General features: G+C 41.7%; 55 protein-coding genes (2 of these 55 running past the window's edge). 34 read left to right on the top strand and 21 right to left on the bottom strand.

Translation table 11 applies throughout. From position 1 onward, the window contains the following. The 5 genes from QZT69_RS08735 to rodA form a co-directional block, all read left to right on the top strand. Positions 1-510: the 3' portion of an outer membrane beta-barrel protein gene (locus QZT69_RS08735; RefSeq protein WP_294673150.1), read on the top strand. Its footprint begins 228 nt before the window's first position; the window shows 510 of its 738 coding nt (coding positions 229-738); its start codon lies beyond the left edge, outside the window; it ends in the stop codon at positions 508-510. Positions 511-576: 66 nt separating this feature from the next. Next, positions 577-1,425, top strand: a complete 849-nt coding sequence (gene mreC, locus QZT69_RS08730) for a rod shape-determining protein MreC (RefSeq protein WP_294673148.1) — start codon at positions 577-579, stop codon at positions 1,423-1,425. Beyond that, positions 1,426-1,944 (top strand): hypothetical protein, encoded by a 519-nt coding sequence (locus QZT69_RS08725; protein ID WP_294673146.1) that lies wholly within the window; start codon positions 1,426-1,428, stop codon positions 1,942-1,944. Beyond that, positions 1,941-3,824 (top strand): penicillin-binding transpeptidase domain-containing protein, encoded by a 1,884-nt coding sequence (locus tag QZT69_RS08720; protein ID WP_294673145.1) that lies wholly within the window; start codon positions 1,941-1,943, stop codon positions 3,822-3,824. The genes QZT69_RS08725 and QZT69_RS08720 overlap by 4 nt, the downstream gene beginning before the upstream one ends. Positions 3,825-4,023: 199 nt before the next feature. Beyond that, positions 4,024-5,421, top strand: a complete 1,398-nt coding sequence (gene rodA / locus QZT69_RS08715) for a rod shape-determining protein RodA (RefSeq protein ID WP_294673143.1) — start codon at positions 4,024-4,026, stop codon at positions 5,419-5,421. A gap of 97 nt (positions 5,422-5,518) precedes the next feature. Here the strand turns inward: rodA and QZT69_RS08710 are convergent, their stop codons facing one another. Both QZT69_RS08710 and QZT69_RS08705 read right to left on the bottom strand, forming a co-directional pair. Beyond that, a complete protein-coding gene (locus QZT69_RS08710; protein WP_294673142.1) occupies positions 5,519-6,250 on the bottom strand; it encodes a DUF2490 domain-containing protein in 732 nt (243 codons plus the stop codon). After that, positions 6,251-6,676: a hypothetical protein gene (locus QZT69_RS08705; protein ID WP_294673140.1), complete on the bottom strand. Its 426-nt coding sequence runs from the start codon at positions 6,674-6,676 to the stop codon at positions 6,251-6,253. Positions 6,677-6,856: 180 nt separating this feature from the next. On the opposite strand from QZT69_RS08705, the gene QZT69_RS08700 reads away from it, so the two are divergent. From QZT69_RS08700 to QZT69_RS08665, 8 genes are all read left to right on the top strand, one after another. Next, positions 6,857-9,937: a CotH kinase family protein gene (locus QZT69_RS08700; RefSeq protein ID WP_294673138.1), complete on the top strand. Its 3,081-nt coding sequence runs from the start codon at positions 6,857-6,859 to the stop codon at positions 9,935-9,937. 5 nt (positions 9,938-9,942) lie between these two features. Continuing rightward, positions 9,943-10,986: a PorP/SprF family type IX secretion system membrane protein gene (locus QZT69_RS08695; protein ID WP_294673136.1), complete on the top strand. Its 1,044-nt coding sequence runs from the start codon at positions 9,943-9,945 to the stop codon at positions 10,984-10,986. Positions 10,987-11,225: 239 nt separating this feature from the next. Beyond that, entirely contained in the window at positions 11,226-12,755 is a 1,530-nt protein-coding gene (gene purH / locus QZT69_RS08690; RefSeq protein WP_294673134.1) for a bifunctional phosphoribosylaminoimidazolecarboxamide formyltransferase/IMP cyclohydrolase, read from the top strand. Positions 12,756-13,018: 263 nt separating this feature from the next. After that, complete coding sequence (locus tag QZT69_RS08685) at positions 13,019-14,239, top strand: hypothetical protein (RefSeq protein WP_294673133.1); 1,221 nt, start codon at positions 13,019-13,021, stop codon at positions 14,237-14,239. A gap of 301 nt (positions 14,240-14,540) precedes the next feature. Next, positions 14,541-15,653 carry a hypothetical protein gene (locus tag QZT69_RS08680; protein ID WP_294673130.1) on the top strand — a complete coding sequence of 371 codons (1,113 nt, stop codon included), beginning with the start codon at positions 14,541-14,543 and terminating at the stop codon, positions 15,651-15,653. Positions 15,654-15,816: 163 nt separating this feature from the next. Further along, entirely contained in the window at positions 15,817-16,842 is a 1,026-nt protein-coding gene (locus QZT69_RS08675; RefSeq protein ID WP_144332395.1) for a rod shape-determining protein, read from the top strand. Between the two features lie 81 nt (positions 16,843-16,923). After that, positions 16,924-17,319, top strand: a complete 396-nt coding sequence (locus QZT69_RS08670; protein ID WP_294673125.1) for a hypothetical protein — start codon at positions 16,924-16,926, stop codon at positions 17,317-17,319. Next, positions 17,316-18,110: a sensor histidine kinase gene (locus QZT69_RS08665; protein WP_294673124.1), complete on the top strand. Its 795-nt coding sequence runs from the start codon at positions 17,316-17,318 to the stop codon at positions 18,108-18,110. Before QZT69_RS08670 ends, QZT69_RS08665 begins: the two co-directional genes overlap by 4 nt. Before the next feature lie 111 nt (positions 18,111-18,221). On the opposite strand, the gene QZT69_RS08660 is transcribed toward QZT69_RS08665, so the two are convergent. Both QZT69_RS08660 and QZT69_RS08655 read right to left on the bottom strand, forming a co-directional pair. Next, positions 18,222-18,833 carry a MarC family protein gene (locus QZT69_RS08660; protein ID WP_294673122.1) on the bottom strand — a complete coding sequence of 204 codons (612 nt, stop codon included), beginning with the start codon at positions 18,831-18,833 and terminating at the stop codon, positions 18,222-18,224. A gap of 3 nt (positions 18,834-18,836) precedes the next feature. After that, entirely contained in the window at positions 18,837-19,412 is a 576-nt protein-coding gene (locus QZT69_RS08655; RefSeq protein ID WP_294673120.1) for a phosphoribosylglycinamide formyltransferase, read from the bottom strand. A 161-nt stretch (positions 19,413-19,573) separates the two neighbouring features. On the opposite strand from QZT69_RS08655, the gene QZT69_RS08650 reads away from it, so the two are divergent. From QZT69_RS08650 to pyk, 6 genes are all read left to right on the top strand, one after another. Continuing rightward, complete coding sequence (locus QZT69_RS08650) at positions 19,574-19,810, top strand: acyl carrier protein (protein ID WP_013686655.1); 237 nt, start codon at positions 19,574-19,576, stop codon at positions 19,808-19,810. Positions 19,811-19,847: 37 nt separating this feature from the next. Continuing rightward, positions 19,848-21,101 (top strand): beta-ketoacyl-ACP synthase II, encoded by a 1,254-nt coding sequence (gene fabF, locus QZT69_RS08645; RefSeq protein ID WP_294673115.1) that lies wholly within the window; start codon positions 19,848-19,850, stop codon positions 21,099-21,101. A gap of 8 nt (positions 21,102-21,109) precedes the next feature. After that, positions 21,110-21,832 (top strand): ribonuclease III, encoded by a 723-nt coding sequence (rnc, locus tag QZT69_RS08640; protein ID WP_294673113.1) that lies wholly within the window; start codon positions 21,110-21,112, stop codon positions 21,830-21,832. Between the two features lie 135 nt (positions 21,833-21,967). Beyond that, positions 21,968-22,627: a hypothetical protein gene (locus QZT69_RS08635; protein WP_294673111.1), complete on the top strand. Its 660-nt coding sequence runs from the start codon at positions 21,968-21,970 to the stop codon at positions 22,625-22,627. A 101-nt stretch (positions 22,628-22,728) separates the two neighbouring features. Beyond that, positions 22,729-23,160 carry an IPExxxVDY family protein gene (locus QZT69_RS08630; RefSeq protein WP_294673109.1) on the top strand — a complete coding sequence of 144 codons (432 nt, stop codon included), beginning with the start codon at positions 22,729-22,731 and terminating at the stop codon, positions 23,158-23,160. Beyond that, positions 23,157-24,575, top strand: coding sequence for a pyruvate kinase (gene pyk / locus QZT69_RS08625; RefSeq protein ID WP_294673107.1), 1,419 nt, complete (start codon positions 23,157-23,159; stop codon positions 24,573-24,575). The genes QZT69_RS08630 and pyk overlap by 4 nt, the downstream gene beginning before the upstream one ends. A 79-nt stretch (positions 24,576-24,654) precedes the next feature. On the opposite strand, the gene QZT69_RS08620 is transcribed toward pyk, so the two are convergent. Together QZT69_RS08620 and QZT69_RS08615 are read right to left on the bottom strand one after the other, a co-directional pair. Beyond that, entirely contained in the window at positions 24,655-26,184 is a 1,530-nt protein-coding gene (locus QZT69_RS08620; protein ID WP_294673105.1) for a hypothetical protein, read from the bottom strand. 228 nt (positions 26,185-26,412) lie between these two features. After that, positions 26,413-28,974 carry a lamin tail domain-containing protein gene (locus QZT69_RS08615; RefSeq protein ID WP_294673103.1) on the bottom strand — a complete coding sequence of 854 codons (2,562 nt, stop codon included), beginning with the start codon at positions 28,972-28,974 and terminating at the stop codon, positions 26,413-26,415. Between the two features lie 91 nt (positions 28,975-29,065). Between QZT69_RS08615 and QZT69_RS08610 the strand changes: the two genes are divergently transcribed. Both QZT69_RS08610 and QZT69_RS08605 read left to right on the top strand, forming a co-directional pair. Then, a complete protein-coding gene (locus tag QZT69_RS08610; protein ID WP_294673102.1) occupies positions 29,066-29,629 on the top strand; it encodes a hypothetical protein in 564 nt (187 codons plus the stop codon). 316 nt (positions 29,630-29,945) lie between these two features. Then, complete coding sequence (locus QZT69_RS08605; RefSeq protein ID WP_294673100.1) at positions 29,946-30,440, top strand: hypothetical protein; 495 nt, start codon at positions 29,946-29,948, stop codon at positions 30,438-30,440. Between the two features lie 33 nt (positions 30,441-30,473). Here the strand turns inward: QZT69_RS08605 and QZT69_RS08600 are convergent, their stop codons facing one another. Next, complete coding sequence (locus tag QZT69_RS08600) at positions 30,474-31,595, bottom strand: DEAD/DEAH box helicase (RefSeq protein ID WP_294673098.1); 1,122 nt, start codon at positions 31,593-31,595, stop codon at positions 30,474-30,476. A gap of 398 nt (positions 31,596-31,993) precedes the next feature. Here QZT69_RS08600 and QZT69_RS08595 point away from each other — a divergent pair, with 398 nt between their 5' ends. Together QZT69_RS08595 and QZT69_RS08590 are read left to right on the top strand one after the other, a co-directional pair. Next, positions 31,994-33,007, top strand: coding sequence for an aspartate-semialdehyde dehydrogenase (locus QZT69_RS08595; RefSeq protein ID WP_294673096.1), 1,014 nt, complete (start codon positions 31,994-31,996; stop codon positions 33,005-33,007). A gap of 26 nt (positions 33,008-33,033) precedes the next feature. Then, positions 33,034-33,864 (top strand): DUF6089 family protein, encoded by an 831-nt coding sequence (locus QZT69_RS08590; RefSeq protein WP_294673094.1) that lies wholly within the window; start codon positions 33,034-33,036, stop codon positions 33,862-33,864. Positions 33,865-33,906: 42 nt separating this feature from the next. Here the strand turns inward: QZT69_RS08590 and QZT69_RS08585 are convergent, their stop codons facing one another. From QZT69_RS08585 to cyoE, 7 genes are read right to left on the bottom strand one after another with little or no spacing between them, the layout of a single operon-like run. Next, a complete protein-coding gene (locus QZT69_RS08585) occupies positions 33,907-34,482 on the bottom strand; it encodes a DUF420 domain-containing protein (protein WP_294673092.1) in 576 nt (191 codons plus the stop codon). Continuing rightward, on the bottom strand, positions 34,460-35,128 hold the full coding sequence (locus QZT69_RS08580; RefSeq protein ID WP_294673091.1) for an SCO family protein: 669 nt from the start codon (positions 35,126-35,128) through the stop codon (positions 34,460-34,462). The genes QZT69_RS08585 and QZT69_RS08580 overlap by 23 nt, the downstream gene beginning before the upstream one ends. 56 nt (positions 35,129-35,184) lie before the next feature. Continuing rightward, the gene (locus QZT69_RS08575) at positions 35,185-35,874 is read right to left on the bottom strand and encodes a hypothetical protein (protein WP_294673089.1); all 690 of its coding nucleotides are present in this window, start codon (positions 35,872-35,874) and stop codon (positions 35,185-35,187) included. A 25-nt stretch (positions 35,875-35,899) separates the two neighbouring features. Beyond that, positions 35,900-36,268, bottom strand: coding sequence for a cytochrome C oxidase subunit IV family protein (locus tag QZT69_RS08570; RefSeq protein WP_294673087.1), 369 nt, complete (start codon positions 36,266-36,268; stop codon positions 35,900-35,902). Positions 36,269-36,287: 19 nt separating this feature from the next. Then, positions 36,288-37,340 carry a cytochrome c oxidase subunit 3 gene (locus tag QZT69_RS08565; protein ID WP_294673085.1) on the bottom strand — a complete coding sequence of 351 codons (1,053 nt, stop codon included), beginning with the start codon at positions 37,338-37,340 and terminating at the stop codon, positions 36,288-36,290. A 21-nt stretch (positions 37,341-37,361) separates the two neighbouring features. Further along, complete coding sequence (locus QZT69_RS08560; protein ID WP_294673084.1) at positions 37,362-38,417, bottom strand: hypothetical protein; 1,056 nt, start codon at positions 38,415-38,417, stop codon at positions 37,362-37,364. 6 nt (positions 38,418-38,423) lie between these two features. After that, on the bottom strand, positions 38,424-39,323 hold the full coding sequence (gene cyoE, locus QZT69_RS08555) for a heme o synthase (RefSeq protein ID WP_294673082.1): 900 nt from the start codon (positions 39,321-39,323) through the stop codon (positions 38,424-38,426). A gap of 557 nt (positions 39,324-39,880) precedes the next feature. Here cyoE and QZT69_RS08550 point away from each other — a divergent pair. After that, a complete protein-coding gene (locus QZT69_RS08550) occupies positions 39,881-40,660 on the top strand; it encodes a DUF4382 domain-containing protein (protein WP_294673080.1) in 780 nt (259 codons plus the stop codon). A 61-nt stretch (positions 40,661-40,721) separates the two neighbouring features. Here QZT69_RS08550 and QZT69_RS08545 read toward each other — a convergent pair whose 3' ends face one another. From QZT69_RS08545 to QZT69_RS08535, 3 genes are read right to left on the bottom strand one after another with little or no spacing between them, the layout of a single operon-like run. Continuing rightward, positions 40,722-42,206, bottom strand: a complete 1,485-nt coding sequence (locus QZT69_RS08545) for a hypothetical protein (RefSeq protein WP_294673077.1) — start codon at positions 42,204-42,206, stop codon at positions 40,722-40,724. Then, positions 42,206-43,747 carry a hypothetical protein gene (locus tag QZT69_RS08540; protein ID WP_294673074.1) on the bottom strand — a complete coding sequence of 514 codons (1,542 nt, stop codon included), beginning with the start codon at positions 43,745-43,747 and terminating at the stop codon, positions 42,206-42,208. Before QZT69_RS08540 ends, QZT69_RS08545 begins: the two co-directional genes overlap by 1 nt. Further along, entirely contained in the window at positions 43,744-44,562 is an 819-nt protein-coding gene (locus tag QZT69_RS08535) for a 3'(2'),5'-bisphosphate nucleotidase CysQ (protein ID WP_294673071.1), read from the bottom strand. Before QZT69_RS08535 ends, QZT69_RS08540 begins: the two co-directional genes overlap by 4 nt. A 273-nt stretch (positions 44,563-44,835) precedes the next feature. Between QZT69_RS08535 and deoC the strand changes: the two genes are divergently transcribed. The 7 genes from deoC to QZT69_RS08505 all read left to right on the top strand — a co-directional run bounded on the left by deoC (position 44,836) and on the right by QZT69_RS08505 (position 52,667). After that, the gene (gene deoC / locus QZT69_RS08530; protein ID WP_294673069.1) at positions 44,836-45,756 is read left to right on the top strand and encodes a deoxyribose-phosphate aldolase; all 921 of its coding nucleotides are present in this window, start codon (positions 44,836-44,838) and stop codon (positions 45,754-45,756) included. A 102-nt stretch (positions 45,757-45,858) separates the two neighbouring features. Continuing rightward, entirely contained in the window at positions 45,859-47,361 is a 1,503-nt protein-coding gene (locus tag QZT69_RS08525; protein WP_294673065.1) for an aldehyde dehydrogenase family protein, read from the top strand. 108 nt (positions 47,362-47,469) lie between these two features. Continuing rightward, complete coding sequence (locus QZT69_RS19170; protein WP_367242084.1) at positions 47,470-47,709, top strand: four helix bundle protein; 240 nt, start codon at positions 47,470-47,472, stop codon at positions 47,707-47,709. Between the two features lie 173 nt (positions 47,710-47,882). Next, entirely contained in the window at positions 47,883-48,764 is an 882-nt protein-coding gene (locus QZT69_RS08520; protein WP_294673062.1) for an aldehyde dehydrogenase family protein, read from the top strand. Positions 48,765-49,219: 455 nt separating this feature from the next. Beyond that, positions 49,220-50,953: a hypothetical protein gene (locus QZT69_RS08515; RefSeq protein WP_294673059.1), complete on the top strand. Its 1,734-nt coding sequence runs from the start codon at positions 49,220-49,222 to the stop codon at positions 50,951-50,953. 1 nt (position 50,954) lies between these two features. Then, a complete protein-coding gene (locus QZT69_RS08510) occupies positions 50,955-51,677 on the top strand; it encodes a class I SAM-dependent methyltransferase (RefSeq protein ID WP_294673056.1) in 723 nt (240 codons plus the stop codon). Between the two features lie 402 nt (positions 51,678-52,079). After that, entirely contained in the window at positions 52,080-52,667 is a 588-nt protein-coding gene (locus QZT69_RS08505) for a hypothetical protein (protein WP_294673055.1), read from the top strand. A 103-nt stretch (positions 52,668-52,770) separates the two neighbouring features. Here the strand turns inward: QZT69_RS08505 and QZT69_RS08500 are convergent, their stop codons facing one another. The 3 genes from QZT69_RS08500 to gcvH all read right to left on the bottom strand — a co-directional run bounded on the left by QZT69_RS08500 (position 52,771) and on the right by gcvH (position 54,588). After that, the gene (locus QZT69_RS08500) at positions 52,771-53,481 is read right to left on the bottom strand and encodes an energy transducer TonB (protein WP_294673052.1); all 711 of its coding nucleotides are present in this window, start codon (positions 53,479-53,481) and stop codon (positions 52,771-52,773) included. Next, complete coding sequence (locus tag QZT69_RS08495; protein ID WP_294673049.1) at positions 53,478-54,038, bottom strand: hypothetical protein; 561 nt, start codon at positions 54,036-54,038, stop codon at positions 53,478-53,480. The genes QZT69_RS08500 and QZT69_RS08495 overlap by 4 nt, the downstream gene beginning before the upstream one ends. Before the next feature lie 172 nt (positions 54,039-54,210). Continuing rightward, complete coding sequence (gene gcvH, locus QZT69_RS08490; RefSeq protein WP_294673046.1) at positions 54,211-54,588, bottom strand: glycine cleavage system protein GcvH; 378 nt, start codon at positions 54,586-54,588, stop codon at positions 54,211-54,213. An 829-nt stretch (positions 54,589-55,417) separates the two neighbouring features. On the opposite strand from gcvH, the gene prfB reads away from it, so the two are divergent. The 3 genes from prfB to QZT69_RS08475 all read left to right on the top strand — a co-directional run bounded on the left by prfB (position 55,418) and on the right by QZT69_RS08475 (position 57,404). Then, positions 55,418-56,500 (top strand): peptide chain release factor 2, encoded by a 1,083-nt coding sequence (prfB, locus tag QZT69_RS08485; protein ID WP_294673042.1) that lies wholly within the window; start codon positions 55,418-55,420, stop codon positions 56,498-56,500. A 102-nt stretch (positions 56,501-56,602) separates the two neighbouring features. Then, the gene (locus QZT69_RS08480; protein WP_294673039.1) at positions 56,603-56,953 is read left to right on the top strand and encodes an ArsC/Spx/MgsR family protein; all 351 of its coding nucleotides are present in this window, start codon (positions 56,603-56,605) and stop codon (positions 56,951-56,953) included. A gap of 133 nt (positions 56,954-57,086) precedes the next feature. Continuing rightward, on the top strand, positions 57,087-57,404 hold the full coding sequence (locus QZT69_RS08475; protein WP_294673036.1) for a phosphoribosylpyrophosphate synthetase: 318 nt from the start codon (positions 57,087-57,089) through the stop codon (positions 57,402-57,404). 20 nt (positions 57,405-57,424) lie between these two features. On the opposite strand, the gene QZT69_RS08470 is transcribed toward QZT69_RS08475, so the two are convergent. After that, positions 57,425-57,671, bottom strand: partial view of a TetR/AcrR family transcriptional regulator gene (locus QZT69_RS08470; protein WP_294673033.1) — the 3' portion only. It continues 395 nt past the right edge of the window; 247 of the gene's 642 nt are visible here — the last part of the coding sequence; the start codon falls outside the window, past its right edge; its stop codon occupies positions 57,425-57,427.

Raw genomic sequence — 57,671 nt, 5'->3', positions numbered from 1 at the left:
TGGAGATCATTTGGCTGCAATATCAATACGATGTGGGATATTCCGATTACCAACGGGAATACCGTTTCATTGGGAATAGGATTGGCTTACAAATACCAAAAGACAGGTCCGAAAGGGTTGTTCTTTGCAGATAGCAGCAACTCGTTTACACACTATTATGCCGATTCAAGTTACTCGAATTACCGCAAGAACACTTTCGGAAACCACATACTTGCTATTCCGGTCGAATTTCGTTTCCGCAGCCTGAAATGGCAGCATTTCAAAATGCATATCGGAGGTTCGATCGGCTACCGGCTTCAAACTTTCCAGAAGGTCTGGCCTGAAGATAAACATGCCGTAAAAGATCGAACATTGCCGGATGTAAATCGACTGGTTTACGGCGTTCACATGCGGATAGGAATCCGGAATTGGGCCTTGTTTGCAGACTACACTCTGGCACCACAATTTAGAAGCAGTAAGAGTGATAAAATCAACGCATTAGCTTTTGGAGTGTCACTTTCGATTTTTTAATTTACATTGTCAAATAAAATTTGATTTCACGGGTTGGAAAATCGTTTATCTAACTAATTTTGTGGCATGCGCAATTTGATTGCTTTTTTCAAACGATTTCAGATCTTTTTGGTCTTTGTTTTGTTGCAAGTTGCAGCACTTTCTGCGTATATCCGATATTCTGAGTTTGCCCGTCTGCAGGTTTTTTCCAGTGCTTCGCAAATAAACGGGAGGCTGTTTGAAATGCGAAACTCGGTCGCAAAACATTTTAATCTCGAAGGTACAAACCGGAAATTGGAGTTGGAAAATGCCCGTCTTAGAGAAAAGCTCAAACTTTCCAATTATAAAATCGACCGGGAACTGATCCAGATCGAGGACACCAATTATCAGCAGCAGTATTTGTATATGGCGGCATCCGTTATAAACAATACGTATGATAAAAGGAATAATTATATGACGATCGATATCGGAAAAAATCACGGAATCCAGAAAGGATGGGGAGTGATTTCTTCCAAGGGAGTTGTGGGAATTGTTCACCTGGTAGGAGAATCCTATTCGGTTGTAAAAACAATTCTTTCCAAAAATATCAATGTGGACGTCAGTATGCGTGATGGTGGTGCTTTCGGATTGTTGAAGTGGGATGGGATAAACCCGAAAATCTGCCAGATTTCAGGAATTTCCAACGATATCTCAATCAAAAAATTCACGAAGGTTATTACGCGCGGAGGTTCGGGAATCTACCCGAAAGGAATTCCGGTCGGAGTAATTACCAAACGCAAATCCATCGAAGGGAAACCATTGTGGGACCTGCAGGTTAGAATTGCAGAAGATTTCCGTACCATTCAACACGTTTACGTGATCAAGAATGTGATGCTGGACGAATTAAGAGAACTGGAAGGAAAAATTCCGCCGGATAAAGAAGAAGATGAGTTGTAAGTGAATAGTTTTGTTTTAAATAGCATTCGTTTCGTATTATTTGCGCTGTTCCAGGCATTGATATTGAACAACCTGGAGCCGGGATTGGGTCTGTATGTGATGATTTATCCCTTGTTCATTTTCATGCTCCCCTTTCAAATGGGAACAGTACCTCTGATGCTTCTTAGTTTCGCTTTCGGATTAGTGATCGATTCCTTTTCAAACACCTTCGGACTGCACGCGTCCAGTGCGGTAATTATGGCCTTTTTCCGTCCGATTATCTTCAAGTGGCTTTCACCGAGAGACGGTTATGAAAGTGTCGAGTCTGTGAATGTCTATTCCATGGGCGGACGCTGGTTCCTCTATGCTTATGGAAGTTTGCTATTGATTCATCATATCTGGTTCTTTACGATCGAATCCTTCAAATTGAATGAATTCATCTGGATCCTGATCAAGATCGGATTAAGTGTACCGAGTTCCTTTTTATTAAGTCTATTAGTGCAATTTATTTTCGTCTCTAACAAAAAGGCTGTACGATGAATCTGGATGGAAGAAAATATGTGATTCTGGTGTTTTTTATCCTGGTCGGGGCCATTTATTTGATCCGCTTGTTTTTCATGCAGGTGGTGGATGATTCCTGGAAATTGCGGGCGCAGGAAATTGCAGAGAAACGAAAAGAAATCACTCCTCCGCGCGGAATTGTTTTTGACCGGCATGACAAGAAGGTGGTAACGAACAGAAGTTACTACAACCTGATGATGAAAGAGGAGGATATTCACGATTTTGATACGGTAGCCTTCGCAAAACTGGTTGGCTGGACGAAGCAGGAAGTAAAAGACCGTTTCTACCAGATCAAAAAAGGAGAAGGAAGGTACTTCAATAAGAACATTAACAAATACCAGGATAATTATCAGCCTCAGCGTGCCTATCCGTTCATTAAGGAATTAACGATCGATGAAATTACACGCATTGCTCCCCATTTGGAGAGATTTCCCGGTTTCTACGAAGATTTAACCTCCATGAGAAGCTACCCGTATTCGGGTGGGGCAAATATTTTTGGTTATCTGAACGAGGTAACAAAAGAAGAATTGGAGGAAGATGCTTTCTACAGACGGGGTGACCAGATCGGAAGAGCAGGAATTGAGCGCTATTATGAAAAAGAACTGCGCGGACAAAAAGGAATCAAATATGTGGTAACTTCTGCTTTGAACAATGCCATTGAATCGTATGCGGGAGGAAAGTATGATACACTTGCAGAACAAGGTCCGGCTTTACACCTTGGACTGGATATTCAGCTGCAGGTTTACGGAGAAAAACTGATGCAGAACAAACGCGGCTGTATTGTTGCAATTGAGCCGAAAACGGGAGAAATCCTGGCGCTGGTCTCTGCTCCGAGCTTTGACCCGAATATCCTGGTTGGAAGAAGAAATATCGGAAAAAATTATCCCAAGTTATTATTGGATGAAGGAAAACCGTTATATCCAAGACCATTGGCTGCGGAATATCCTCCGGGATCGATCTTCAAACTGCTTCAGTCATTGATCGGATTACAGGAAAAAGTAATCACTCCGGAATCCGGGTTTCCATGCACCAAATCCATGGTGGGCTGCCACAATCACCCGAATGCGAATAACCTGCCTGACGGAATTAAGAATTCCTGTAACCCTTATTTCTATTACGTCATGCGCCGGATTATCCAGCAGGGTAAAAAACGTTCCATTTTTGCTGATGCAGAGATTGGGTTGAATATTTGGTATGATTACATCATGAGCTTTGGACTGGGAAGCGAGTTTGAAACAGATGTTACGGGAATGCGCTCCGGTTTGATCCCCAATTCAGCTTATTACGATAAATGGTATGGACACAATACGTGGGCATTTTCTACTATTCGTTCCATTTCTATCGGACAGGGAGAGGTAAAAGTAACACCGCTCCAGATGGCCAATATTGCAGCAATCATAGCAAACCGCGGATGGTATTACACCCCTCATTTTGTTCGTTCTATCGGAAACAAAGGTCCGCTTCCGCAGTTTAAGAAAATCCATCGAACAAAAGTAGATGCAGTTCACTACGAACCGGTCATTGAAGGAATGCGAAGAGCAGTTTACGAACCGGGAGGTACTGCGAAAAAAGCCCAGGTAGAAGGAATGATCGTTTGCGGAAAAACGGGAACGGCACAAAACCCGCATGGAGAAGACCACTCGGTTTTTATTGCTTTTGCTCCCATGGAAAATCCGAAGATCGCTATCGCTGTATTCATCGAAAATGCCGGTTTTGGAGGTGTTTGGGCTGCTCCGACAGCCAGCCTGATGATGGAAAAGTACGTTCACCGCAAAGTGAAAGACAAGGCAAAAGAACAGATGATCGTGAATGCGAATTTGTTGAATATGAAAGCACGGCCCAAGAAGAAAAAGCCGTAGGCTTTTGATAAGAGCAAACGCAGTTTGTGAAGACTGAATGCTTACGCAGACCTTGCTCCACCATCTGCGTGCCGCTGAAGCTTTAGCAGAGGCGCAGCAAAGCAATGATAAATTGCTTTAGGCGAAGAACAACAAGTGGTAGTGCAGTTCAACAAAGAGGATTAGTTTAGAAAAACAGAATTAGCGGTAAAGAAAAGAAATGAGAAGAGAAGATTCCCTGACACAGCACGTAGACTGGTGGTTGCTTTCAATAGTAATCATCATGTTGGGTATGGGAATTGCAAACGTTTATTCGGCGGCGTATGATCCGGACCATCCCAATATTTTCGACTTTTCACAAAAATACGGGAAACAGATTATGTGGGTGGGAATTTCTATTTTTCTCGGATTTCTCGTATTCCTGATCGATTCGGATATCTATCGAAAATTTGCAGTCCCGATCTACCTGTTTTGTTTTTCCCTGCTGATTGTTGTATTGTTCACTCCGCCTATCAATGGTGCGCGAGCATGGTTGGGAATTGGTTCTATGGGAATTCAGCCTGCCGAGTTTATGAAGATCGGTACGGCCATTGCTTTATCGCGTTATGTCTCAACCGTAAATGTGAAAAACCAGAACGTGCAGACGGTGTTTATTGCATTGGCTATCGTGATGGTCCCGATGATACTGATTTTATTGCAACCGGATGCAGGGACTTTTGTAGTATTTACTTCGTTCTTTTTCGTGATGTACCGCGAAGGAATTACCTTCGATCCGCTGGTCCTAAAAGTGGTGAACCTGATTCCCGGAGTTCGTTTTAAAGACACCTGGGTGGGTAGTCACTTTATCCCGATTTTGTTCTACGTGGTGTTTTTGTCTATCGTGACACTTTTAATGAGTGGGAATAAGTACGAATTCACGTTTATGCAGGGAGTTTTAATCCCGGGATTTTACGGAGTAATTACGGTAATTACGGTGATTGCTTTGGTAGCGTATTTGATCTTGCGCTGGGTTTCTTCTAAACGCGAACAAAGAAGGGTGCTTCTCGTAATTATTACCGGATGGCTTTTGTCAGTGGCCGTTTCAACTACTGTAAACTTTTCTTTTTCAAGTTTGGCACAACACCAGAAAGACCGGATCGAATTGGTTTTAGGATTGCGCAAGGACGATGACGGAAAGGATTACAACCGAAATCGCGCAATGGCCGCTGTAGGTTCCGGAGGTTTATTCGGAAAAGGGTATAAAAAAGCAAGCGTTGCAAGTGTGCGTTCAAACCACGTTCCCGAGAGCGAAACGGATTTTATCTTTTGTCCGCTTGCCGAAGAATGGGGTTTCATGGGAAGCCTGGTCATTGTATTCCTGTTTATGGGGATGTTGTTCCGGATCATTGTTATTGCCGAACGACAACGTTCTACTTTCAACAGGGTGTATGCTTATTGCGTGGCGATGATCGTTTTCTATCACTTCGCGGTGAATATCGGGATGAATATCGGGTTGGCACCGGTGATTGGAATTCCACTTCCGTTCTTTAGTTACGGAGGATCATCGTTGATGTCTTTCTCCATGCTTTTGTTTATCCTTCTGAAGCTGGACAGTCAGCGCAGGGATGTACTTTTCTAAGGAAATTTCAAAACAGAAGGGTTCAAAAGTTCAAATATGTTTCTTTTAAGACTTTCACCTTGAACTTTTAAACCCTTTAAACTTTCTGAACATATTTCTATTCAGGGTATTCAATATCCTCTTCCAATGCATCGTCATCTTTCTTTTTCTTCTTCTTGGCTTTTTTCCACTCGAAGGTATATTCCAAAGAAAGAATGTGCTCGTTGTAATTATTTTTGGAATTGAACCTCTGACCGTAATAATAAGTCAAACCAAGCTCATTCGATCCGGGAAGATTGAAATCCAGTTTTAAGCCGTAACGAATGCGGTTCCAGGTACGACCAAACGGCTCATTTATTGGGTTATAGAAAAACTCTACGGCAGCCCCCGGGGTGATTTTGGATTTGGGTTTATCCCATTCCACATGCGGTTTTATACGAATTGCCGGGTCCAGATCTCCTCCGGTTGTAGTAAATCCCCCGATTAACATCTGATAACGCACACGGGCTCCGAACTTGATCTGTTGGACCTTATGGCGGAAATCCGCATTGAAATTCAAGCGATGGCTGTTATCATAATTCCTGTTTTCATCATAATCCGTGATAATCCTGTACTCAACAGAAGGTCTGAACCAATCCAGTTTGGTGTATTTCAAACTTGCTTCCTGGTATAAAGTAGCCAATTGACCGAAATTATTCAAACGCAGGTTTGTATTCAGGCTTGCTTCCAGATCGTACTTGAGCTCACGTTTTATACCTGCGCTGAACCAATATTGTCCTCTGGTGCTCTGCTGATTCCACGCCAAAAAACAAGGCATAATGAAAAGAACAGCAATGAATAAGGACTTCATTTAGTTTTTCATTAATGTAATCGTTCCGATATCAGCGTTTTCCTTTTTGCCGATGGTTACCGTTTTACTGACAACTTCTAAAGTCTTGTAATCATCGTCGTTATTAGGAACGTTATTTCCAGGATGGAAAATTTCGCTGTACCCGAAAATCGTGTAAGTTCCTGGCTGTAAAAATTCAAATTTGAAAGATCCGTCATAGGAAACTTCAATTTTGTCGTCATACATAGCGTCGCCGTCACCATAAATAATGTAAAGGTCTTCTTTCGCCCCGACATAGCTTACAGTATCTGTAACTACACCATTGATACGCAATTTTTCATTGACCATTACATTTCCGGAAATAGATGCACGACCACCGTCACCTTCTACTTTTTTACATGCTGAAATCGCGGAGAGAAGAGCAATTCCAAAAATTAGTTTTTTCATTAGTCTGGTTTTATAGAGCCACAATATTAAGAGAATTTTAATCAAATAATACCTCTGGAACAAGGAATTACAAAATAAAAATGAACTTTCCAGCCACTTTTCGTGAAATATTACGTCTAGTGTTTGGAATATAACATAAAAGATTCGTAAAATTATACACTCTTTAAATGAAAACTATACATGAAATTGCTACCTCTCTTTAAAACAGCTTGTTTCCTGTTCCTTATTTTGCTAACCACTCAGGCAAATTCTCAGGTTTATATCAATGAATATTCGTGTTCTAACGTCAATGGTCCGACCGATGCATTCGGTGAATACGAAGATTGGGTTGAATTATACAATGCAGGTGCAACTCCGGTCGACCTCACAGGGTACTATTTGTCAGATAATGACGGAAATCCGCAGAAGTGGCAAATCCCTTCCGGATCAATAGCTGCCGGAGGTTACAAAATGGTTTATTGTAGTGGCAGGAATTTGGTTTCAGGTGCTGAGTACCATCCGAATTTTAATTTGGCACAAACCAGCAATGAATGGATTATCTTAACCAGTCCTGCCAATGTAACGGTAGATTTCGTAGAAATTACCCAGATGACCAAACAAAACCATTCGATCGGCCGTCAAACAAACGGATCAGCCACCTGGAGATTGTTTTTAACGCCAACTCCCGGCGCAGCGAATGCAGGCGGTGTTAACTTTTATACTCCGACACCGGCTTTCAGTGTAGCACCGGGGTTCTATACCACCACACAAAACGTTACGATTACCTGTTCGGATGCAACTGCAACCATTCGTTATACCACCGACGGATCTGTTCCAACGACGGCTTCAACGCTTTATGCAGGACCGGTTGCTATCACGGCTACAACAGTATTAAGAGCAAAGGCATTTTCTACCAATGAATCAAGTTTCACCATGTCAGGAACTTATTTCATGAATGTAAATCATACGGTTCCTATTGTATCCATTGCCGGAGCGGGCTCCAATTCTGTAGCAACACTATTGGCCGGAACGCAAATAGAACCACAGGGATTTTTTGAATTGTGGGAAGCGGACCAATCGTTTGCAGGTAGAGGAGAAGGACAGTTTAACAAACATGGAAATGACTCCTGGGCTTATCCGCAGAGAGGTTTTGACTATATTATGAGAGACCAGTACGGATACGACCATGAGATTGAGCATCAGATCTTCCCTTCTGTAAACCGCGATAAATTTCAGCGTCTGATCCTGAAGCCTGCTGCAAGTGATAATTATCCGTTTGAAACCGGAGGAGCACACATCCGTGATGCGTTTGTACATACTTTATCACAGCGTGCGGATCTTAAACTGGATGAGCGTACATGGAGACCATGTGTTGTTTATTTGAACGGGCAATACTGGGGAGTATACGAATTACGTGAAAAAGCAGATGATGCGGATTATACCAAACATTATTATGATCAGGATAAGTATAATTTACAGTATTTGAAAACCTGGGGTGCTACCTGGGAAGAATACGGGGCACCGAATGCACTCCCTGCCTGGAATGCGTTGAGAAACTATGTCAACACAAACAACATGGGGGTTGCGGCTAACTTCAATTATGTAGACAGCTTGTTGAATTGGGAGTCTTTGGTAGACTATTTTGTGATCAACTCCTACATTGTCAGCCAGGATTGGTTAAACTGGAACACCGGTTGGTGGCGCGGAATGGATCCGAACGGGGACAAAAAGAAATGGCGCTATATTCTTTGGGATATGGATGCATGCTTCGGGCATTATATCAATTTCACGAATATTCCCGATCCGAGCGCGAATGCCGATCCGTGTAACGTAGAAAATCTTCCTAATCCCGGCGGGCAGGGGCATACAAATATTATCCAGAAGCTGATTAATGAGAACCCAACTGTAGAACAATATTACATTTCAAGATACATTGACCTGGTCAACACTCATTTTTCCTGTCCGTACATGAATAACCTGCTGGACAGTATGGTGAACGAGATTGCTCCGGAAATGGCGGCTCACTGCACCAGATGGGGAGGTTCGGTTGCCGGTTGGCAGGCAAATGTACAGGCAATGAGGGATTTTATCAACCTGCGATGTACGGCTCTGAACCAGGGTATGACGGATTGTTACCAGGTTACCGGTCCGAATGCGGTGGTGGTAACGGTTAGTCCTGCAAACTCCGGAGAAGTTAAAGTGAACTCAATTTGGGCACCGACTTATCCGTGGAACGCGAATTATTTCGGAGGAATTCAGACAAATTTAATTGCACGTCCGCTTACAGGATTTGTATTTGACCATTGGGAATACACCGCAAACACTTTAACAGCAGCAATTACGCAGGATACAAACTCAATGGATATTGCTGCACCTGTTACTATTACTGCAGTGTTTATCTCCGATAACCCGGATTTGGATGGTGACGGATGTACGAATGTAGATGAGATCGCTGCCGGGACAGATCCGAATAACCCGGATACGGACGGAGACGGTGAAAATGATTGTGTGGAAATTGGTGCTGATCCATCAAATCCAACGGATACCGACGGGGATGGAGTTATTGACGGATTGGAATCAAGTACAACAGATACGGATGGTGACGGAGTCAATGATGAAACCGATCCGGCAAATACTGATCCGTGTATCCCGAATCCGAATGCCGGTCCATGTGACCAGGATGGCGACGGATTAACCAATTCCGATGAAGCAACTGCCGGAACCGATCCTGTCAATCCGGATACGGACGGGGACGGAATTAACGATGGAGATGAAATAACGAATACGACAAATCCTTTGGATCCTTGTGATCCGCCGAATGCTACACCTGCTTGTAATATCGATACCGATGGTGATGGTATTTTGGATGGTTCGGAAGCTCAATACGGAACAGATCCGAATAATCCGGATACGGATGGAGACGGAATCAATGACGGAGAGGAAATTGCAGACGGAACCAATCCGTTGGATGGATGTGATCCGAATCCGGTAGGAGAAGGTTGTTTCAACGGCTTCCACATGCCAACAGCGTTCTCACCAAACGGAGATGGCTTGAATGATTACCTGGGGCCAAGAATCGGTAGAGACGTAGTGTCGTTTACCTGGTATGTTTACGACCGCTGGGGTAACCGCATGGTTATGAGTTCAGATCCTGCATTCAAATGGGATGGAATCTTTAATGGGGTGAAATTGAATACAGGTGTGTATGCTTACCAGGCGGATGTAACATTCTCGGATGGCAGAACAGAAAAATATACCGGTAATATTACCGTAACAAGATAATGATCATGAGAAGAAGGATTTTAACGGCACTTGCATTTTTGACTGCTCTGTCAGCAAGTGCCCAGGATTTTCATGTGACTCAGATTCTCCAGGCTCCTAATTTACTCAATCCCGGTGCGGTTGGGGTTTATGACGGCTGGGAGAGAATAGCAGTTCAACATAGAAATCAGTGGCTGGGAGGAGGTACAACGTATATGACGACAGGGTTGGCGGCAGATGCCAATTTTTTCAAGAGCGATCGGAAACAGAAAGCACATTTGGGAGTTGGTGTTCAATTCTACAATGATATTGCGGGGAATTCCGGATATGGATTACAGACGGGGTCGGTAGCCGTTTCGGGAATACTTCCCGTGGGCAATGGAAGCCAGCTTTCTTTGGGAATCCAGGGTGGAGTTGGCAACCGAACCGGAAATATGTCGCGCTTGCTCTATGATTCTCAATGGAATGGTAATAACGCATATGATCCGACATTATTGAGCGGTGAAACCGGTAGCTTAAGCTCTTTTATTTACCTGGATGCTTCGGCAGGACTTTTCTACCAGTTTGATGGAGGTCAGAGTTCATTTGCAAGGAACAACGATATTAAATTCCAGGCTGGTTTTGCCGGTTATCATTTAAATGCCCCTGCTATGCGTTTTCGTACGGGATCTTCGGAGCAGCTTGCCCGAAAATATGTCGGAATGCTAAAGTATTCGATGGATATTCCGGGTACAAAGATGGCATTCGACGCACAATTTGCACAATTCGTGCAGGGCGGTCATTACGAATCGATCTTGGGACTAATCTTACGAAGACGTTTCCAGGATGGGGGTAAAATTACCGGATTTAGCCAGGATGCATTCATCGGGCTTGGTGTTTATACCCGTTTGAGAGATGCGATTTCACCGACCATGCAGATTGACTGGAGAGGATTCCATTTCGGGGTTTCTTATGACCTGACTTTGTCTGCTCTCAGATACGGATATAAAGGGGGAAGTCTGGAATTCTCGATCAGTTATACCAACCTGAATAACGCGTTATTTAAAACCAGGAGAAAAGGGTTTAGATAAGTGAGATGCAAAATTGAAAAGAAGAAAGCGAAACTTTTGATAAGAATCAGCTGTGGCTGATGAAGACTGAACCAGGCAATAACAATTGTCTGATGTAAAGGAAAATAAGTGTTAGCGCAGTTTCTTGTCTATTATTCAATTCTCCGTTTTCAATTAGAAAGTAAACTACAACGTTTTTCCATTTAAAATCAGTACTTTTGCGCCCTCGAATCAGGTTGATCGGAGAACAAAGTTGATATATGGAAAGCACAAAGAAAATTACAGGAGCTTTAATTTCAGTTTATTATAAAGATGGTTTAGAGCCAATTGTTCGTAAACTGCATGAAGAAAACGTAAGCATCTATTCTACAGGTGGAACACAAACGTTTATTGAAGGATTGGGAATCCCCGTTATACCGGTAGAATCCATGACTTCTTATCCTGAAATTTTTGGCGGACGTGTAAAAACATTGCATCCGGCAATTTTCGGTGGAATTCTTCATAGAAGAAACCTTCAATCAGATTTAGATCAGGCAAAACAATTCAATATCCCGGTTATTGACCTGGTAATTGTAGACCTGTATCCTTTTGAAGAAACTGTTGCATCGGGTGCCGATCACCAATCCATCATCGAGAAAATTGATATCGGTGGAATTTCTTTGATTCGTGCGGCTGCGAAAAATTACAACGATGTTGTGATTATTCCTTCCGTAAATCAGTACGCGGAATTTTTGGATATCCTGAATGCACAGGGAGCTTCATCAACGATTGAACAAAGAAAGCATTTTGCAAAAAAGGCATTCATGGTTTCTTCCCATTACGATACACATATCTTCAATTATTTTAATGAAGAAGAAACACCTGTGTTCAAACAAAGTATTTTGGAAAGCCAATCTTTGCGTTACGGTGAAAATCCGCATCAAAAAGGATGGTTCCACGGAGATTTTTCGGCAATGTTTGATCAGCTTCACGGAAAAGAACTTTCCTACAATAACTTATTGGATGTGGATGCTGCAGTTCAATTAATGGCTGAATTTGAAAACAATGATCCGACGTTCGCTATCCTGAAGCATAACAATGCATGTGGTTTGGCAACCCGTTCAACTTTGGCTCAGGCCTATGCGGATGCGCTGGCCGGGGATCCTACTTCGGCATTCGGAGGAATTTTAATAGCAAACCGTAAAATTGATCTGGCAACTGCAAACCTGATCAATGACCTGTTTTGCGAGGTTGTTATTGCGCCCGGATTTGATGCAGATGCAGAGGAAGTACTAAAAAGTAAAAAGAACCGAATTCTATTGGTTCAGAAGAAAGTAGAACTTCCGAAGAGACAGTTCAGAACGTTATTGAATGGCGTTTTGGAGCAAGATAAAGATATGTTGTCCGAAACGGCAGCGAATTTTGAATCTAAAACAAATTCGGTCCCTACAGCCCAGGAAGTAGAAGATTTGATTTTTGCTAATAAATTGGTAAAGCATACCAAATCAAACACAATTGTGTTAGCTAAAAACGGTCAGCTGCTGGCGAGCGGAACCGGACAAACATCCCGTGTAGATGCATTGCGTCACGCTATTGAAAAAGCTAAATCATTCGGTTTCGATTTGAAAGGTGCAGTAATGGCATCGGATGCATTCTTCCCGTTCCCGGACTGTGTTGAAATAGCTCACAATGCGGGTATAACTGCTGTTGTGCAGCCCGGGGGTTCAATTAAAGATGAATTATCGATCGATTATTGCAATGCGAATGGAGTTGCCATGGTATTTACCGGTAACCGACATTTTAAGCATTAATACAAAGAATATGAAATGTGTAAAAAGGAACCGATAGGTTCCTTTTTTGTTGACAAAAATCACTCCCTTCAGTAATTTAAACATACTGTGAATTTGCACAAGTTTGAATCCAATATTCATCCGCGAAACTTTTGTTAAAACCTTCATTTTAATCAATTAAACATACCATTTATCCTTTTTAACTTAAATTTCAGGTTCGTTAGGAAACCAAGCAGTACTTTTGTACTCTGAAATTTTTACAACAACTTAATTGATTCTTGCAAATGAGACCAATCCTGCTAATTTTATTAGCCTTAACCGCTCATTCCGTATTTTCGCAATCCCAGTACAAAATCGGTTTATCTGGATCGGGAGCAGACAGCAAAATGTACCTCACGATGATCGAAGATCATATTCCTGATACCTACGCCCGTTTAACAGCAGATAACGTCATTCAATTTAGTACAGGAACTAATTATCCTGTAAATTATATTGATTCAATTTGCACGATTTCCGGAATTCCGTTTGAAAATATTGTTAAGTCAAAGGGGCCGATTGAAATCAGGGAGAAGGTTGGGGGTACCAATTGCGGGGCCGCACAACAAATTTGCAACAACACTTCCCTTCCCGGAAACAGCTCGGGTTATGGGGTGCAGGAATTGACCAATGGCAACAGCGGATGCCTGGGTACTGAGCATCAGTCTTCCTGGTATTACATCAATGTTCAATCAGGCGGTTCCTTGTCGTTCAGAATTAATCCGAGCGGAAACTCCGATTATGATTTTGCAGTTTGGGGTCCTTTTACAGCTGCAAATGCTGCGGCCAACTGTCCGCCGCAAAACGGACCGGTACGCTGCTCCTACGCGGAGGGAAACGGAAATACGGGGATGCGTGACAATGAATCCGGCAGTAGTGAGAATCAAAATGGAGATGGATGGGTCGGTTCATTAAATGTAAGTGCAAACCAGGTCTATATTTTATTAATAGATAATTACAGTGCCTCGGGAGTAGGGTACACGTTTGATTTTAACTGGGGAGGAAATACCACAACAGCAGTTATTGGTTGTACTCCGGTAGTTCTGCCGGTTGAAATGAGCAGTTTTTCAGGATCTTATTCTTCCAATACGAACGTACTTAACTGGTCTACAGAAACAGAATTGAATAATGATTATTTCCAGGTCGAATGGACCACAACCCCTGCAGAAAGCACTTCCTGGAATAAACTCGATGTCATTGACGGAGCGGGAGAAAGTCAGTCCAGACTGGATTATTCGATGAACCATTATACCTATACCCGGAATACGATCAATTATTACCGTATCAAACAAGTGGATTACAATGGGCAAATACGCTCATACCCGGATATCATTGCCATTGACAACCGTCAGAAATCAGAGAAGCTGGTGAAGGTTGTCAACCTGTTCGGACAGGAAGTGTCAGAATCTGAAAAAGGAATGGTAATCTATGTTTACGATGACGGATCTACCGAGAAGCGGATCAATTAATTGAACGGAATAGAATTTAAAGAAGGGAGGCTTAAGAAAGCTTCCCTTTTTTCATTAAAAGAGGATATAAATTTTAGTTCAAAAGAGCGGAATATACATTGAGAACCAGAGAATATTTCTTTCCTGATTTTCAGAGACATCCATGTGATCGCTTTTAGCGTTATTAGAGCACTACAATTTAATTATTTGACTCATGCGTGGAATTTTATGTTCTCTGCTGTGTATAACCTGTACTATTGGTTTTTCACAGTCCCACTTTACTATTGAATCAACTTTTTCAGAGATTCAGGCGAAGGAATTTATGCAAACTATAGAAGAACACATTCCTGATACCTATTTACGTTCTTTGGAGGCCAATCTTATTCAATTCAACACGGAGATTAATTATTCGACAGCTTACGTTGATTCGATTGCAAAAATTTCAGGAATTCTTTCCGGAACTGTTGTTAAAACAAGAGGGGCTGCACGATTTATCGAGAAAGTGGGCGGAACCAACTGTGGAGTAGCAGAACAGCTTTGTACAAGCTCTTCGCTTCCGGGCAACAGCGGTGGTTTCGGCAACCAGGAATTGAATGGTACGAACCAGGGGTGTTTGGGATCTGAGCATCAGTCTTCCTGGTACTACATCAATGTTCAGACCGCGGGGTCCTTGTCGTTCAGAATTAATCCAAGCGCTTCTTCGGATTACGATTTTGCACTTTGGGGGCCATTCACTTCTGCCACTGCAGCTGCAAATTGTCCGCCGGTTACAACACCCGTTCGTTGTTCGTTCGCAGCAGGAGGTGGGAATACCGGGATCCGTGCGGGCGAACCGGACAATAGTGAAGGAAGTGGAGGAGACAGATGGGTAAATGCTTTGAACGTAGGTACAAACCAAGTCTATATTTTGTTGATTGATAATTTCAGTGCCTCGGGAGTAGGGTACACGTTTGATTTTAACTGGGGAGGAAATACCACAACAGCAGTTATTGGTTGTACTCCGGTAGTTCTGCCGGTTGAAATGAGCAGTTTTTCAGGATCTTATTCTTCCAATACGAACGTACTTAATTGGTCCACGGAAACAGAATTGAATAATGATTATTTCCAGGTCGAATGGACCACAACCCCTGCAGAAAGCACTTCCTGGAATAAACTCGATGTCATTGACGGAGCGGGAGAAAGTCAGTCCGGACTGGATTATTCGATGAACCATTATACCTATACCCGGAATACGATCAATTATTACCGTATCAAACAAGTGGATTACAATGGGCAAATACGCTCATATCCGGATATCATTGCCATTGACAACCGTCTGAAATCAGAGAAGCTGGTGAAGGTTGTCAACCTGTTCGGACAGGAAGTGTCGGAATCTGAAAAAGGAATGGTAATCTATGTTTACGATGACGGATCTACCGAAAAACGGATTAATTAACAGCAATTTACATCAGAATACACGTAGAGGCGAAAAATTTTTCGCCTCTACGTGTATTTACTATATAGACTTTAAGATTATCTCGATTATTTAATCTAATTTTGTAACCATTTCCCGGAATTTACGAATAAAGGGAACAAAACCGCAAAAAGGAGCGCGCTAGATGGGATTGTTTAATTTTCTGACACAAGAAATTGCTATTGACTTAGGTACTGCAAACACACTGATTATCATGAATGATAAAGTAGTCGTGGATGAGCCTTCGATTGTAGCTAAAGATATTCAAACGGGTAAAGTTGTTGCCATTGGTAAAAAGGCACAACAAATGCACGGAAAAACTCACAAGTTAATTGAAACGGTTAGGCCATTGAAAGATGGTGTAATTGCAGACTTCCAGAGTGCTGAGCAAATGATTCGCGGATTTATCAAAATGATCAATCCGGGAAGAAAAATGTTCAATCCGACTTTGCGTATGGTGATCTGTATTCCTTCAGGGATTACGGAGGTAGAGAAACGTGCGGTACGTGACTCTGCCGAACACGCCGGAGCGAAAGAAGTGTATTTGATCCATGAGCCTATGGCTGCCGCAATCGGTATCGGTATCGATGTGGAAGAGCCAATGGGAAACATGATCATTGACATAGGCGGTGGTACATCTGAAATTGCAGTCATTGCATTGGGAGGAATCGTGTGTGATAAGTCTATCCGTATTGCGGGGGATGATTTCACTTCCGATATCGAAGAATACATGCGTCGTCAGCACAACATTTTGGTTGGTGAGCGTACAGCAGAGCAAATCAAGATCGAAGTGGGAGCAGCATTGCCGGAATTGGAAAACCCACCTGCAGATTTCGCAGTTCGTGGCCGTGACTTAATGACCGGTATTCCAAAAGAAATTATCATTACTTACTCGGAGGTTGCGCATGCATTGGATAAAACAATCTCCAAGATCGAAGAAGCGATTTTAAGTGCCCTTGAGCAGACTCCACCGGAACTTTCGGCGGATATCTACAAAACAGGAATTTACCTCGCCGGAGGGGGTTCTATGCTGCGAGGTTTGGATCGTCGTATCAATGAGAAAACAAAATTACCGGTTCACATCGCTGAAGATCCATTGAGAGCAGTAGCACGTGGAACAAGTATCGCATTGAAGAACCTGGATCGTTTCCAGTTCCTGATCAAGGATTAATAACATTTTACAAACGAAATTTCAGTAGGGACGCGGCGCATCGCGTCCCTACTTTGTTTATATTTGTTTGAAAGCTACTGAATGAATATACCTGAAACTGCTCACAACTTAACTTGTTATTTCACCTGGATGGGTGAAGACGGGATTGCAAGAACGAAAGTAAAGAAAGGATCGGAAGTGAAATTAGAACATGCACAGGAAAACTCGGTAGTTGTCAATAGCTTTTACGTTGACAGTAAATTTCCTTTGCTCATTGATGCAAGAGGTATTAAATCGATGGAACGGGAAGCGCGGTCTTTTTTTACCACCAACGGACGTCAAACAAATACACTTGCTTTTGGAATTATCATCGATTCTTCGGTAAGTAAAGTTGTAGGTAATTTTTTCATGGCGATCAGTAAACCGAAAGTCCCGACCCGTTTATTTCTCAACGAAGAAGCCGCTTTGGAGTGGCTGCAGAAATTCAAAGAAAAATGAATCCGCATGAAGCCAAATACATTCAGGAGCGCACCAATGCGATATTGGATGTTATTATGGCCTATGCAAATTTGGATTTCACTCAGAAAACCCAAATAACGGATAAAGATGATGTGTTCGACGCCATTGCTTCCGGAGTAAATATGCTGGGTGAAGAATTGGAAAATTCGGTTATTACGCTCCAGGAACGGGCATCGCTATTGCAGGAAGTGCATCACCGCGTAAAGAACAACCTGCAGATTATTTCCAGTCTGATGAATCTCCAGGCATCGTACACCAAAGATGAAAAATTCCTGGCCCTGATCCGGGAATGCCGAAACCGCATCATTTCCATGTCAATGATCCATGAAATGCTTTACCGCAGTAAGGATTTGAGCCGCATTCAGGTGCTTGATTATATCAAAACGCTTACATTAAGTATTAACAGTTCCTTCTCCGGAAGTGTTTCGGATGTGACGTTTGAATACGATATTGACGAAAAAATCTACCTGGAAGCAGAACGAATGATTCCCATAGGGTTGATCATCAACGAAGCCGTAAGCAACAGTTTTAAGTACGCATTCCCACATAGAAAAGGACTTATCCGGGTCGATTTTAAAATGTCGAAAACCCATTTCTTCCTGAGAATTACAGACGATGGAATAGGATTACCGAAAGAAATACGAACAGAAGAATTTGAAAGCCTGGGAATCCAATTGATCAATGCACTTTCCGACCAGCTTTCAGCGGAAATGAAAATCCTTCGCGAAAACGGATTGGGGTATGAACTCCTTTTTAGAATTGATAATTGACAATGTAAAATTGAAAAGATCGGATCAGTTTTAATAATTCGATAGGAACTACAAAAAGCTGAATTGACAACATGTGTATCCTTGTCAATTGTTCAATTCTCCATTTTCAATTTAAAGATTCTCTGTCGCACTCGAAATAATCTTAGCAATATTGGTCGTAAACAGTTTTACTGCAATTGCCAGCAAAATAATTCCGAAGACTTTTTTCATGATGGCAATCCCTCCAGGGCCGAGCAAATGCTCGATTTTCTTTGTTAAACGTAACACAATGTAAACAATCAATACATTGATCAAAATTGCCAGTACAATATTGATGTTCTGGAATTCAGCCCTTAAGGAAACAAGAGTGGTCATAGTTCCGGCGCCCGCAATAATCGGAAAGGCCAAAGGGACCACACTTGCTGTTTTCCCGGAGACAGAATCGCGGAACAAACGCACTCCCAGGATCATTTCCAAACTCATCGCGAATAAGATCAGGGAACCTGCAACGGCGAAAGAACCCACATCTACTCCGAATAACTTCAGGATGGATTCTCCTAGGATCAAAAATCCGATCATAATTCCCAATGACACAAAACTCGTTCTTGCCGGATGGATATCCCCGCTCTGTTCTTTGATCTTAATAATTAAAGGAACGGACCCGATCACATCGATCACCGCAAACAATACCATGGAAGCTTTAAAAAGCTCGCCCCAGTTAAATGCCAGGAAATACTTCATCATCGCTTAGTGAGTTAAAATGGTTTGTTCTACAATGATAGGAAAATGTTTGTGTTCCAGCTGTTGAATTTTTTCAGCGAGTGAATCCAGTGTGTCATCGGCAGTTAAATCCGTTTCAAATTGCGCCAGGATCTCGCCCTTGTCAAATTCCTCATTGACCAAATGAATGGAAATCCCGCTTTTAGGGTCCTTTGCACCAATAACAGCTTCATGAACAAATTTCCCGTACATGCCTTTCCCGCCGTATTTAGGAAGGAGTGAAGGATGAATATTAATAATGCGGTTTTGGTAACCATGAATAATATTTAGTGGGATCTTGCGTAAAAATCCGGCCAAAATGATCCAGTCTATAGCGCGGTAGTCCAACTCCTGCAAAACGGTCAAACCGCTTTCAAATTCTTCATTGGTGAAAACCAGTACCTCAATGCCCAGTGATTGTGCTTTGGCCACAACGGGTGCATCTGCTTTATTACAAACTAAAATTTTCACTTCAATTTGCGGATGATTCTGAAAAAATTGAATCAAATTCACCGCATTTGAACCATTGCCGGAGGCGAATAATGCTATTGATTTCTTATTCATGGCACAAAGTTACACAATCCAAATGACACGGCACACGCGGATTTCAAGCTAAAAAACAAGATTTCGCACGCACCTAAAATGCAATTAAGTCACTTTATATTTTGTTTTTATCGCATTTCCTATTTTCTTTGCAAGCTGAAAAACCTTATAAAAGAATTGAGATGTCTGATATCAAATCAAGAGTAATATCTATTATCGTAGATAAGTTAGGAGTTGAAGAAAGCGAAGTAACAAACGAAGCGAGCTTCACAAATGATCTAGGTGCAGATTCACTAGACACAGTAGAATTGATCATGGAATTTGAAAAGGAATTCAATATTGCTATTCCGGATGATCAGGCTGAAAACATTCAAACAGTTGGTGACGCGGTTTCTTACATCGAGCAAAACGCTAACTAAAAAAACGTTTTCACAGGCATTTATTTAATCTGATTTTATGGAGTTAAAACGAGTTGTTGTAACCGGATTAGGAGCTATTACACCCATTGGAAATACTGTTTCAGAGTACTGGGAAGGATTAATCAATGGTAAAAGTGGTGCCGCACCGATTAAGCAATACGATGCTTCAAAATTCAAGACTCAATTTGCCTGCGAAATCAAAAATTTCAATGTCGAGGATCACATCGACAGAAAAGAAGCACGGAAATTAGATCAATTTTCACAATACGCCATGGTTTCTGCTAAGGAGGCCATGGCTGATTCTGGATTGATGGAATCGAACCCGAATGTAGACCGTATCGGTGTTATTTGGGGTTCGGGAATCGGTGGTCTGAAAACCTTTCAGGACGAAGCTCAAAACTTCTTCGGTGGTGACGGAACCCCGCGATTCAATCCGTTCTTTATTCCTAAAATGATCGCGGATATCGCCGCAGGTCATATTTCCATTGAATACGGCTTAAGAGGACCGAACTATGTAACGGTTTCGGCTTGTGCTTCATCTACCAACGCGATCATTGATGCATTCAATCTGATCCGTTTGGGGAAAGCAGACGCTATCGTTACCGGAGGGTCTGAAGCAGCAGTAAATGAAATGGGAATGGGAGGATTTAACGCGTTGAAAGCCCTTTCAACACGAAACGATTCTCCGGAAACTGCTTCCCGCCCTTTTGACTTAGACCGCGACGGTTTTGTTTTGGGAGAAGGAGGTGGTGCATTGATCCTGGAAGAGTACGAGCATGCAAAGAAGCGTGGAGCTAAAATTTATGCGGAAGTACTTGGAGGTGGAATGTCGGGTGATGCGTATCACATGACGGCTCCGCACCCGGAAGGAATCGGTGCAAGAAACACCATGATCGCAGCATTGGAAGACGCAGAGTTAGATCCAAGTGCTATTGATTATGTAAACGTTCATGGTACATCTACGCCGCTTGGAGATATCGCTGAAACGAAAGCGATCCTGCAGGTATTCGGAGAACATGCCTACAAGTTGAACATCAGCTCCACAAAATCAATGACAGGTCACTTACTGGGTGCTGCAGGTGCTATTGAAGCCATTGCATGTATCCTGGCAGTTAAGAATGACATCGTTCCACCAACGATCAACCATTTTACAGACGATCCTGAAATTGACAACAAATTGAATTTCACATTTAATAAAGCTCAGCACCGTACCGTGGATGTTGCCTTATCAAACACCTTCGGTTTCGGTGGTCACAATACTTCTGTGATCGTGCGAAAGTATAAAGGGTAAAAATTTAGGTGCGACTACGACTACCATTTTTAAAGCAAAACAGGTCTTCTGAAGACGTTGCATTCATTCGATTTTTCGTAAATCGCTTTGGATACCGCCCGAAGAATATCAATTTGTTTTACCAGGCTGTCACGCATCGTTCCATTGCATTTCACGGACAAAAAGACTTTTCCAACGAACGTTTGGAATTCCTCGGCGACGCCATTTTGGATTCCATCATTGCAGAATTCCTGTTCCAGCGTTTCCCGGAAGAAGACGAAGGCTACCTGACGAAAGTCAAATCCAAAGTAGTTTCGCGTAAAACCCTTTCCGAAATCGGTGAGGAATTAGAGCTTCGTTCTATTTTGCGCTACAACAAAGGCCGTTCGATCAACTTGTCGTCCCTGGAAGGAAATGCTTTCGAAGCAATCATCGGAGCAATCTACCTGGACAGTTCCTACGAAGTGACCAAGAAGATCATTTACAACCACATTTTCCGCAAATACGTAGACTTAAACAAGATCCTGGAGGAAGAGATCGATTTCAAGTCCAAGCTCTTTATCTGGAGCCAGAAAAGAAGGCTGGCCCTCGAGTTTGCCGTGCTGCGGGAAGAAAACAACCACGGAACCTGGTTCTACGAAGTAATCGTGCAGGTAAACGGTACCAACTACGGCAAAGGAACCGGAAATTCCAAGAAACTGGCCGAGCAGGCTGCCGCGAAAGAGACGCTCATTTTGATGGGGGAGATATAGGATTCATTCTCATTTTTTTGTTTCTCTTAATGACCATCTTAATTAATCCAGGTGATCAATTTGTATTAAATCAAGTACGGAAAATCGCAACAACTTTTTCAGAACAATTGCTCACATTTGTAAAAATCGATTGCTATGAAAAGACTATTCACAGTATTACCGCTCCTGCTTTTAGCCGGTTGTACCATTACCAAACGCCATTTCGGGACGGGTTACCACGTCGAATGGAAAAAATCGTACTCCAAAACAGAGCATGAAGCTTATCAGTTGAATGTAACTGATTCGGGAAGAGAATCTTCTGTGATGCCCGATGAAAATGAGGAGATTCCTAAGGTGATTTCGACAGACACCATGCATCGTGCTGAATTAATTTCTCCGGATCTATTGGAAATTTCGATCGAAGAACCAACAGGTTTTTCTGAAACTCCCGTCCAATCGGAAATAAAACCGGTGATAGAATCCGATCAGATTTTGGGTGATGAAGATGCGATAGATGAACCAAAAAGGAAAGTAGAACCCTTTACCTGGGCTGCATTGGGAGCTCTTTTTTTAGGTCTTCTTCTTTTACTAACAATTTCATTTGATATGGTATTAGGTGTTTTAACAGGTCTTGGTATATTGCTGATTATATTTTCCATTATTTCCCTGATAAGAATCGTGAGACACCCCGAATTATACAAAGCTAAAGGATTAACCTGGACTCTTTTTTGGCTTAGCATGGCTGGAATCAGTGGAGGGCTTGTGATACTCATTTTTTATCTATTACTAATAACCAATAATGTTGACCTGCTCTAAAAGGAAAAGCTAACATTGACGAACCTTAACCAAATCCTAACTTCCAACCTGCTTGCCATGTCTGAGATAATGCGTAACTTCACAGTATAAACTTAAAGTGGATGAGCAAACAAAAGCGTCATGTACTTTCTTTAGAAACATCTGTAGACTTTGAACTGATCGGAATCTGTTCTCACCACAGCGATTACCGGTTGGCGTGGGGAATCAACAAAATCCTGGACCTGGAGCTTACCAAAAGCGAGGAGCCCTTTGTGATTCAGTCCAAAAAAGGTACAATTGTTTCGCAACACAGTTTTCATGTATTTATCGATGAGGTGGATCACATGGAATGGTATTTAATTAAGAATAAATCGGAAGGAAAATTCCTGATCCCTGAAAAGAACCAAATTGATTATTTTTTGATCCTCAGGGAAAATGTGCTTCACGACCTGGATGAACTCGTGGAACGTATCCGCGAATCAAATAGTGTGATGGCGGCTTACGTCTTTGAAGCAGAATCGATTCCTTCCGCAGAACTAATAATTTTCGAATGAAAAAAACAAAAATCGTAGCGACCATGGGTCCGGCTACTGCTGATAAACAAGTATTAAAACAAATGATATTGGATGGTTTGAACGTATGCCGTTTGAACTGTTCACACGGATCTCACGAGGATCACAAGAAGAGCATCGATATGATCCGGGAGATCAATGACGAAACCGGATTGAATGTATCAATCCTTGCCGATTTGCAAGGCCCGAAGATCCGTACTTACGAAATGGAGAACAACGGTGTCATGATGGTTGAAGGCGCAATTGTGACGATTGTAACGGAACGCATTACCGGAACGGCAGAGAAGTTCGGGATCAGTTATTCCCTGATGCCGCGCGACGTGCAACCTGGTGAAATCATTTTGCTGGACGACGGAAAATTGCAGATGGAAATCGTGGAGACGAACGGCGAAACGGAAATCAAAGCCAAAGTCATCCACGGCGGAATTCTTTCTTCCAAAAAAGGAGTAAACCTGCCGAATACTAAAATCTCCCTGCCGTCCTTGACTGAAAAGGACCGCGAAGACCTGGAATTTGCATTGAGCAATGATGTCGATTGGATCGGGTTGTCATTTGTGCGTTCTGCCAGAGATATCATTGAATTGAAACACATTATCTCAAACCGCCAGGCAAAAGCACGCGTAGTTGCTAAAATTGAGAAGCCGGAGGCCATTGATGATATTGATGAGATCATTAAAGTAACAGATGCTTTGATGGTTGCACGTGGAGATTTAGGTGTGGAAGTTCCATACCAGAACGTTCCGTTGATCCAGAAGATGCTGATCCGCAAAGGCCATCAATATGCAAAACCGGTTATCGTTGCTACCCAAATGATGGAGAGCATGATTACAAACGTTACTCCGACCCGTGCGGAAGTGAATGACGTGGCGAATGCTGTTCTCGACGGAGCAGATGCGGTGATGCTATCGGGTGAGACATCTGTGGGGAAATTCCCGATAGAAGTTATTCGCACGATGGTGAATATCGTGGAGGAAATGGAGAAATTTGATGGGATTTACCACAAGGACCAGCTTCCGGATAAGTCGCAGTCCCGTTTCATTTCGGATTCCATCTGTTTCAATGCCTGCCGATTGGCGCAGCGTGTAGAGGCCGATGCGATTATCACCATGTCGTTTTCCGGGTACACCGCTTATAAAATTGCTTCCCAAAGACCCAATGCACCGATTTTCGTCTTTACCGGAAATAAACAGATCATTACGCAGTTGAGTTTGGTTTGGGGAGTGAGGGCCTTCTATTACGACAAAAGAGTCAGTACGGACCACACCATTGCGGATATTAAGTACTTGCTGACAAAAGAAGGCTTGTTAAAACAAGGAGATTTGGTGATCAATATCGCTTCCATTCCGATCGAGGAAAATGGAAAATCAAACATGTTGAAATTGAGTTACGTAGAGTAAATTAGTCGATTCCTGATAAAAAGCAAAACCCCGGTTCATCAAATGGACCGGGGTTTTTTCAAATAAACGAGTCAGTTGCTTATTTTTCAAATGAAATAGTAAGGATTTTAGCCTTTTTAATGCGGATCAGCTGCGTCATATAATCTGTCGGTGAAGTTTGAACGCGGCTTCCAAGAGCAGGAACATAATTCCCGATCTGATCTTTGGTAAAGACCTCTTTTGATTTCCCGTTTCCGTCGGACTTACTGATTTCAGCCATTTTCATTTTGGATTCTTCCATATATACGACGTAGAAATGATCTTCCACATGGTGGAAAAGCATTTGCCCTGCCATCGGGTTAGTAGCATGATGGAATTTCTTGAAACGCTGTACCCATTCGATTTCTCCTGATTTGTTTGTACGTACAGTAATTAGATCAGCATGAATATAATGCGGTGTTGTGTGCCTGTTTCCTTTGGAATCGGTGTAAGTTGTTTCGTAGTAACGGAAACGCTCCGCAACCAGGATAGAACTTCCGTCCTTGCCGGGAATTACCTCACGCACCAGGTAGTCGTAAATATCATAGTCCTTGCCTTTATTCATTTTCTTTTCGGTCTTGTTTTTCTGTCTTTCAGACATGTTTTCCGTAACGAAATCGAATGTGAATGGATGAACGTCTTCGCTTATTTTTTCACCACTCTCGGTATCATAGATCTGGGTAAAAACACCTCCGGAATCATTGGATTTTTTTACTCCCGAGCTGTAAAATCCTGAAATATGCAATTTCCCGGAAGCATCCAGGGCACACTCAAAATCAGAAATACTGTTGCCTATATCTCCCAATGAAATTTCAAATTGCTGAACGTTTTCGGTTTTTCTGTCGATCATGTAGAAGTCGAGTTTATCGGATTCATTCTTTCCGCCTCTCGTTTTACAGGTAAAAGCGATGGAGTTTTCAGAGATAATGTAGTTTCCGAAGCTTGTTTTTTCATAATCGCCTTCTACCTCGAATTCAGTTTTCATCGTAGATTCCAATTCGTTGTTAACAACAAACAGAGTAGCTTTTGATTTTTCCGGACCGGAAGAGGATTGTACGATCAACGCAAACTCCTGGTTGTTTTTAGGATCAAACAAAGAAACAACACTGTTTTTCTGTTTCCCTTGCTCGGGAAAAGAACCTACTTCAAGCGTATTGCCTTGTGTCAGATCGTCCTTATCGTATTCGATCAGGTAAATGCTTCGTGTTCCTGCTTTTTTGTCGAGAGTACTGACAGTTTGGATCAGGCGGTTGTCGATCATTTTCATATCGAGTGGTGCACGGTACATTCCCAATTTGTAAATAGGTGTTTTCATCGGCACTTTTTTGGAAAGTACCAGGTTCATTTTCGAATCAAATTTATTGATGATGTATTTGAAGCCAATCGGGATCATCATAAAATTGACACCTTTTACACTGAGGGAATAAGTGTGAGTCCCATCGGAACCCAAAGTCTGAAAACCGAAGCCCTTTCCTTTCACTTCTGCGGAAAGTTCAAATTTGGCGTCATAAACGGTTTTTTTTGTTTGTCCGAAGATGTGGAATGGAGTTGAAAAAAGGAAAATCAGTAGAAAAAGAGCTGTTCTTTTCATTTAGATGGATATTTAAATTTCGCGACAAAATTAGTGGTTTTATACCAGTATTTAATCGGAATAGCCCTATAAATCTCAGTTAGAGGGAAAGAATCTGAAAGTCAGCTGGTTGAGCAAACGGAAAATAAAACATATTGAAATTGAGTTACGTTGAGTAATTATCAATGATTTAATTATGAATTATCAAGTTTGAACTGGCTTGATAATTCATAATTGATAATTAAGAGATTAGTCCAGCTTTCCTGCTAAAGTAAATCCTACCCGTTTTGCAAACTGCTTGCTTCCGCCATCTGCTGCAAAAGCTTCAATGACAGCAATGTAAATTCCTATCGGAGCTTTTTGATTGTTCGTCATCACTCCGTCCCAGGTGAAACTTCCCTGCTGTCCTAATAATTCACTGGAAAACAGCGTATGTACCTCACGACCCTGGTTGTCGAAGATTTTGAGTGTAGCAATCATTCCGACTTCAAAATTGTATTGGAATAACAGGACGTCCTGGAAACCGTCGTTGTCAGGTGAAAAGATCGGTTCCGTGGTCCCGAAAGTGGAGGAAATACTTCCGGTCAGGTATTGAGAATTGATTTTCCCGGGAGTTCCGAAACCAATTGTTTCTGCCGCTGTATGCCAATTGGAAGCACTCGATGAAACGCCATCCGGATTGATTCGTTCCAGGGTTTTATTTTCGGTATCATCAATGAGTGACAAATGCCAGTCTTCCGTGTAGCTCACTTTGTCTAATACGATCGAATTATGCAGGATTTGAATGGTTGAAGAATCATTATTCAGCCCCGGGAGCGGGGTTGCGTAAAAGCTCCCCGAAACTGCCTGCGGGAAGGTGTTCTTTTGATAATTGCTGTCCGGGGTCAGCACCGCGTAAGTTCCCGGATCCAGGAAAAAATTCTGCGTAAGCTGTATGGTGTCTCCATCCAAATTTGTGACCGATAAACCATTTAGATTAATGACTTTCGAAGATCGGTTGTAGATTTCCACGAAATCAGACCCGCCGGTTGCCGGATCAAACAGGATTTCATTAATAACCAGGTCTCCGGCTTGTGGAACATCTGCCAATGCGAAATTTCCAGTAAGTGTGGTTGCATTCAACCAGCAATCGCTGACAGTTCCGTAGGAAAAACTGTAATGCTGGCTTAGTGCCAGGTTTTCATTGAATATAAAGATTGCCTGGCTGCTGAAAGTGGATGCAACAGCAATAGACTGTACGGTCAGATTTGGATTGGAAGTGAACGAAGCGTTTACCAGGCTCACGGAATCCATTCCCTCCGAAAAATGAACTTCCAGGTAATTCGGGGCAAGAGCGACCAAACTCGTGATGTATGGAGCCTGGGTATCCGGAGTTGTGTTATAAACAGAATTTTGAGCTCCCGGAGTTCCGCCGTTCGGATGATTGGAAGCTATCCAATTTGAAACATCGGAGCAAGGATCATCCGGATTGATTAATTCCAAAGTATATCCTCCCGACTTTTTTATAGGGTCCCGGTACCAGTCATCGGTGTAAGCTATTTTGTCGATGATCATTCCCGCATTATCCTTCAAAACAACGTCATCGCTTGAATTATTATAACTGGGAAAACTGCTTACAGTGTATGAACCCGGAAATTCCGGTGTACTCGCGGAAGCGCAAAGAATTTTGTATTGGCCCGGATTGATGAATCCCGATAGAATGTTCCCGTCACCGCTTTGATCGCCCAGCTTCCAGTTTGACAGGTCAATGTATTTGCTGCTTTTGTTGTAAATCTCAATGAATTCCAGTTCGGGAAGTCCGATAACCGGAGAAGGGTCGACCATGATCTCTGAAATGATGATATCTCCTTTCACAGCAGTTTCACCGATCAAATAGCTGAAGTTTCCGGTCAAATTAGTCGCCGTGTTTCCAAAAGCATCTTCCATACTTGAAACTGTGACTGTGTAGTTTTGTCCGTTGGTAAGTGAGGAAGCGAGGTTTAAGTGAAGCAAAGCCGCATTTGTACCGTCCACAGAAACAGCACCAACAACTACCGATGGATTCAGCGTATAATTGCTTGTGAGTAACAGATTTGCTCCACCAACCGGTTCACTGAACAGAAGGTCCAACTGTGAACTAGTAATCGCCGTTGCACTTACAAGGGTTGGCGGCTGCACATCTACAATTTCATCACCTACGTAGACATCGTCGTAATAGAATTTGTTTGAATTGGAGGCTGTATAAGTCTGGAAAACACCAAAGTGTGTTCCTATCAGATTTGCTGCATCGGTTCCGGTGTATGGACTTCCGAAGGCCGTCCCGCCGCTGGGATCTACATACAACTTCCAGAGTCCGGTATTATCCCTGATAACTTTTACGCGTACAGCAAAAGAGGCTGCAATTTGTCCGTCGGGTGAGGCACAGATTTGCGTAGAAACACCGGAAATAATTTTGAATAATCGAACTGCATCTATAGAACCTGCTTCACCGAACTGAAGGTAAAATCCATCCGGATTGGTACTTAAATCGGCAGAGGTGGAAGTCAAATAAACCCGGCCGAAATTACTGGAACTGGGCGCAAAGGTTTGCCTGACCAGGATTTCCCATTGCTTGTTATCCAAAGAAGATAAGTTGTGCGGGGTCGACAAATAAGAAGTTGCTGCAACGGTGTTGTTCAATTGCAGTTCTTGTGCTGCGTTTACAATGTAGACTGCATTTGTACCATTCCACACCGGATTCGTGGTAAAATCGCCGTCGGAAAAATTGTCTGTGACCTGGTTCCAGGCCAAAAGAGGAGAAAGTAGCGCAAGAAGAATGAAAAGTGCCTTCATATCAATTAAGTCGGATTAAATATACAAAAGTCCGTTTTGATTGACCTATTTTTAATAAACTATTTATCTTTGAGCATCAAACTAACTTAAAATGAAAAAAGCACTTTTAATTGTTTCCGCCTTATTTTTAATTCACAATTCCTTTGCACAGAAACTGGACGAGATTACCTGGTTCGGGATTGATTTTTCCCAAGCTAAAATGGTTGGGTCTGCTGGTTTTACGGAGCCCGCTAAAATTCAAAGTTATTATTTGAATGTTTGGAACAGCGTATTGATTACGGAATCTGACAAATACGATCTAGCGAAGTATTATGGTGCGGCAAAGGTGAAAGTGTCACTTGATATTGTTAAAAAGGCAAATGATGAAGTTAATGCCGATGAACTTGTAACGGACAACACTTATAGTTTATCGGAGTCAGATGCTCAAAAAGAGGTAGAGAAATACGTCGGACAGGGAAATGGAACCGGATTGGTCTATATTGTGGAGTATTTCAGTAAGAGCGAAGAGCTTGCGTCCGTTTACGTCATTCAGTTTGATATTTCTTCGGGCGCTATTTCCAAAATGAAAAAACTAACCGGTAAACCCAATGGATTTGGTTTTAGAAATTACTGGCTTGGAGCTATAGAAAAGGTTATGAAAAAACGGTTGAAGTAATGTTGCTTTAACTGTTGAATAGATTTTGGAAAATTCGAACATGGTGATATTGCAATGTTAGAATATCGCGAAATCGGAACATCGCTATATATAGATATTCCGATTTTGCTAAATAGTTACATTCAGTTCACAGTTTTCGCTGCAGGATCTGCTGATTGATCAGCTTCCGGATTGCTTTCAAAGACCCTTTTAATACGATCTGTCTATCTTTCAGCGTCTTCCATGAAATAAACTTGTTTCTTTTTGAAATTTGTGTTAAATTCCTTACTTCTCATTTTGAAACTATAGAGAAGTATTGCTTTTTAATTTCTCAGTTATGAAAAAATTACTTTTGATTTCAGTCTGTTTTGTTGTATTTGCCTGCAAAAAAGACACAAATAATGATGTACCAACACCAAACACGAATGAAGATACATCCTTATATGGGAATATGTCTGCTACAATTGATGGGACAACCTGGTCAGCAGATCCCGCGAACGTTAATTGCGTCATTGCTAATTATGGCACAGGTCCATACATTACAATTTCAGCAACACGCCAGGCAGATACCAGTTCTTTCAATTTTTTGTTCCCTGCTTTTAGTGGTTCAGATACTACAATATCATTTCCGGCAAGTGGTTCCGACTCGCGTTTTGTGGGTTCAAATCAAGAGACTTTTTTAATGAGTTCGGGAAGTTTATATGTATCAAAATCCGTTTCGGGAGGAATAGAAACATACACAGGTAATTTTTCCGGAAATTTTGAAAGCATTATAAATAGTGACGTAAAGGTCATTAGTAACGGCGCTTATACTGCAAAACGATTACTATAAATATCTCAACGTCACTAAATTTCGCCAAATTGATTACTTCAACTTCCGCTCCGGGATTTGTTGATTAATCAGCTTCTGGATTGCTTTCAAAGACCCTTTTTCCTCGCTTGAACACATGGTATAAGCAACACCGCTTGACCCGGCACGACCGGTTCGTCCTATTCGGTGCACATATGTTTCCGCTACTTCAGGAATCTCAAAATTGATCACGTATTCCAATTGATCGATGTCGATACCACGTGAGGCAATATCCGTTGCAACCAGGAAGTTCACCGTTCTGTTCTTAAAACCTGCCAAAGCTCTTTCGCGCGCATTTTGGGATTTGTCTCCGTGAATGGCTTCGGCTTTATGACCGGATTTTGTCAATTCTCTTGCTACGCGGTCTGCACCGTGCTTGGTTCGTGTGAAGACAATTGCATGTGAAATATTCTCACTTTTGATCAATTGCTTCAGGAAAGCACGTTTTTCGGCTTTCTCTACGTAATAAACAAACTGCTCAACGATTTCCGCTGTTGAAGAAACCGGTGTCACGCGCACATTTACCGGATCAAACAGGATGGTTCCAGCCAACTCCATAATTGTTGGAGAAATGGTTGCAGAGAAAAAAATATTTTGTTTGTTCTTCGGCAAACGCGGGAGGATCCTTTTAATGTCGTGAATGAATCCCATATCAAGCATACGGTCTGCTTCATCTAGTACGAAATGGGTGATCTTGGACAAGTGAATATGCCCCTGGTTCATTAAATCCAGTAACCGACCGGGAGTTGCTACCAAAATGTCTACTCCGGCATTTAGCTGATTGACTTGTTTATTTTGGTTTACACCACCAAAAATTACCATGGAGCGGAGTTTGGAATGTTTTCCGTAGGCTTTAAAACTATCGTTGATTTGGTTCGCCAATTCTCTGGTAGGTGCCAAAACCAGGCAACGGATGGGACGTTTTCCCTTGATCGGTCCGTCCGGTTCCAAATGCTGTAAAATGGGCAATGCAAAAGCAGCCGTTTTCCCGGTTCCTGTTTGCGCGCAGCCGAATAAGTCTTTTCCTTCTAATAAACTTGGGATCGATTGTTCCTGGATAGGTGTTGGAGTAGTGTAGTCTAATTCTTTTAATGCATCCAATAAATGCGGATACAAGTTTAATTCATCAAATTGCATGAAATGTTTTGTAAAATACTCCGAAATGACTGTCACGTGTGGTGAACTTTTCCTCACTTCAAATCGGTGGAAATGGTTTTTCCGGTACAAAGATACATGAATGAATCGATTTTACGAAAAATGTTCAAATGTTCAAATGTTTCTGTCCACCGCGGCGGAGCAGATTCAAATGTTCAAATTTGATTTTCAGTAATTAAATTTTTTGAACCCTTTGATTCCTGTAACTATTGGAACTTTCAACCGTTCTATTCGAGTTATTCTAATTTATTTCAATACTAACACTTGTCTAATCAAAAGCAAAACTTTTTCTTAAAATTCTCTTTGTTGAACTGCACTAACGTTTGTTCAGTTATCAAAAGCTGTCGCTTTTTCTTATTTTTGTGTAAAATTTTTTGGTTATGAGAGTAGCAGTTGTCGGAGCGACAGGAATGGTTGGAAATGTGATGATGGAAGTGTTAAAAGAACGTTCATTTCCTATTACGGAATTAATACCTGTAGCTTCAGAGAAATCGGTTGGTAAGATGATCGAATTCGGAGGATTGGAATTTCCGGTTGTGGATTTGGCAACGGCTGTGACTATGAAACCCGATGTAGCTATTTTCTCAGCAGGCGGCGAAACTTCTTTGGAATGGGCGCCTAAGTTCGAAGCAGTTGGTACAACAGTGATCGATAACAGCTCGGCATGGAGAATGCACCCCGACAAAAAATTGATCGTTCCTGAAATTAACGGAGATCTTTTGACAGTATCTGATAAGATCATTGCCAACCCGAACTGCAGCACGATCCAGTTATTGATGGCATTGGCACCTTTGCACAAAGCTTACGGTGTGAAGCGCGTGGTCGTTTCCACTTACCAGTCCATTACAGGAACAGGTGTAAAAGCGGTACAGCAATTGGAGAATGAACGTGCCGGAATTTCAGGTGAAATGGCGTACAACTATCCGATCGATAAAAACTGTATTCCTCATTGTGATTCCTTCCTGGATAATGGCTATACCAAAGAGGAAATGAAATTGACCAACGAGACCAAGAAAATATTGGACCCTGCTATTTCTGTAACAGCAACTGCCGTTCGTGTTCCTGTTGTTGGCGGACATTCGGAAGCGGTGAATGTAGAGTTCGAAAAAGAATTCGATTTGGCAGATGTACGAAAACTGCTTCACGAAACTCCGGGAATTACTTTGAAAGATGACCCTACGACGAATACTTACCCGATGCCTCGTTTTGCTGAAGCCAAAGATGATGTTTTCGTAGGGCGTATCCGAAGAGATGAAAGCCAGGAAAAGACCCTGAACATGTGGGTAGTAGCCGACAATCTGAGAAAAGGAGCGGCAACAAATGCTGTCCAGATCGCGGAACTGCTTATCAAGAAAGGAATTTTAGTTCCTATGACCGCCGGGACGCACAATTAATCGCGATCAAAACCGTTATAACTGGTATGCATAACAGAATTCTGATTGGTTTACTTTGTAGTTTAACTTCTTTGTCATGGGGTCAAAAGGCGCATAAGCATAATGCTTTGTCACGTTCTGAAATTGGCTTTATGGTCGGCGGAAGTTACTATATCGGAGATCTGAACCAAAAGCATTTTAACCATACAAATCCTGCGGGTCAGTTATTATACCGTTACAATATCAATGCCCGTATGGCATACCGCGCAAATTTCACCTATGGAAAAATAGAAGGGTATGATAGTGAACAAAGTGGTGATTTTTATAAGAACAGGAATCTTTCCTTTCAATCGGACCTGTTTGAGTTCGGATCCGGAATAGAAGTGACTTATTTCCCTTTTGAGATTGGGAACAGAAGATATAGAGGAACGGCTTATCTATTGGCAGAATTGTCGCTGACGCGTATTAATCCAATGACAAATTACAATGGAGAGATGGTGGAACTGCAGCCTCTTGGAACTGAGGGTCAGGGAACTGATCTGGCAGATAGAAGTAAGTATTCACGTGTACAAATGGGGATTCCGATCGCAATTGGTGCACGTGTTTCCATCAGTGAAAACATCGGTTTGAATATTGAGTACGGAATTCGCCTGTTGTTTACGGATTACCTGGATGATGTCGGTGGATACAGATATGCTGATCCATTGCTCCTGGCTGCTCAAAATGGACCTACAGCTGCAGCGCTAAGCAATAGAAGTCTGGACGGGAATCGTTTCGGACAAAGAGGAAACCGTGCCAGCAGGGATTGGTACACATTCTTCGGGATCGGTTTAATGATTCGCATGGGCGGAAAGAAAAGTTGTCCGCAGCCTAAGTAGAAAACTCCAAATCCTCAATTAGGAATTCGGCATTCGTAATTATCAATGAGGATAATAAGGAGAAATCATGATATACACTACCACACCACTCGCTGCTACATAAAACCACAAAGGCCAGGTAATTTTCGTCCACTTGCGGTGCTTGTCGTATTTTCCTTCCCAGGCGTATAAATACGAGAAAAGAACCATCGGGATTACCGCTATACTCAAGATAATGTGTGTAATCAGGATGAAGAAATAAGCGATTTTAGCTCCGGATGAGATTGTTGTGAGTTCATAAGGATCTAATTCCCCATTCCCGTTCAAATCGCCGTAAAGTGTCGGATCTGAAGTCATATGATAAGCAACGTAAAGCAACAGGAACAAAACTGAAAGTGCCATACAAACTTTAATAATCCCTTCATGCAGGCTGATTTTCTTTTGTTTGATAGCGACCAGTGCCAGCACTAAAAGTACAGCTGTCAATCCGTTAATACAGGCATAAATGGAAGGTAAAAAGTGCCAGTCATAACCCTCGATCTTCACTTTGAATAAAGCTGCAACAACAACAGGAATAACAATTGAAAGAACGATGATTAGTTTTCGGATCCCGGTTTTAGTGCTTTGAGTTGATTCCATATTCGATTTCTAATAATTTGCGTAAATCTTTGTTCAGTTGGTCGACGTCTTCTGTTTGTGTTCCACGGTAAACGCCTCTTACATATCCTTCTCTGTCAACCAGGACTAACCCGTCGCTGTGTGCAAAACCTCCTGCTGCCATCGGGTCTTTATCTGCATGGACCATAAAATGCATCACGCCCAAGCGGTGTGTTTTCGACTCGTCTCCCGTAAAGAACTGCCAATTTTTGGTTTGGATTCCGTTATTCTTAATGTAAGCTCGCAGTACATGCGGTTGATCTGTTTTAGGATCAATACTGAACGACATGAACTGAACTTCCGATGCCAGATCTTTTGTGAGAACGTTCAATCGTTTCATTTGAGAAATCATTGGGGGACAAATACTCGGACAGCTTGTGAAGAAGAAATTAGCGACCCATACTTTCCCTTTCATGGATTTCGAGGTGATCATTGCAGAATCCTGGTTCAGGTAAGAAAAAGCGGGGATTTTCGGATAAACCGTATCTGCTGATTGAACTCCGTCCGTTTCAGAAAAAACAATGTCGTAATTCCCAAAGTAAGGAAGTGCTTTTGGTTTCTTTTCCGGTTCCGTTTTGCAGCTTGTAACCAGAATCAGAATCAACGCGACTTGTAAGATCTGTTTCATTTTTCTAATAATTAACTCTCTGAAAACTGCTCTAATCTAACGCGGCAGTTCTCAAATCACGACTTTTTATGCTTCTGCTTGTACGATTTGATATCGTATTCTTTTTCCAGAAGCGCCATATGATCGCGCATAGTGCGGATTGTACCTTCGGTTTTTCCGGGGAGGACCATTCGTAAATGATTGCTTTTATCCGAAAGAAGCATCAATTCCTGGAACCCGAATCCTCCAAAGTACTTTTTGTCCTCCTGGAGCAAAGTCTGTCCGTTGTGTTTAATATTGTAAAGTGATTTTGCATCGCCCGAAACAACTACCCAGATAGAAGGATCGAAACCTTCAACACGGTCATTCAGCATAAACTCTACTTCCTTGATTCGCTTGTCAGGATTTCCTGCTCCATCTGTTAAAACAGAAACCAGTTTCACATGCCCTAGTTTCTTCTTATTCTCACGAAGACTTTGATAGATCAGCTGATCCAGGTGCCAGATTGTGACACCGCAGGAATCCGGGCAGGAAGGCTGTATTGTTGTATAAATAACAATCTGGTTCTTGAAAGAGTTGTTGGTGTAGACCTTTCCTTTTGCATCCGTAAAGGAGAATTGAGGAATCGCACCATAATCATCCAGCTCTTTGAATTTGTGTTCACAGCCACGAGTGGAAATGAATATTAAAATAAGAGCCGGTCCGAATAGAAGCAGTAGTGCGAACACTGATCTTAACGAACCGGCCTTAGAATTTGACTTAGCCATTGGCTAAAAATGATTTAAAATGAAACTATCCTCCGTATGTTTCCCATGCTGTATGGACTGCATTAGCCTCAGTCAGCGCAATGAAAATAAGGTAAATAATGAAAATAAAATACGGAACAAGGATGCAGTACTTCAATACCTTTCTCTCGTCACCCAAGTGCATGAACACCAATACGATGTATCCCGCTTTCAATAATGTCAATCCGATGAATAATAATTTAACTACCCACCACATTGGATTATCCTGGTGAACCATTGCTCCAACAGCAACTTCAAATGCTGTAATTACAGTAAGGATCGCTGTTACTAACCAAATTTTGCGACGGACCTTTTTTCCTTGTTCTTCGCTATGGTGAGCATCCAATGAGTATTCAATAATATCGTCTCTTTCCATGATATAGATCTTTCAAAAATTAAACTAAGTAGAAGAATGTAAATACAAACACCCATACTAAATCGACAAAGTGCCAGTACAATCCTGTTTTCTCAACCATTTCGTAGTGTCCGCGTTTGTGGTAAGTACCACGTGCAACTCCTAAGAAAATTAAGATGTTAATAACAACTCCTGAGAATACGTGGAATCCGTGGAATCCTGTAATGAAGAAGAAGAATTGTCCGTATTGGGAAGGACCATACTCGTTGCTTTTTAAGTCAGCACCATAAATGATCGCTCCTTTTTTTCCTGAATTAACAGATTCCCAGTATTTCGCTTCAGCATCTTTTCCGTGGATCTTAGTCACTTTTGATAAAGAATGACCTGTTCCATCGGTTTTGATGATCAACTCCATGTGCTCATCGTTATGTTTTTTCCAGGTAGCAACCGAACCGTCATGCAAAGTAATCTTTCCGTCTTTAACTTGTCCGTTCATAACAGCAGTACGGAAATGGTGGAACAATTCATCCGGAGTTTCTTTGATAACATCTCCTACTTTGTGGTGTTTTCCAGCCTGAACAACCGTAAAGCTTTCCAAATCCCCGAAATGTCCTTTTACAATTGCACGGGAACCTGTATGCTCTCCTGAAAGGATTTCCACACTTCCGAAATGAGATCCGTGGATAAAGTGAGACCATTCCCAAGCCTGAGAACCCAGGAAGAAGAAACCACCGATAATGGTAGCGATCATCCACTTCATTACTCCTTTTTTGTCCATACGGTGACCGGCTTCAACAGCCAATACCATCGTTACGGAAGATACGATCAAAATGAACGTCATCAATGCAACATACATCAATGGATATCCATGACCCAGGAAAGGCAGAGAGTCAAAAGTCTCTTCACCGATCGGCCATGCGCTCTGCGTTGTGTGGCGCGTATAACCATAAGCAACTAACAATCCACCGAATGTCAATGCATCCGATACCAAGAAAAACCACATCATTAACTTTCCGTAACTTACGTTAAACGGTGAAGTCTTCCCGCCCCAAGCGGTAGCAGCGTCGACATGTGTTGTAGCGTGTCCAGCCATTTTATAATTTTTTGTGCAAGTTTAATGAATAAAAAGTAAAAAAAGCAATAAATAGATCCATAATACGCCTAAAAAATGCCAGAAAATGGCAAGTGTGCGTACCGGAAGGAAATTATCAACTGCTAATTTACCTGAGAATGAACGAATTGAAGCTCTTAGTACAAAAATTAGTGTAACTAAAATATGTAATAAGTGTAAAAATGTCAAGATGTAAAGATAGGATGTCGCTGTATCGGAAGATGAATCCATTTTCAATTGAAGTGGTGCATTTAAAGGAACTCCCTGGTAATAAAGTGTTCGTTCTTTATAATCCAACTCCTGATTTTTGTAATAGATCTTAAAATCTTTGCCGTATTTCCCGGAGTGGAAAAAATCACCTCTTCCGTCGCGGAGATGCCACGAGAATTCTTCCAGGCGTATTAAATCTACATGCTGCAGTTCAACGGTGTCCTGTACATAGAACTTCCCGTCTTTTAAGCTCACCGGCTGGTGCTTGTAAAGAATAGTGTATTTATCCAGGTCCGCGATCTTCGGGTTTTTCTCTTTGGTGATGCGTTCAAACTGCCTGGCGAATTCACCGATTTCTTTTTTCTGGTTTTCAGAAATAACCTTTCCGGCAATCAGGTAATCATTACCGTCGACCTCCATGTATTTTCCATTTACCTGAAGTTCGTAATAAGAACCGTAACGGCCTTCGGAAACGGTAATCTTCGAAGAAAGGAATGCTCCGTTTTGATACAATTCCTTGTATCCTTTAAACTGGAAGTAAGCAAACCCGACCCCAAGAACGAATGTTAAAGGAACAATGGTCTTCAGGATTGCCGCATTTCCTTTTTGGGCAACTTTAATTCCCACAAAGAGGATAATACTGCTTAGAATGATCAAAGCCGTGGAAATATAGAATGCCGGCGGGAAGTTGTACTTCACCCAAAAGGTATCTCCTGCACTTACAATGTATCCTGAGGACAAACCTGCAAATAACATGATGATACCGAAAATCCCTACATAAATGAGGTTTTTCTTCATTTTCTCCCGAACCTCGGGAGTTAATTCTTTATCGTAATCAATTTGTGACATACGTTTTTAAAAAAGTGTACCGTGCTGCCATAAAGCATCCATAATTTCAGGGAGCTTTCTGTCAAACACATATAAAAATTGAACAACCGGCAGCCAAATGAACGATGCAAACATCAATTTTTTGGCATCAGCTATAGTAAGGCTCAGGAATAATTTATAGGACTGCAGGAAAAATAAGATGGAACAGCTTCCTGCTACTATTAAGGTAATGTCACTTGTCCAACCCATGAGCCATGGCAGTAATGAAAAAGGGATCAAAGCCAGTGAATAGATCATAATCTGGAAAGCGGATCCTTTCGTGCGGCCATCTTTTGACGGTAACAATGAAAAACCTGCTTGCTGGTAATCGTCGTAAACTACCCAGGCAATTGCCCAGAAATGCGGGAATTGCCATACGAACTGTACAAAAAACAATACTCCCGGTACCAAACCAAAGCTGTCAGATCCGGCAACAGCACCGATCATCGGCGGAAGAGCTCCCGGAAATGCCCCTACGAAAACGGCCCATGTAGAAATGCGCTTCATCGGAGTATAAATGAAAACGTAAGATACGAATGCTGCTAAACCAAGTAGCATGGAACCCAGATTTAACTGGTAAAGCATCCACAATCCGGGAAGCAAGCAAAGGGCAATTACAACTAATCCTTCATTTACGGACATTTCTCCTGTTGGAAGAGGTCTTTTTCCGGTCCGGTTCATTAAAACGTCTAATTCGCGTTCCCAAATTTGATTGGAGCCATTGGAAGCTGCAGTAACCAACAAGCCACCGAGCATTAAGTAGGTCATTTCCAGTCCGTCATGACCGCCAACAAATAAGTATCCGGAAAGTGCTGAAAGAATAACAAGGGCTGAGAGTCTGAATTTGGTGAAATTCATGTACATCTTCACTTTTTTGCCAATACCCATAATTACTCTTTTTAAAGATTGTGCAAATGTAAGCATCAACTTGCGAAGTTGTACCCAACTCGAATTCAAAATTTCAAATCAGGGGCAAATTAGATTGATTTTAGATAACAATTAATTCAAGTATTCTTTAAAATGAACCAAATGTTACTTCGTTCTTACCTGTTATTAATTCCTGAATGTTTCATTTAACTTTAAAGATATCTTTGTTCTGTATCAGGTTATGAGATTCTTAACGAATTCTCAAAAATCGGGTCATAGGTGTGTTAGTTTGAGGGAGGAAGTGGTAAGCCTCCCTCTTTTTTTGCCATAAATATCCATCCCGATTTATTCCCTTCATTCGCTCAAAATTATTTTAAAGAAATGGAAATGAAAATGGCTTTCATTTTGAAAACGTCGTTTTCATATTGAATGAGCCAAAGTGAACCTCCTGTTTTCCGAAAAGCAGTCAACTTTTTGAAAAATGCTTGGTTTTGTTGGGATATGCTTCTGTAAAAGAAATAGATCATAGCTCTTTGGCACAAACTTCGTTTATCCCTTTCCGATTAATAGACACGATTATGAAAAGGATACTAGTATTAACGTTGATGATTGTTTGTGCGGGATTCACGATTCAATCATGTAAGAAAGACAATAAGACCACTCAGGGTCAAATGGAAGTTCGAATGACCGATTCACCCGGCGATTTTGTAGCGCTGAATGTTGAAATCGTTAAAATCGAAGCATACCTTCAGAATTCCGGATGGGTTACCATCAATGAGTCTTCCCAGGAAGTCAATATCATGACTTTGACAAACGGGGCAGAGGTTACATTAGCTAGTGCAACAACTGTTCAACCCGGAACATATACCAAACTAAAGTTGACTTTTAGCGGGGAAAATAGTTTGACATTTAATGGCACAAACGGATCAAATACCGTGAACTTATCTTTCGGGTCAAATTTCCAGGGGCAGGTTGAGGTTCCCATCCAATGTACGGTAACCAGCGGCATTACAGCGAGTATTTTGCTGGATTTCAACGTAGGCTCATCGATTGCGCAGGCAGGCGGAGGTTATACACTGAATCCTGTAATTGCGGAAATTGTGGATCCGTCCACAGGTGTGCAGGGACAAGTTAGCGGAACCTCACAGGCAGCAATCAGTTTAAGTAATGCTTCTTATAACGCAAGTACTTTTATAAACAGCAACGGATTTTTTATGATCAAAGGAGTTCCTGACGGAACATATACTTTGAAAATTGAGGCGAAAGGACAAGGTGAAGTGGTAGCATCTCAAAAAAGTATACAGGACGTTACGATCACAAAAGGTCAGATCAAGAGTCTTGGTTCGATCCAGATCTAAAAGTCTTGTAAACTAAATGAATGAAAAGGGTCGCTGAGCGTAGTCGAAGCGCCCTTTTTTATTACCGGATCTTTCGTTCATTGAACAGACCGCTGCGTATTCCTGCGCAAACAAGGGGAGTGGTGTTTGTGCCCATTTCTCCCCAACTGTATTGTAATCCTGCCTGGAGGTATAATTCCAGCTGTAGCTTGTTTAAAGTGGTGGATGCATTGGCCTGAAGTGAAAGAGTGCGCTGGGTAATTCCCTGGCCAATGGTGTTTCCGTATTCTTTCGGATGGGAAGTGTAGCTTTTGTAAATATCACCTCCGTAACTGATAGCGGAATCATCATACCCTTTCAGGTAAAAAGAAGAGAAGAGTGTTAGCTGGAAATTCTTAAACGGAATGCGGGCCGTTGCGATCAATTCGGCAAAATTACCGCCTAAATAATGCCCCAGCGGTAAGCCCAAAGAAGCGTTATTTTGTCCCGAAGAAATATGGGAAAAAGTATAAGGTCTCACCAGATTTCCTTCCAACTGGTAGGACCAGCTTCTGAACTGTCCTTTGATTCCCAATTGTAATCCGTATTTATTTGCCCACCATTTGGAACGCTTTGTGATTTCTTTTAATACAAATTCATCCAGCGGCAGCTGAAAGTAAACACAGTGTTTTTTTCCGTAGAAAGAATAGGAAGATTGTAAAGCAAGCAAGACGTTGTCTGTAGATCCAAGACTGTATTCCTGTGGCCGGAAAAACACGAACGGGTTCAAATATTCGACCTCATAGCCCCGTTTGTAAGTGCTGTCTTTCGACTGGAAAATAACGGATTCCAATAACATGATGTTGAAGTTCGACCCGATATTCATACTCAGGTAATGAGTGGTATTGTATTTCCAATCGCGGGTTTTGTTCGCATAATTATTGTCGTGCAGAAATTGGTAAAGAAGCCCGTATTCGAGGTTCCAGAAATTCACCCGGAACTGCACAAACGGATTCGGTGCAACCTGGTCTCCCTGGATCAGCGAACGGTATCCTTCCCCGAAGAATTGGTTGTCAATTCCTGCGCTGATGTGAAGCATTTCACCGGGCGTGTACCCGAAACGCGTGCGGATATCCGTAAACCAAAAAGAACTGCGGTCTTGCAGCGGAGAAAAAGCAATGTGTGTCTGCGTGTAATCCTCGCGCAGGCTCCACCCGGAAGTCAGCAGGGTGCGGTTGTACCATTTCCCCCAGGTCTTTTCGAAATTGAAACCGACCGAAGCGCGGTAGCTGATGGCTGTATCGTATTGGAAATAGCTGTCTGAAGCAGGAAGAATAACGAAAGACCTGCTTGTTCTCGATGGGTTAGAAAAGAGCTGTTTATCTTTCCCGATTTCAATGATCATGTCTGTGGTATCATCTCGGAAAATGAAAGGCTGAGTGCGAATCAGCGGTTGAATGGAATGATGAAGGCTCCTGTTAAACGGGAATTCCGGCTTTAAATTAAAATGACGGATACGATCAATTCCTCCCTGGGCAAAGCTTTGGAAGCAGCAAAATAAAAACGCTATGTAAATGATATGCCGCATCAGAAATCGAAATAATGATTGTTAAGAGCTGTTCTGATTCCTACATTGAACCAGTAAGATTGTCCGTTCTGCAGCGGATTATTGACCATTCGCAGTCTGGCAGAGCCAAAAATCTCCAATCCGTAAATGTGATTGAAATTGTACCCTATTTCCAGGTTTTCATAAAACACCTGCTGATTCACACCTGTATTGGATTCGTAAACAGGAAGTAACACCCTGTAATTATCAGACTGGTTGACATAGTAATTGGTAGATGAACTGATGAACAGGTGGTTCCATTCCGCCCGAATCCGTACCACGATTTCATCCACTCCGGCTCCCATCGGATGCCCGATAGGCAGATTGAAATTCCCGTAATTGATTCGTGGATTGGAAGCCTGATAAGCATTTGAAGAGGTGTGGTTGTACTCTAAATGCACCAGGTAATTCGGAGATTTGAAAGGCCAGTAACGAATTCCTATTTGACCCGCATCGCTCGATTTCGCGTAAGGATTCCTTCCGTATTGACCGTATAAAAGCACTTTCCAAAACCGCCAGTTCAGGTCCAGACCCAAATAAGCATAACTTTTTCCGTTGATTCCTTCCTGGATGGTTGCAGCACCCGGCAGCGGAATATAAAAACCGCCTTCAACTGCTTGTTTCTGGATAGAATCCCCGCGTGTCCAGGTTCCGCCTTCGACCAATCCTATTCTTACATGTTCCGTTGGCTGAAAATAGATGGATCCGATGCTTAAAGCTTTTCGTTCATAAAGCGCTTCACCATTGCTGGAATAAGGAACGCGGAGCATATTCAATCCCTGCATACGGATTAGCTGGAAGTTCCACTTTTTGCCCAGCGAATAGTTGACGCGGAAGTTCATAGTCGGCAAGGAATTATCGGAATAAATGACTGATCGGTAACCGCTTCCCACAAAAACCGGGTTGTTTCCTGCCGAAACCGAAAGATTTCTCAGAACCTGCCATTGTACCATTCCTGTTGCATAGGCGTAATCAAATCCGTTTGTTTTAAAAGGTTTGGTCCGCGCACTTCCGGGAATAACCGCATTTACCTGGTAATAACTTGAATCGGCTGCATTCGGATAAAACTCGCCCCGGTTTGTAACATATTGCTGCAGGTAATAAGGAAGAATTGCCTGATTCTCATAAAACGAACCGGAGAAAAACACCTTGTTCTTCATACTTCCTTCAATACGAAGTCCGCGGACATTCAAATACTGGCGCATAGTGGTATCGCCCTGTTCCTGTCCCATTTGAATGTCTAAGATCGGGCTTACCCAAATAGCCCCGTTCTTTTTTACAAGCTGGATCAGTTCGCGCTGATAAATGTAATATCCGAGGTCCGAGTAACGTACTTTTTGTTCTTTGGCTGCATCGTAATAATTTACCTGGTTGTTAGTTACCGGGAAAACTGGTGCAAACGAAGAGTCGGTAAAAAAAGAAACATCCTTAAAATAAGATTCAATCGGTAAAACGCGGTATTCCTGTCCAAGAATCATGGAAGTGCAGAAGCATGAAAAAAAGATGTTCAGAAGCAGTTTCATTTATTCAATCGCTCAATAACCGGCTTAGTTTGTACAATGAAATAAGGATTATATAAATTCTCCTTGTTATATCTGAGCGGCTGGTTTGTTTCAGCATGCACAACACTTCCGCCTAATGCTTCAATAATTGCTTGTCCGGCTGCGATATCCCATTCCATTGTAGGTGCAAATCTCGGATAAACATCCGCTTTTCCCAAGGCAAGGTCGAAAAATTTTAAGGCACTCCCCATTTTTATGAATGAAACCTCTCCGAAAAACTGCCGCATGGACTCATTAAACTTCAGGTCATTTCCCGAATGATGGGATCTGCTTCCCGAGATTTTAAGCGGATTATTAGTTTCCGTCTTGGGGTGAATTGCTTTCCAGTTTTCAGCCTGATCAACCTGAGTAAAACGCAAAAATGAAGCACCGATTTCTTTCCCTCCGAAAATGATTTCCTTATTTGCGGGGGAAGCGATAAAACCTAAAACAGGTTGGTTTTGGTGGACCAAAGCGATGCAGATTGCAAATTCTCTATTTTTTTTGATAAACTCTTTCGTTCCGTCCAAAGGATCTACAATCCAGACGGTCTCCCAGTTTTTCCGAACCTCGTAGGGTGAATTAACACTTTCCTCCATAATGGTCGGAATCCCGGTTTTCTCCAATTCTCTTTTGATAATTGCATTAGAAAGCAGGTCTGCTTTGGTTACCGGACTCCCGTCATTTTTGATAGAAGGGTCAAAATCCGTTTCATAAATCTCCATGATTGCTTCGGAGGCTTCTATACAAGCTTTCAAAACAAGAGGTATAAACGACTGAAATTCTGAGGGAATCATACGCTAAAATTAGAAGAAAACAGGATAGCTTTAAAAAAGTTAGTTGAAAAAGTCTCGATTTTTTTTTGACTTACAGGATGTGTGCAGAAAGGTTATACACCATTCAAACCTTTGCGGTCTTCTACTTCTGAGGCTAAAATAAGACTGGATTTCACTACCATTTATCCTAACAAATATCTGGCAGCTAATTCCTTTTAGCTCCATTTCTTCTTCAATTTTAAACGTCAGTTAATTTCCTATCTGTATCTTTGAGTAAATCACATGTCATCATACATGAATAGAAACAAAACATTCAAGAACATACCTGATTTCAAACTTTCACCGGCAGTTGATAAAGTTGGTGTGGAAGAACGTGTGGCTCGTTTCCAAACCAGGAGTATCAAGAACGAGTCGAAAGTGCAAGGCCTGAAAATGGTGTTAAACATGATCGATCTGACTACTTTAGAAGGGAAAGACACTCCGGGAAAAGTGCGTCAAATGTGTTACAAAGCGCAGCATCTGCATGATTTGCAGGAAGGATTGCCAACCGTTGCGGCAGTTTGCGTTTACCCCACTATGGTTGCGGAAGCCAAAAAAGCACTGGGTGATTCCGGAATTAAGGTTGCATCTGTTTCCACTGCATTTCCAAGCGGACAATCCACCCGGGAGATCAAATTGCTGGATACCCGGTTTGCAGTCGATAACGGAGCTGATGAAATTGATATGGTCATTTCCCGCGGAAAATTCCTGGCTGGAGATTACAATTTTGTGTTCGATGAAATTGCGGCGATTAAGGAAGCATGCGGTAAGGCCCGTTTGAAGGTAATTTTCGAAACAGGTGAATTAGCATCTTTGGATCAGGTACGCAGAGCAAGCGATATTGCCATGTATGCCGGTGCTGATTTTATCAAAACTTCTACCGGAAAAATTCAACCGGCCGCAACGATGCAGGTAACCTATACGATGTTGTGCGCGATCAAGGATTTTTACCGCAAGACAGGTGTGAAAGTAGGCATGAAGCCGGCAGGGGGAATTTCCTCTGCTAAGCTGGCATTGCATAATTTGGTAATGGTAAAAGAAACGCTGGGCAGCGATTGGTTGAACAACGAATGGTTCCGTTTCGGGGCAAGTTCACTTGCCAATGATGTGCTGATGCAATTGGTAAAACAGGAAACCGGGCACTATCAAAGCGCCGATTATTTTTCAATAGATTAAATTAGAAAAATCCTCCCCCTCAGTCCCCCTCCAAAGGGGGAGGCGGATTGGAATCTCTCCCTTTGAAGGGAGAAAAAGAGGGCGGGAAAAATAAGATTTAGGATGACAAAAAAAGATAAGAAAAGCGAACCGGAAAATCAGGCAAAAAAGGATTTCAATTTCAACGGAACCTGGGATTACAGCCCAAGTCCGGAAAGTACCAGTCATGTGAAACTGAAAGAACGCTACGATTTGTATATCGACGGGAAGTTTGTTGCGCCGGCTTCAAAAAAATACTTTAAATCGACCAACCCGGCAAACGAGCAGGTGCTGGCAGAAGTGGCTTATGCCAACGAAGCAGATGTTGACAAAGCGGTAAAAGCTGCACGCAAAGCGTATGAAAACGTTTGGTCGAAGTTGTCGGCGAAAGAACGCGGGAAGTATATTTACCGTATTGCACGTTTGATGCAGGAGAAAGCTCGTGAACTGGCCGTTGTGGAAACCCTGGATGCCGGGAAGACTATTCGCGAATCACGAGACGTAGATGTTCCGCTGGCGTGCAATCATTTTTTCTATTACGCGGGTTGGGCAGATAAACTGGAATACGCATTTCCGAACAGAAATGTAAGTGCTTTGGGTGTTGCCGGACAAATCATTCCGTGGAACTTTCCCCTTTTAATGGCAGCCTGGAAAATTGCACCGGCTTTAGCAGCAGGAAATACGGTTGTGTTGAAACCGGCAGAAACCACCCCGTTAACAGCGATGTTATTGGCAGAAATTATTCATGAGAGCGGTTTGCCAGCGGGTGTTGTCAACATCCTGACCGGGTACGGAGATACGGGAGCAGCGATTGTTAATCACCCGGATATCAACAAAATTGCGTTTACAGGTTCTACGAATGTTGGAAAGATCATTCAGAAAGCAGTGGCTGGAACAGGAAAGAAATTGACCCTGGAACTAGGAGGAAAATCGGCGAATATCATTTTTGAAGATGCACCGGTCGACCAGGCCGTGGAGGGAATCGTGAACGGAATTTTCTTCAACCAGGGACACGTCTGCTGTGCAGGTTCACGGTTGTTTGTTCAGGAATCCGTTGCCGAAGAAGTCATCCAAAAGCTGAAAGACCGACTGGATACCTTGTATGTCGGTGATCCGTTGGATAAGAACACGGATATTGGTGCGATCAACTCCAAGGAGCAATTGGAGACCATTCAGAAATATATTAAAATAGGAAAGGACGAAGGAGCAAGCATGTATGAAAGTTCCTGCGAGATTCCTGAAAAAGGATATTTCGTGAGACCAACCTTATTTACTGATGTAGCGCAATCGAGCAGAATTGCCCAGGAAGAGATTTTCGGACCGGTATTGACAATTCAAACCTTTCGTACTATCGATGAGGTCATTCAGAAAGCGAATAATTCGCCGTATGGATTGGCAGCAGGAGTTTGGACAGACAAAGGGTCACGTATCTTTAATATGACAACAAAACTGCGTGCCGGGGTCATTTGGGCAAATACCTATAATAAATTCGACCCGACTTCCCCTTTCGGAGGCTACAAAGAGAGCGGATTCGGTAGAGAAGGCGGTTTACAGGGATTGGGCGCTTATTTGAAAATAGAAAGATAATTATCAATTATTAATTGATTAATTATCAAGACGGAAACGTCATTTTTTTTGATGAATAATTTGTTTTTTAGACGATGTTTTTGTTTAAATTAAATAAGAAACGAGAAAATGATCATTAAAAACCAGGACATCAGAGAAAGAAGTTTCCACTTCGCATTAAACACAGTAAAAAATTGTAGACGAATAAAAGAAAGGCACAAAGAATTTATTTTGACAGACCAGTTGGTGAGGTCATCTACATCTGTTGGGGCAAATATGAGAGAAGCTAGAAATGCTGAAAGTAAAGCAGATTTCATTCATAAACTAAGCATCTGTCAAAAAGAATGTGACGAAAGTATATACTGGTAAGAGTTGTTAATGGCATTGTTGAATGAAGAAAAAGAGCATCTTTTAACCATTCACGATGAAGCGAATCAACTACTTAGAATTATTAAGACAATTAATTTGCGAACCAAAGAAAATTCAAAATGGACGAAGCGTTAAAGCAATTAATAATTGATAATTAAACATTGATAATTATAATGGAACGTTTGGAAGTACTAAAAACATACAAAATCTTCATCGGCGGAGCATTTCCGAGAACAGAATCCGGAAGGTATTATTCTCCGTTGGATCAGAAAGGACAGCCATTGGCAAATATGTGTCTGTCGTCCCGGAAAGATTTCAGAAATGCAGTGGTTGCTGCGCGTAAAGCATTTGGCTCCTGGTCTGAGAAAACAGCTTTTAACCGCGGTCAGATCCTGTACCGTATTGCCGAAATGCTGGAAGGGCGTAAAGCACAGTTCGTAGAAGAATTGGTGAAACAGGGAAGTACGGAAGCAAAAGCAAAACAGGAGGTGGAACTTTCCATTGATCGCTGTGTGTATTATGCTGGTTGGTGCGACAAATACCAGCAGGTCTTCTCTTCCGTGAACCCGGTGGCAAGCAGTCATTTCAATTTCTCTGCTTTGGAACCAATGGGAGTAGTTGGAATTATTGCACCTCAAACGAATGGATTAATCGGGTTGGTTTCTACTATTTTGCCGGTTATTGCCGGTGGAAATGCGTGTGTGGTACTTGCTTCGGAAAATCTGCCCCTGTGTGCGATCACTTTTGCTGAAGTGTTGGCTACCTCAGATCTTACAGGCGGAGTAGTGAACATCCTGACAGGAACAGAAAAAGAATTGGTTGACCAGTTCCACAGCCACATGGATGTGAATGCAGTAGTTTATGCCGGTGGAAACAAAGAATACGCTTTAGCAATTGAATCCGGAGCGGATTGCAACGTGAAGCGCGTGTTTGTTTACGAGAATGATTTCACCCAAGAAACAGATGAGAATCCGTATTACATCACCGATCTGCAGGAATTGAAAACAACCTGGCATCCGATCGAGAATGTGGGCGGGGCAACAAGCAGTTATTAGAATCAGTTCGTTTGAAAGCATCAAAGTTTCTTTACCTAGCCTCACTGATCGTGTTTTTGGTGATTACTCGTATTTCACTAATGATAGGATTTATCTTTTTGGATAAGAGACTTTCTAGTGACCAATTCCGGCTTTCATCCATCTTGTTCCTCATTACAATTGGGTTATTAATTATTTCCTATTTTATTGACAGTTATAGGGTGAGACGAATTTTTGAGAACGGATCTTTATTATTTGGAGCTTTCTTTTTAAGAGCATTTTCATTATCAGCGATATTTGAAATGATTCCGCTTTGGTCTCGATTGCTCTTCTTGATTTCCTTCGGGCTATTCCTTTATTTCAAAATAATGGCTTATCTTAATTGGAATTTGAAAAAAGAGTCATGAAAACAACCTTGTACATAACCACTTATCAATTCAAAGGTTTACTTTTTTAAAAGCACCACATTTAAAAGTATGAAACTATTTTTTGTGCTATTTATACTGGTTTCCTTACATTCATATGGACAGCAGAAAAAGTTGGAAAAGTTGCTGGGACCAGATTTTCAATCTGTTTCTACGAGAACCAAGAATCCATATATGGAAACAAACGAAGCTTGTAGAATTGTACCGAGTATAACTGTGCTCGGTGACACTTCGGGAATCGTTTACCAGAACGAATACATGCTTTTTCGAAACTATGTGAACCCAGCTATACTATCATCAAACGGTACTTCGAGTTATATAAAAAGGACGTTTGTAAGTAATTCTGAATACCTCGAATTTCAAAATTGGGTACGGGATTCAATAGCAAGAGAATACATTTACAAATATGTAGAATCTGATGAGGAAGCTCTCCGATACTTAAATATCAGTAAATCTGTAAAGAAAAGTCCCGAGTTTTATCCAAATGCCCGGTTGGAAAACAGACAAAAATACACCCTTAACTGGAAAAGGAAATTCAGTTACACAGATCCTGAACTGTTTCCTTTACTGGTCTCTATGTATTTGCCCCAAAATAATCGTTTTTACCAACGGAGGGATATTGATGAACGTGATTTAAGATATGTTTATGCCTTGCCTATTCTAGAAATTAACAAGGACTTTGATACAGTTGATTTCAATACATCCGTTATTCTGTTTCAAGATTCCTGGGCTAACCAATCAACCTCCATTAACGATGAATATTCAGTTTTAGGTCAGGTCTATGATCAATTACTTCCCACATCTCCAGGGGTTGGATTGACCGGAATGCAGGCAAATGCGTTTTGTCATTGGAAAGAAGTTCAACTGCAACAAAAGCTGAATCAAAAACACCTGCCATATAAGGTACAAGTCACCTTGCCGTTAGTTAGCGAACTCATTTCAACATCTGCTGCATTCAATGTTCCGGCAAAAGATTATACCTCAAACTGGAGAATTACTGTTCAGGACTATCATCGTTTTATACAGGCTGTCCGAGACTCTTTTATTACGGAGGTTTTGTATGCGGAGATAACCACTGACTCAAAGGAAGCAACAAAATTGATTCAAGCGAAAAAAATCTATTTTGATGAGTATGCAATGGAGTTCGTAAACCTTGAACCGGATGACAGAGACATGAATCGCCGAATCTTTCCGCTTACCGAAAATGGCTCTATTCTAAAACGATATAAAGAGCAAATGAAGAATATTGAACTTCGTTATAAAGATCGAATGGATGTATATAAGTACTATCGAATGGATATCAAAGCAAAAACAATTGTTGGAAAGTTGGACCTCAAAATTCCCTATTTTGTTAACGGCAGCACGTACGAACTCCTATACCCATCAAAAAAAGACAGCATAACTAAGAAGCCCGTTGGAATGGATCTGAATTTGGATCATGTCAACAGGTTTGGGCAGGGAGCCGGGGTTCGGGCGCACGACAGATATAGCCGTTTTATCATTCGAGAAGTACTTCATATTACTCCTGATCTTCCAATAGAAAATCAGGATCCGGAAGATCTGATAAAAGGAATAACATACGACCAGGCTCTGGCATATTATCATTGGAAATTCCCGATCTGGAGAGTTAAATCGGAAGATGACTGGCAGAAATTCGTTTATCCGAACGAAGAGCAGTTTAAGCGGGTACAAAAGGGTGAACAGGCAATTATTCCGGCACATGAGATTAATTTTCCTTCACCCACATTCAGATATGTTGTAACTTTTATACCGGTAAATGATTGATATGAAAGACAATTTCTCGCATAATTCAGGTGCATATGCTCAATTTCGACCAGCTTATCCGAAAGAGGTATTTACTTTCCTGAAAACTATTCTGACCGGAAACAAGCGGGTTTGGGATTGTGCCACAGGCACCGGGCAGGTTGCCGGAAAATTGGCAGGCCTGTTTGATGAAGTCTATGCAACTGATTTAAGCGAAAATCAATTAAAAAATGCGGTTTCTCATCCAAAAATCTTGTATTCACAACAAATTGCGGAACAAACCAATTTTCCGGATCAGTATTTTGATTGTATTACGGTTGGTCAGGCAGTTCATTGGTTCGACTTTGAGAAATTCTATGCAGAAGCAAAGCGCGTTCTGAAACCAAAGGGGGTGATTGTCATCCTGGGCTATGGAAACTGTGAGATTGACAAGGCTGAAATTCAGCAGACAGTTACAAAATTATACGCGGAAACGCTTTCTGATTATTGGGATCCGGAGCGACGTTATATCGATGAAGGTTATCAAACAATTCCTTTTCCTTTTGCAGAGGTCCCGCATCCGGAGTTTACGATCAAACACACCTGGAGTCGCGACCAACTGTTGGGATATCTGAATACCTGGTCGGCGGTGAAACACTACAAAGACAAACATCAGATCAATCCGGTCGATTTACTCCTTCCCGAATTACCCGACTTTGAAACCACAGAAATCTCTTTCCCAATATTACTGCGCATCGGCAAATAGTGCTCACATAAAATTTACAACACTTTTTTTACCGCAAAGAGTGAAAGGCGCAAAGGCCTTCATGGAGTGTCGACACCTTCGGTACAGCTCCTTTTGTCTATCGTGGATTTTTGTTTTGCACATAGATAACTTCACTAATTAAGAACTGCAACATGTCTGTTTGGAGGCAAAGCTGTAAAGAACTTAATCAAGTCAAACTTTGCGATCTTCCATTCTTTGCGGTTATATTAACCCCATGTCATCTCCATTTCGAAATCCCTTTTTTCATTTTGAAAAATATTCACAAATTTTTTCATTTTGAATAAAATCGCTCAATCCCTTGCTATATCTGTGTTTCAGCTAAATTTTACATTCATGGCACATCCATTGTCTGGAGTTTACCGAACCATAAAATGAAAAGTCATGGAAAAGATGAAATTAAAGAACCTGTTTATGATCGGGACGATGGTAGCAGGACTATTAGCGACAGCGCCTTCTTTTGCCGCCAATGAAAATGAAGGAGGTTCAATCAAAGGTAACCGATTCCTGAATCGTAAGGAATACCGCGACATGAAAGCTTCCATGTCACGTATTGAAAATGACCGGGAACGTATAGCCTTCCATAAAGCTGCATTCAAGAAAAACAAAGAAGCAGGTTTGAAAATCGAGTCTCACATGAGTAAGAAAGAGCTTCGAAAAGCGAAAGCCGATCTAAAAAGAGACAAGAAATATTTACGCATTGATAAATGTGATTTATATGCCGATCAATCAGTAGCTATTCACCAGGCAAATTTAGAGACTAAAGCTGCCAAAAAAGAATTGCGCGAGGCTAAAAGAGAATTGCGTAAGGATGCGCGTCAGGGAAATACCGCAGAAGTGAAAGCTGACGTAGCTCTGGTGGAACAATTAGAGCTGAAAAAAGAATTAAAAGCTAAACAAGCCGAGGCATTGAAAGATGATGTGTATGCATTCTTCATGTATCTCGACGAAGAAATTGACGAAGTTGTTTAATTAGTAGCAGATTAAACACATAAATCGGGGCTGTAAAGATAGGGACAGCCCCTTTTTTATTTCTTCATTCTCGCTCTCACACTCATTCTGACTGGCTTTTCAACTAATTAAGCTTAAAAGACAACGGCAAAAAATAAACCACAGGAACTGGAATACCATTTGAAGTGGCTGGAACGAATTTGGGAAGGGATTTAATAATCCGTAAAGATTCCTTGTCCAGAAAGTAATCAACTCCTTTTTTGATCTCAATACAGGTTATGTTGCCATCAGCCTCTACTATAAAAGAAAGATAGACTTTCCCTTGTATACCATATTCAACACATTCTTGAGGATATCTAAGATTTTGGCCAATATATTTGAAAAAATTTGAGCGGTTACCGGCAGTATCGCCCGGAAAATGGGCATTAGTATCTATTTTTCGCAAAGTATCTTTTAATACCTCTTCCTTATCACTTCCTGTACAGGTCTTGAGCTGTTCTGCTTTCAATTGATCCTCAAATTTTTTCTTTCCTGCTTCATTGATATTTTCATAGATATCCATGGAAGCATTTTTCCTGGAGAATTTTAATTCCTCAATTGTGATCGTCTCAAATTCGGGGTGTTTAATGATCAAAGGAACTTTCTGTCCTTCAGAATAATTGAAAAAACCACCTTTATCAAAAAAACCAATGACTTCATTATCGCAATAAACCAAAAATTCGCTTTTATCATAGCCATAGTAAACAGCATCTCCAGATAAAACAAGTGTTCCGGTTTTTTGCAGAAAGGCCGTAAAAGGGATAAAGGCAGTCAATATGATCAGTACGATTTTCATTTCGTTCGTTTCAACGTAAAGGGTTCCACGTGAATGATATCGCTCTTGTAATAACTGTCAATTTTTTTATCGTCGATTGTTACGATGTAAGACTCGGTAAGTTCACCGGTTTCTTCATCCAAATCGCTGTTAATTGTTACCTGAGAGAAGAACGGCTTCAATTGATCCCCGGTAACACCTTCCTTAGCATTCATGGAATGAAGCTCCCAGTCTTTTCCTTTTTTAATGACCTTGAAAACATTCAGAGACGGCTCTTTACCCATGCACAAATAGAATTGTTTACCCAGTTTGTTAATAGAAATGGAATCGTTCAGCTTCATGTGCGAATCGCCTTCACCGCTGTTCATAATCAATTCATCGGATTTGATCTCGACAGTTGTTTTCATATCTGCACCTTCCATCATTCCCTGGAAACTTTCCGGGTAGATGAGTTCGTATTTTCCGATCATTGCTTTGGGAAAAGCCTTTTCCGGTTTTCCGGGTGCATTGGTGGAAGTAACAATGGTACAGGAGTTCAAAAAGATCAGAAGCCCCGTGATGTATAATGCTATTTTCATTAGATAAATTTTAGTGAAAGTACTATTAAAATTTGTTGGATGTTACAATTCAAAAATCATACCCGGAAAAAAGCAGGGGCGTCCCGCACATTCGGGATTCGCCCCTAGGGGTAAAATTAAAAATCCTGACCAGCTTAACCGATCAGGATTCATCTTATTTTTTGATTTCGGATTATCCTACCAATGCTTCGTATCCTGCAGCATCCAATAAACCTTCCAATTCAGAAGGATTGCTCAATTTCACCTTGATCATCCACCCGTCACCGTAAGGATCTTTGTTCACTGCTTCCGGATTTGATTCCAAACCTGAATTGAACTCCATGATCTCTCCGGAAACCGGCATAAACAAATCAGAAACTGTTTTAACTGCCTCAACAGAACCGAAAACTTCTTCCTGATCCATCGTTTCACCCACTGTTTCAATTTCATCGTAAACAATATCACCTAGCTCTCCCTGAGCGAAATCAGTAATACCGATTGTTGCAACATCACCTTCAACACTTACCCACTCGTGGTCTTTTGTGTATTTTAAATTTGCAGGAATATTCATCTTGTTATTCGTTTTAAAGTCTTTTTCTCGGTGCAAATGTAATTTTTTTTAGGTTCCAAAAAAGAAAGTGTTGTTCTTTATCGGTATTCGTGCATTACTTTTCACATTTCTGATGAGTTTATTTAAAGTTCGCAGGTATAAAAGAACAACCCGGGAACCGCCCGGCCCAAGGTTAGAATTCGGCAGGCCGCTGGCTGAAATGTTAAAAACATTTTAGTTATTATTTATAATAGTTATGTTTATGTTTAGTAAGTTATGTTTATCATTAATTACAGGATTCATGTAAATAAATTCACGTTTATTTTTAGAGGTAGAAAATTTCCATTCCAGCCATAAATTGTTAGGTCAATTAATAAATTGCTGATACTCAACAGGGCATACCAACGTTTGGTGAATTGGAGCGCTGTAAGGTTTGACCCACTAAATATTTAGTACGTGAAAACCCTGAAATAACTTGTTGTTTAGAAGTTTTAATGGTTTACCTTTGAAAAAGTTTCAATGAACCAATTTAGTTGATTTTAACACTTAAAATCAACCGAAAAGATATCGAGTCCATGCTGATTTTGAAATGCAGCACTCAAGGAAGCTCTTACGCAAGAGTTAGTTAGGTTAAGTTGTAGTAAAAAAGGGGGACTGTCTAAAAGTAGACATCCCCCTTTGATCTAAAGAAGCATTCCCAAAGAAATCCATAAAGTATGCTGCGTCCGGTTTCGGGATTATGCTGTGTCCTCAGGTGTTTAAACCCCGGGCAATTTTCGGGATTAATTGTTCAATTCCCCAAATTTCATTTTTGCCTTTTCAATTTTCACTTTTCAATTAACTTTGCGTTATGGTAAACAGTGACCAACTCAAAGAAATTAATCAGCGCATTGATGCGATTGCAAGCTATTTGAAAATTCCTGAAAAGCAGATGCAATTGCGTGAAAGTGAATTGAAAACACAGGATCCCGGTTTTTGGGACGATCCGAAAAAGGCCGAAGCACAAATGAAAGAGATCCGTGGATTGAAATTCTGGATCGAATCTTACACACGTTTGAAATCACAGGCTGAGGACCTGGAAGTCCTGATGGATTTTGTAAAAGAAGGTGCAGCGGAAGAATCCGAATGTGATGAAGCATACGCCTCTTTGCTTATTACGCTGGATGAGGTGGAATTGAAAAACATGCTTTCAGGTGAGGAAGATGCTTTGAGTGCTGTATTGCAGATTACCGCAGGCGCAGGTGGTACGGAGGCATGCGACTGGGCAGGAATGCTGATGCGTATGTACATCATGTGGGCCGAAAAAAGCGGTTACAAAGTAAAAGAACTGAACTTCCAGGAAGGTGACGTGGCCGGAATTAAAACGGTTACTCTGGAAATTGAAGGGGAATTTGCATTCGGTTACCTGAAGGGTGAGAACGGAATCCACCGATTGGTGCGTGTAAGTCCATACAACTCTCAGGGAAAACGGATGACTTCGTTCGCTTCCGTGTATGTTTACCCTTCCGTAGATGATACGATCGAGATTTATGTCAACCCGGCAGATATTACCTTCGAAACTTTCCGTTCAGGTGGTGCCGGCGGACAGAACGTAAACAAGGTGGAGACCGCTGTGCGTTTACGTCACGCACCATCCGGAATTATTATCGAGAACTCCGAATCTCGCTCACAGCTTGCAAACAAGGAAAAGGCAATGCAGTTGCTTCGTTCCCAGTTATATGAGATCGAGTTGCGTAAACGGGCCGAATCACGTGAGCAGATTGAAGCAGGTAAGAAAAAGATCGAATGGGGTTCACAGATCAGAAGTTATGTTTTGGATGACCGTCGGGTAAAAGACCACCGGACAGATTATACCGTAAACGATCCGGATAAAGTATTGGATGGCGAATTATTGCCCTTCCTGAAATCGTATCTGATGATGTACGGTAACTAGACACCAGGACTTTAGGATATTAAGGTTTTAGGACTTGGATTTTTTCCATCCAGCTAAATACAATCTTAAAATCCTAATGTCCTAACATCTTAAAATCCTCTCATGAAAACAATCATATACCACAACAACCGCTGCTCTAAAAGCCGCGAAGGACTTTGTATTTTAGAAGATCTGGGAGCCGATGTGGAAATCCGGGATTACCTGCTCGTTCCGCCAACTTACGAGGAACTGGACAGCTTGTTGAAGCTGCTCAAAGCAAAACCATTGGATATCATTCGTCAGAAAGAAGCCGTTTTCCTGGAAAAGTACACCGGGAAAACACGTACCCGTAAACAGTGGATACAGGCCATGATGAAATACCCGATCCTGATCGAACGACCGATTGTTGTGCGTGGTGACCAGGCAATAATAGGAAGGCCTCCAAGTTTGATCAAGGATTTACTGGCCAAATAAAAACCGCTTGTAGGAAAGAATAAACAGGGATGAAAATTTTTTGTCTCCGCTTTCCCAATCAGGGAATCCGTGGAACTGAATGAATTTCGAACGCTTTTTTCACTATTTTAGTAAGAAATCAAAAAAAGCAATTATGGTACGTGATTACGAAACAGTCAGTGAAGCAGTAAATGATCTAAAGAAACGCGGATACACGGCAGATCTGTCCATGGAGGCGGAACGTGATTGTTTGGTCTGCAGCGGATCCGCAACCGAATTGTCGCCTGATGATTTCAGCATTGATGAAGTGTACCGGTTCGAAGGAATGACTGACCCCGGGGACGAAATGATCGTGTATGCTATTTCATCTGCAAATAAAGAAATAAAAGGAGTTGTTGTAAACGCATTTGGGATTTATTCGAGCTATCGTGCATCGAAATTGGTAGAACATTTATCCAAACATCACAATTAACAGCTTGCGGGAGTTATTTTTCACAGGTAAGTATCCAGGTTTTCAAGCGCTATTTTTATAGTAGCTTCAAGTTCTTCATCCGAACAGGTTAGATAAGGTTTCCAGGACCAAATAGCGCATTCTGCAAAATGAAGATAAGGCGCTGAACCATAGTCGAACAAATCTGAATAGGAGATCCAGCTGTTGTTTCCAATGACAATTTGGGTGAAATAAGCGTCAAATGTTTTTTGTGAGATGTTGGGGAGAATAATATTGCTTGCCTGCAAT

It is taken from the genome of uncultured Fluviicola sp. (assembly GCF_902168135.1).
In the GTDB taxonomy this organism is placed as follows: Bacteria; Bacteroidota; Bacteroidia; order Flavobacteriales_D; family Crocinitomicaceae; genus Fluviicola.
This window is presented reverse-complemented; position numbering and strand designations above follow the sequence as displayed.

Coding starts and splice junctions, on each gene's coding strand:
- QZT69_RS08560 (WP_294673084.1), bottom strand. CDS start 38,417: ATGTCACAAATTGATTACGATAAAGAATTAACTCCCGAGGTTCGGGAG.
- QZT69_RS08515 (WP_294673059.1), top strand. CDS start 49,220: ATGAAACTATTTTTTGTGCTATTTATACTGGTTTCCTTACATTCATAT.
- cyoE (WP_294673082.1), bottom strand. CDS start 39,323: ATGGGTATTGGCAAAAAAGTGAAGATGTACATGAATTTCACCAAATTC.
- mreC (WP_294673148.1), top strand. CDS start 577: ATGCGCAATTTGATTGCTTTTTTCAAACGATTTCAGATCTTTTTGGTC.
- QZT69_RS08540 (WP_294673074.1), bottom strand. CDS start 43,747: ATGAAACTGCTTCTGAACATCTTTTTTTCATGCTTCTGCACTTCCATG.
- QZT69_RS08650 (WP_013686655.1), top strand. CDS start 19,574: ATGTCTGATATCAAATCAAGAGTAATATCTATTATCGTAGATAAGTTA.
- QZT69_RS08565 (WP_294673085.1), bottom strand. CDS start 37,340: ATGGCTGGACACGCTACAACACATGTCGACGCTGCTACCGCTTGGGGC.
- QZT69_RS08610 (WP_294673102.1), top strand. CDS start 29,066: ATGAAAAAAGCACTTTTAATTGTTTCCGCCTTATTTTTAATTCACAAT.
- QZT69_RS08600 (WP_294673098.1), bottom strand. CDS start 31,595: ATGCAATTTGATGAATTAAACTTGTATCCGCATTTATTGGATGCATTA.
- purH (WP_294673134.1), top strand. CDS start 11,226: ATGGAAAGCACAAAGAAAATTACAGGAGCTTTAATTTCAGTTTATTAT.
- QZT69_RS19170 (WP_367242084.1), top strand. CDS start 47,470: ATGATCATTAAAAACCAGGACATCAGAGAAAGAAGTTTCCACTTCGCA.
- gcvH (WP_294673046.1), bottom strand. CDS start 54,588: ATGAATATTCCTGCAAATTTAAAATACACAAAAGACCACGAGTGGGTA.
- QZT69_RS08580 (WP_294673091.1), bottom strand. CDS start 35,128: ATGAAACAGATCTTACAAGTCGCGTTGATTCTGATTCTGGTTACAAGC.
- QZT69_RS08655 (WP_294673120.1), bottom strand. CDS start 19,412: ATGAATAAGAAATCAATAGCATTATTCGCCTCCGGCAATGGTTCAAAT.
- QZT69_RS08570 (WP_294673087.1), bottom strand. CDS start 36,268: ATGGAAAGAGACGATATTATTGAATACTCATTGGATGCTCACCATAGC.
- QZT69_RS08635 (WP_294673111.1), top strand. CDS start 21,968: ATGAAAAGACTATTCACAGTATTACCGCTCCTGCTTTTAGCCGGTTGT.
- QZT69_RS08680 (WP_294673130.1), top strand. CDS start 14,541: ATGCAAACTATAGAAGAACACATTCCTGATACCTATTTACGTTCTTTG.
- QZT69_RS08510 (WP_294673056.1), top strand. CDS start 50,955: ATGAAAGACAATTTCTCGCATAATTCAGGTGCATATGCTCAATTTCGA.
- QZT69_RS08535 (WP_294673071.1), bottom strand. CDS start 44,562: ATGATTCCCTCAGAATTTCAGTCGTTTATACCTCTTGTTTTGAAAGCT.
- QZT69_RS08525 (WP_294673065.1), top strand. CDS start 45,859: ATGACAAAAAAAGATAAGAAAAGCGAACCGGAAAATCAGGCAAAAAAG.
- QZT69_RS08505 (WP_294673055.1), top strand. CDS start 52,080: ATGGAAAAGATGAAATTAAAGAACCTGTTTATGATCGGGACGATGGTA.
- fabF (WP_294673115.1), top strand. CDS start 19,848: ATGGAGTTAAAACGAGTTGTTGTAACCGGATTAGGAGCTATTACACCC.
- QZT69_RS08520 (WP_294673062.1), top strand. CDS start 47,883: ATGGAACGTTTGGAAGTACTAAAAACATACAAAATCTTCATCGGCGGA.
- QZT69_RS08665 (WP_294673124.1), top strand. CDS start 17,316: ATGAATCCGCATGAAGCCAAATACATTCAGGAGCGCACCAATGCGATA.
- QZT69_RS08615 (WP_294673103.1), bottom strand. CDS start 28,974: ATGAAGGCACTTTTCATTCTTCTTGCGCTACTTTCTCCTCTTTTGGCC.
- QZT69_RS08670 (WP_294673125.1), top strand. CDS start 16,924: ATGAATATACCTGAAACTGCTCACAACTTAACTTGTTATTTCACCTGG.
- QZT69_RS08575 (WP_294673089.1), bottom strand. CDS start 35,874: ATGGCTAAGTCAAATTCTAAGGCCGGTTCGTTAAGATCAGTGTTCGCA.
- QZT69_RS08720 (WP_294673145.1), top strand. CDS start 1,941: ATGAATCTGGATGGAAGAAAATATGTGATTCTGGTGTTTTTTATCCTG.
- QZT69_RS08480 (WP_294673039.1), top strand. CDS start 56,603: ATGAAAACAATCATATACCACAACAACCGCTGCTCTAAAAGCCGCGAA.
- QZT69_RS08545 (WP_294673077.1), bottom strand. CDS start 42,206: ATGCGGCATATCATTTACATAGCGTTTTTATTTTGCTGCTTCCAAAGC.
- QZT69_RS08700 (WP_294673138.1), top strand. CDS start 6,857: ATGAAATTGCTACCTCTCTTTAAAACAGCTTGTTTCCTGTTCCTTATT.
- QZT69_RS08495 (WP_294673049.1), bottom strand. CDS start 54,038: ATGAAAATAGCATTATACATCACGGGGCTTCTGATCTTTTTGAACTCC.
- QZT69_RS08660 (WP_294673122.1), bottom strand. CDS start 18,833: ATGATGAAGTATTTCCTGGCATTTAACTGGGGCGAGCTTTTTAAAGCT.
- rodA (WP_294673143.1), top strand. CDS start 4,024: ATGAGAAGAGAAGATTCCCTGACACAGCACGTAGACTGGTGGTTGCTT.
- QZT69_RS08695 (WP_294673136.1), top strand. CDS start 9,943: ATGAGAAGAAGGATTTTAACGGCACTTGCATTTTTGACTGCTCTGTCA.
- QZT69_RS08675 (WP_144332395.1), top strand. CDS start 15,817: ATGGGATTGTTTAATTTTCTGACACAAGAAATTGCTATTGACTTAGGT.
- QZT69_RS08595 (WP_294673096.1), top strand. CDS start 31,994: ATGAGAGTAGCAGTTGTCGGAGCGACAGGAATGGTTGGAAATGTGATG.
- QZT69_RS08605 (WP_294673100.1), top strand. CDS start 29,946: ATGAAAAAATTACTTTTGATTTCAGTCTGTTTTGTTGTATTTGCCTGC.
- QZT69_RS08620 (WP_294673105.1), bottom strand. CDS start 26,184: ATGAAAAGAACAGCTCTTTTTCTACTGATTTTCCTTTTTTCAACTCCA.
- QZT69_RS08630 (WP_294673109.1), top strand. CDS start 22,729: ATGAGCAAACAAAAGCGTCATGTACTTTCTTTAGAAACATCTGTAGAC.
- prfB (WP_294673042.1), top strand. CDS start 55,418: ATGGTAAACAGTGACCAACTCAAAGAAATTAATCAGCGCATTGATGCG.
- deoC (WP_294673069.1), top strand. CDS start 44,836: ATGAATAGAAACAAAACATTCAAGAACATACCTGATTTCAAACTTTCA.
- QZT69_RS08550 (WP_294673080.1), top strand. CDS start 39,881: ATGAAAAGGATACTAGTATTAACGTTGATGATTGTTTGTGCGGGATTC.
- QZT69_RS08585 (WP_294673092.1), bottom strand. CDS start 34,482: ATGGAATCAACTCAAAGCACTAAAACCGGGATCCGAAAACTAATCATC.
- QZT69_RS08500 (WP_294673052.1), bottom strand. CDS start 53,481: ATGAAAATCGTACTGATCATATTGACTGCCTTTATCCCTTTTACGGCC.
- pyk (WP_294673107.1), top strand. CDS start 23,157: ATGAAAAAAACAAAAATCGTAGCGACCATGGGTCCGGCTACTGCTGAT.
- QZT69_RS08475 (WP_294673036.1), top strand. CDS start 57,087: ATGGTACGTGATTACGAAACAGTCAGTGAAGCAGTAAATGATCTAAAG.
- QZT69_RS08590 (WP_294673094.1), top strand. CDS start 33,034: ATGCATAACAGAATTCTGATTGGTTTACTTTGTAGTTTAACTTCTTTG.
- QZT69_RS08710 (WP_294673142.1), bottom strand. CDS start 6,250: ATGAAGTCCTTATTCATTGCTGTTCTTTTCATTATGCCTTGTTTTTTG.
- QZT69_RS08685 (WP_294673133.1), top strand. CDS start 13,019: ATGAGACCAATCCTGCTAATTTTATTAGCCTTAACCGCTCATTCCGTA.
- QZT69_RS08705 (WP_294673140.1), bottom strand. CDS start 6,676: ATGAAAAAACTAATTTTTGGAATTGCTCTTCTCTCCGCGATTTCAGCA.